This window comes from Affinundibacterium danionis (genome assembly GCF_042432465.1).
Lineage (GTDB): Bacteria > Pseudomonadota > Gammaproteobacteria > Burkholderiales > Burkholderiaceae_D > Undibacterium > Undibacterium danionis.
On the sequence record NZ_JBHLXJ010000016.1, the window covers coordinates 173,015 to 230,685 of the forward strand.

At 46.4% G+C, this 57,671-nt stretch carries 35 protein-coding genes and 1 CRISPR repeat array (2 of these 36 running past the window's edge); of the genes, 8 read left to right on the forward strand and 27 right to left on the reverse strand.

Features of this window, described 5'->3' with window-relative positions; translation table 11 throughout:
* Positions 1–2,202 carry the 3' portion of a DEAD/DEAH box helicase gene (locus tag ACFFJH_RS15380; RefSeq protein WP_390213815.1) on the forward strand. The gene continues 177 nt to the left of window position 1, outside the view, so the window shows 2,202 of its 2,379 coding nt (coding positions 178–2,379); its start codon lies off the left edge, out of view; it ends in the stop codon at positions 2,200–2,202.
* Between the two features lie 199 nt (positions 2,203–2,401).
* Positions 2,402–7,410: a CRISPR direct-repeat array (repeat unit 28 nt; unit sequence TTTCTAAGCTGCCTGTGCGGCAGTGAAC).
* A 334-nt stretch (positions 7,411–7,744) separates the two neighbouring features.
* On the opposite strand, the gene ACFFJH_RS15385 is transcribed toward ACFFJH_RS15380, so the two are convergent.
* The 7 genes from ACFFJH_RS15385 to cas1f all read right to left on the reverse strand — a co-directional run bounded on the left by ACFFJH_RS15385 (position 7,745) and on the right by cas1f (position 16,604).
* Positions 7,745–8,170, reverse strand: coding sequence for a KilA-N domain-containing protein (locus ACFFJH_RS15385; RefSeq protein ID WP_390213816.1), 426 nt, complete (start codon positions 8,168–8,170; stop codon positions 7,745–7,747).
* A gap of 217 nt (positions 8,171–8,387) precedes the next feature.
* Positions 8,388–8,978 (reverse strand): type I-F CRISPR-associated endoribonuclease Cas6/Csy4, encoded by a 591-nt coding sequence (gene cas6f, locus ACFFJH_RS15390; RefSeq protein ID WP_390213817.1) that lies wholly within the window; start codon positions 8,976–8,978, stop codon positions 8,388–8,390.
* Between the two features lie 3 nt (positions 8,979–8,981).
* Positions 8,982–9,998: a type I-F CRISPR-associated protein Csy3 gene (csy3, locus tag ACFFJH_RS15395; protein WP_390213818.1), complete on the reverse strand. Its 1,017-nt coding sequence runs from the start codon at positions 9,996–9,998 to the stop codon at positions 8,982–8,984.
* Positions 9,999–10,008: 10 nt separating this feature from the next.
* Complete coding sequence (gene csy2 / locus ACFFJH_RS15400; RefSeq protein ID WP_390213819.1) at positions 10,009–10,908, reverse strand: type I-F CRISPR-associated protein Csy2; 900 nt, start codon at positions 10,906–10,908, stop codon at positions 10,009–10,011.
* Positions 10,905–12,155 (reverse strand): type I-F CRISPR-associated protein Csy1, encoded by a 1,251-nt coding sequence (csy1, locus tag ACFFJH_RS15405; RefSeq protein ID WP_390213820.1) that lies wholly within the window; start codon positions 12,153–12,155, stop codon positions 10,905–10,907. The genes csy2 and csy1 overlap by 4 nt, the downstream gene beginning before the upstream one ends.
* A gap of 103 nt (positions 12,156–12,258) precedes the next feature.
* Positions 12,259–15,624: a type I-F CRISPR-associated helicase Cas3f gene (cas3f, locus tag ACFFJH_RS15410; RefSeq protein WP_390213821.1), complete on the reverse strand. Its 3,366-nt coding sequence runs from the start codon at positions 15,622–15,624 to the stop codon at positions 12,259–12,261.
* On the reverse strand, positions 15,621–16,604 hold the full coding sequence (gene cas1f / locus ACFFJH_RS15415) for a type I-F CRISPR-associated endonuclease Cas1f (protein ID WP_390213822.1): 984 nt from the start codon (positions 16,602–16,604) through the stop codon (positions 15,621–15,623). The genes cas3f and cas1f overlap by 4 nt, the downstream gene beginning before the upstream one ends.
* A 284-nt stretch (positions 16,605–16,888) precedes the next feature.
* Between cas1f and ACFFJH_RS15420 the strand changes: the two genes are divergently transcribed.
* The gene (locus ACFFJH_RS15420) at positions 16,889–17,761 is read left to right on the forward strand and encodes a WYL domain-containing protein (RefSeq protein WP_390213823.1); all 873 of its coding nucleotides are present in this window, start codon (positions 16,889–16,891) and stop codon (positions 17,759–17,761) included.
* Positions 17,762–18,033: 272 nt separating this feature from the next.
* Here ACFFJH_RS15420 and ACFFJH_RS15425 read toward each other — a convergent pair whose 3' ends face one another.
* Entirely contained in the window at positions 18,034–18,249 is a 216-nt protein-coding gene (locus ACFFJH_RS15425; RefSeq protein WP_390213824.1) for a hypothetical protein, read from the reverse strand.
* Between the two features lie 226 nt (positions 18,250–18,475).
* Positions 18,476–19,393, reverse strand: a complete 918-nt coding sequence (locus tag ACFFJH_RS15430; RefSeq protein ID WP_390213825.1) for a foldase protein PrsA — start codon at positions 19,391–19,393, stop codon at positions 18,476–18,478.
* Positions 19,394–19,639: 246 nt separating this feature from the next.
* Between ACFFJH_RS15430 and ACFFJH_RS15435 the strand changes: the two genes are divergently transcribed.
* The 3 genes from ACFFJH_RS15435 to ACFFJH_RS15445 all read left to right on the forward strand — a co-directional run bounded on the left by ACFFJH_RS15435 (position 19,640) and on the right by ACFFJH_RS15445 (position 23,544).
* Positions 19,640–20,128 (forward strand): hypothetical protein, encoded by a 489-nt coding sequence (locus tag ACFFJH_RS15435; RefSeq protein WP_390213826.1) that lies wholly within the window; start codon positions 19,640–19,642, stop codon positions 20,126–20,128.
* A gap of 165 nt (positions 20,129–20,293) precedes the next feature.
* Positions 20,294–22,372: a methyl-accepting chemotaxis protein gene (locus ACFFJH_RS15440; protein ID WP_390213827.1), complete on the forward strand. Its 2,079-nt coding sequence runs from the start codon at positions 20,294–20,296 to the stop codon at positions 22,370–22,372.
* Positions 22,373–22,764: 392 nt separating this feature from the next.
* Complete coding sequence (locus ACFFJH_RS15445; protein WP_390213828.1) at positions 22,765–23,544, forward strand: hypothetical protein; 780 nt, start codon at positions 22,765–22,767, stop codon at positions 23,542–23,544.
* A gap of 126 nt (positions 23,545–23,670) precedes the next feature.
* Here ACFFJH_RS15445 and ACFFJH_RS15450 read toward each other — a convergent pair whose 3' ends face one another.
* The 4 genes from ACFFJH_RS15450 to ACFFJH_RS15465 form a co-directional block, all read right to left on the reverse strand.
* Positions 23,671–24,549, reverse strand: coding sequence for an AraC family transcriptional regulator (locus ACFFJH_RS15450; protein WP_390213829.1), 879 nt, complete (start codon positions 24,547–24,549; stop codon positions 23,671–23,673).
* Positions 24,550–24,662: 113 nt separating this feature from the next.
* Positions 24,663–25,409, reverse strand: coding sequence for a hypothetical protein (locus tag ACFFJH_RS15455; RefSeq protein WP_390213830.1), 747 nt, complete (start codon positions 25,407–25,409; stop codon positions 24,663–24,665).
* 74 nt (positions 25,410–25,483) lie between these two features.
* Entirely contained in the window at positions 25,484–28,225 is a 2,742-nt protein-coding gene (locus ACFFJH_RS15460) for a TonB-dependent receptor (RefSeq protein WP_390213831.1), read from the reverse strand.
* 129 nt (positions 28,226–28,354) lie between these two features.
* The gene (locus ACFFJH_RS15465; protein WP_390213832.1) at positions 28,355–30,730 is read right to left on the reverse strand and encodes an ATPase, T2SS/T4P/T4SS family; all 2,376 of its coding nucleotides are present in this window, start codon (positions 30,728–30,730) and stop codon (positions 28,355–28,357) included.
* Between the two features lie 465 nt (positions 30,731–31,195).
* On the opposite strand from ACFFJH_RS15465, the gene ACFFJH_RS15470 reads away from it, so the two are divergent.
* Entirely contained in the window at positions 31,196–31,405 is a 210-nt protein-coding gene (locus tag ACFFJH_RS15470; RefSeq protein WP_390213833.1) for a cold-shock protein, read from the forward strand.
* A gap of 784 nt (positions 31,406–32,189) precedes the next feature.
* Here the strand turns inward: ACFFJH_RS15470 and ACFFJH_RS15475 are convergent.
* On the reverse strand, positions 32,190–32,618 hold the full coding sequence (locus ACFFJH_RS15475; RefSeq protein WP_390213834.1) for a substrate-binding domain-containing protein: 429 nt from the start codon (positions 32,616–32,618) through the stop codon (positions 32,190–32,192).
* Between the two features lie 12 nt (positions 32,619–32,630).
* Positions 32,631–33,779, reverse strand: coding sequence for a hypothetical protein (locus ACFFJH_RS15480; RefSeq protein ID WP_390213835.1), 1,149 nt, complete (start codon positions 33,777–33,779; stop codon positions 32,631–32,633).
* 529 nt (positions 33,780–34,308) lie between these two features.
* On the opposite strand from ACFFJH_RS15480, the gene ACFFJH_RS15485 reads away from it, so the two are divergent.
* On the forward strand, positions 34,309–35,592 hold the full coding sequence (locus ACFFJH_RS15485; RefSeq protein ID WP_390213836.1) for a Xaa-Pro dipeptidase: 1,284 nt from the start codon (positions 34,309–34,311) through the stop codon (positions 35,590–35,592).
* A gap of 152 nt (positions 35,593–35,744) precedes the next feature.
* On the opposite strand, the gene ACFFJH_RS15490 is transcribed toward ACFFJH_RS15485, so the two are convergent.
* From ACFFJH_RS15490 to ACFFJH_RS15545, 12 genes are all read right to left on the reverse strand, one after another.
* Positions 35,745–37,472, reverse strand: a complete 1,728-nt coding sequence (locus ACFFJH_RS15490) for a flagellin (RefSeq protein WP_390213837.1) — start codon at positions 37,470–37,472, stop codon at positions 35,745–35,747.
* Complete coding sequence (locus ACFFJH_RS15495; protein WP_390213838.1) at positions 37,415–39,529, reverse strand: DUF4175 family protein; 2,115 nt, start codon at positions 39,527–39,529, stop codon at positions 37,415–37,417. Before ACFFJH_RS15495 ends, ACFFJH_RS15490 begins: the two co-directional genes overlap by 58 nt.
* Complete coding sequence (locus ACFFJH_RS15500) at positions 39,513–40,661, reverse strand: hypothetical protein (RefSeq protein WP_390213839.1); 1,149 nt, start codon at positions 40,659–40,661, stop codon at positions 39,513–39,515. Before ACFFJH_RS15500 ends, ACFFJH_RS15495 begins: the two co-directional genes overlap by 17 nt.
* Positions 40,658–41,542 (reverse strand): DUF58 domain-containing protein, encoded by an 885-nt coding sequence (locus tag ACFFJH_RS15505; RefSeq protein WP_390213840.1) that lies wholly within the window; start codon positions 41,540–41,542, stop codon positions 40,658–40,660. Before ACFFJH_RS15505 ends, ACFFJH_RS15500 begins: the two co-directional genes overlap by 4 nt.
* A gap of 10 nt (positions 41,543–41,552) precedes the next feature.
* Entirely contained in the window at positions 41,553–42,557 is a 1,005-nt protein-coding gene (locus ACFFJH_RS15510) for an AAA family ATPase (RefSeq protein WP_390213841.1), read from the reverse strand.
* A gap of 1 nt (position 42,558) precedes the next feature.
* Entirely contained in the window at positions 42,559–43,179 is a 621-nt protein-coding gene (locus ACFFJH_RS15515; protein WP_390213842.1) for a DUF4159 domain-containing protein, read from the reverse strand.
* Between the two features lie 150 nt (positions 43,180–43,329).
* Entirely contained in the window at positions 43,330–44,658 is a 1,329-nt protein-coding gene (locus ACFFJH_RS15520; protein ID WP_390213843.1) for a TldD/PmbA family protein, read from the reverse strand.
* Between the two features lie 41 nt (positions 44,659–44,699).
* A complete protein-coding gene (locus tag ACFFJH_RS15525) occupies positions 44,700–46,337 on the reverse strand; it encodes a TldD/PmbA family protein (RefSeq protein WP_390213844.1) in 1,638 nt (545 codons plus the stop codon).
* Positions 46,338–46,388: 51 nt separating this feature from the next.
* Positions 46,389–47,723, reverse strand: coding sequence for a TldD/PmbA family protein (locus ACFFJH_RS15530; RefSeq protein ID WP_390213845.1), 1,335 nt, complete (start codon positions 47,721–47,723; stop codon positions 46,389–46,391).
* 19 nt (positions 47,724–47,742) lie between these two features.
* Entirely contained in the window at positions 47,743–49,389 is a 1,647-nt protein-coding gene (locus tag ACFFJH_RS15535) for a TldD/PmbA family protein (protein ID WP_390213846.1), read from the reverse strand.
* A gap of 416 nt (positions 49,390–49,805) precedes the next feature.
* Positions 49,806–53,435 carry an EAL domain-containing protein gene (locus ACFFJH_RS15540; RefSeq protein ID WP_390213847.1) on the reverse strand — a complete coding sequence of 1,210 codons (3,630 nt, stop codon included), beginning with the start codon at positions 53,433–53,435 and terminating at the stop codon, positions 49,806–49,808.
* Between the two features lie 111 nt (positions 53,436–53,546).
* Entirely contained in the window at positions 53,547–54,551 is a 1,005-nt protein-coding gene (locus tag ACFFJH_RS15545) for an adenosine kinase (protein WP_390213848.1), read from the reverse strand.
* A gap of 397 nt (positions 54,552–54,948) precedes the next feature.
* Between ACFFJH_RS15545 and ACFFJH_RS15550 the strand changes: the two genes are divergently transcribed.
* Positions 54,949–57,671, forward strand: the 5' portion of a protein-coding gene (locus tag ACFFJH_RS15550; protein ID WP_390213849.1) for a PAS domain-containing protein. It continues 2,170 nt past the right edge of the window; only the first 2,723 of its 4,893 coding nucleotides appear in the window; the start codon lies at positions 54,949–54,951; the stop codon falls past the right edge of the window.

Consider the following 57,671-nt stretch of genomic DNA (forward strand, 5'->3'; position numbering starts at 1 on the left):
AAAACAGCGGCGTTCGCGCTACCGATTTTGTCGAATATCGACATCCGTCAAACTGCGCCGCAAGCACTGGTGTTAGCACCTACCCGTGAATTGGCGATCCAAGTCGCAGAGGCATTTCAGACTTATGCGCGTTACATTCCTGGCTTTCATGTTTTGCCGATCTACGGCGGTCAAAGCTATGGCCCACAATTATCCGCACTGCGCCGTGGCGTGCACGTGGTGGTTGGTACACCAGGTCGTGTGATCGACCATTTGGACAAAGGCTCGCTCGATTTATCCCAACTCAAAACACTGGTACTCGACGAAGCCGACGAAATGCTGCGCATGGGCTTTATTGACGACGTAGAGCGCATTTTGCAAGAGACACCAGAAGGCCATCAAACCGCGCTGTTCTCTGCGACCATGCCATCCGTCATCAAACGCATCGCGCAAACCTATTTGAATAAACCAGCCGAAATCACCGTCGCCGCAAAAACCGGCACTGCCGACAATATCCGCCAACGTTATTGGTTGGTCAGCGGCATGCACAAGCTCGATGCCTTGACACGTATTCTCGAAGCAGAAACCTTTGACGGCATGATCATTTTTGCTCGTACTAAACTCGGGACTGAAGAACTCGCAGACAAATTAGCTGCACGCGGCTTCTCAGTCGCTGCGATCAATGGCGACATTCAACAAGCACAACGTGAACGCACGATACAACAACTCAAAGATGGCAAGATCGATATCTTGGTCGCGACTGACGTTGCCGCACGCGGCCTCGATGTGGAACGCATTAGCCACGTCGTCAACTACGATGTGCCGTATGATCCAGAAAGCTACACGCACCGTATTGGACGTACCGGTCGTGCAGGTCGCAGCGGCGAAGCGATTTTGTTCATCACCCCACGTGAAAAAAATCTCTTAAAAGCAATCGAACGCGCCACCCGTCAACCCGTGTCACCACTCGAATTGCCGACGATCCAAGCCGTCAACGATGTACGGATTGCGCGCTTTAAAGATCAAATCACCAATACGTTGGCAGAAGGTGAACTCGAACAATTCCTCAGCGTGATCGAATCGTACGAGCAAGAACACAACGTGCCCGCAATCGAAATCGCCGCCGCACTCGCCAAAATGGCACGCGGCGATGAACCTTTGCTCCTCGATAAAAATAAACGCGAAGTCAAAAACGACGACAGCTGGCGCGATGAAGTCAGCTCACGCGGCAGTCGCAGCGAACGTGGAGATCGCCCTGCACGAGGTGAACGCGGTGACCGAGGCGATAGATTTGGTGATCGCAGTGAGCGCGAAAGCCGCGGCCCACGTCGCGAGCACAGCCCACGCGTAGCAGAGCCAGGCATGCGCACTTTCCGTATCGCCGTCGGACACGAACACGGCGTCAAGCCAGGCAACATCGTCGGTGCGATTGCCAACGAAGCGAATATCGATTCCAAACATATCGGCCGCATCGATATCTATGACGATTACACCGTCTTAGATTTGCCCGAAGACCTGCCAAAAGACATGCTCACGCACTTAAAGAGCGTGCGCGTCGCTGGACAAGCTTTGAACATTCGTGCGGATGGCGAAGCAACCAGCAGCAAAGATGAAGCACCACGCAAATTCAGTGAACGAACAGAACGCGCACCTCGTGCTGAACGTACTGAGCGCAATGAGCGTACTGAGCGCGCCCCACGCGAAGATCGCAGCAAACTCGATCAAGTCGTCGCCCGCGCGGCATCGCTTCCGGACGAAGCAGCGCCAGCCAAAGCCGATAAAAAACGCGCAGAAACAAAAGGCAAAGTAGCGATCCCGATGCAAACCTTCCGCATTGAAGTCGGCAAACAACACGCAGTCACACCAGGCAACATCGTCGGCGCCATCGCCAACGAAGCAGGCCTAGACGCCAAACTCATCGGCCACATTGGCCTGTTTGACGACTATTCCACAGTCGATCTACCAATCGGCATGCCAAAAGACATCCTCAATCACCTCAAAGGCGTCTGGGTCGCAGGCAAAAAATTAGAGATCAAAGAAATCGGCACCAGCACGATGTTGGTCAATGCTAAACCTGTTCCGTTAAAAGAACGTATTACGGGTGGTAATCGTCGTGTGGCAGAGAAGGAAACCAAACGAGAGAAAAAACCAGTGACAGCGCGTGGTGGTAGTGGAGGGAGATTTGCTACTGTGAAGGCGGCTACTAAGGGTAAGAAGTTTTGATATGATGGGTTAGCTAAGCATTTCCAGAACAACAAGCTTGTTCTGCGATAAACAAAGTATGCTGTCTAAGTTGAAAAGCGGAATTCCATATCCAATAGAATTCCGCTTTTTTCATTTCCCCAACAAGGAAAGTATTTAACCTTCTCTCATGCTTTTCCCTCTTAAACGTTTCAAACCGTCTTAGCAAGTTACTGGGCTTTCTCTTAGCTGCCTGTGCGGCAGTGAACAGCGTCAGGATATTTTTCCATCCATTCTGCATTTTCTAAGCTGCCTGTGCGGCAGTGAACCTTTACATACAGGTCATTGCCAACGCATTCAATTTCTAAGCTGCCTGTGCGGCAGTGAACACGAGAAACAATGTTGAATCGTTTTACTTAATTTTCTAAGCTGCCTGTGCGGCAGTGAACTGTCTGTAACGTGTAATTCTGATTTTTCTGTTTTTCTAAGCTGCCTGTGCGGCAGTGAACTTTACACCCAAGACAAAGCCGCGGCTTTGATTTTTCTAAGCTGCCTGTGCGGCAGTGAACATATTGGGCTGGCTTGTGCGGCTTTGGCGGCTTTTCTAAGCTGCCTGTGCGGCAGTGAACCATGACCACATGCTCAATGTGACGTATCTAATTTTCTAAGCTGCCTGTGCGGCAGTGAACGAATTAATTCAATCCTTGCTTGGTTTTCTTCATTTCTAAGCTGCCTGTGCGGCAGTGAACGATGGCTGTTTTACCATTGATTGACTCGATAGTTTCTAAGCTGCCTGTGCGGCAGTGAACCATCAATGCGGAAAGATTGACCTGGCATTAATTTTCTAAGCTGCCTGTGCGGCAGTGAACTTAACAAGCGCTTTGCCAGAACATGTCGTACTTTTCTAAGCTGCCTGTGCGGCAGTGAACCACCGCAAATGGATTGCGAGTCAAAGCTATTATTTCTAAGCTGCCTGTGCGGCAGTGAACTGAATAAGTTTCAAAACAAAACGTATTTCTTCTTTCTAAGCTGCCTGTGCGGCAGTGAACGTAACCCTAATGCTGGCGCGGCTTTCGCTTCTTTTCTAAGCTGCCTGTGCGGCAGTGAACTTGCTCAGACATATGCGCGATTAAATAACTAATTTCTAAGCTGCCTGTGCGGCAGTGAACTGGTTAAGAAGTTTCCTAACGCCGGTCGCTTCTTTCTAAGCTGCCTGTGCGGCAGTGAACAACTCTTTCATCATTCCAAATAATGCCTCAATTTTCTAAGCTGCCTGTGCGGCAGTGAACACGCAGCGTCCACGAAAGCATGGTATTTGGTTTTTCTAAGCTGCCTGTGCGGCAGTGAACTTGCGATTGAGAAATTTAGGGATGGATACGGTTTTCTAAGCTGCCTGTGCGGCAGTGAACCAACACAAGATAACGCAAGAATATCGTCCCAATTTCTAAGCTGCCTGTGCGGCAGTGAACTAATTCTTTGTACGGCTCCGTCAACAGTTAAATTTCTAAGCTGCCTGTGCGGCAGTGAACAACTTGGCTCATCCGTTTCATATCCGATGTTATTTCTAAGCTGCCTGTGCGGCAGTGAACGTTGCTACACTGTTTATTTGATGTGGTTGATATTTCTAAGCTGCCTGTGCGGCAGTGAACGTTGCTACACTGTTTATTTGATGTGGTTGATATTTCTAAGCTGCCTGTGCGGCAGTGAACGACTTCCCCAATCTCCAACATATCCCTTAAATTTTCTAAGCTGCCTGTGCGGCAGTGAACAGGCTTTAAAAGAGATAAACAATTGGCAGAATTTTCTAAGCTGCCTGTGCGGCAGTGAACGAGACTACCGACTTCCTGACGACATTGAAGAATTTCTAAGCTGCCTGTGCGGCAGTGAACAGTTAGCATCATTCTATCGCCCTCGATCCACATTTCTAAGCTGCCTGTGCGGCAGTGAACAATTGCACCAAGACCTACAGCGATGACGGTTATTTCTAAGCTGCCTGTGCGGCAGTGAACGCTTGGGCGACTCGCGCAATCTTGGCGCTTATTTTCTAAGCTGCCTGTGCGGCAGTGAACAAAAGATAATGCGCCCGTTTGTTCGTTTTTTCTTTCTAAGCTGCCTGTGCGGCAGTGAACGTTCACAACATGGCGCAATCGTGCGTCCTTGATTTCTAAGCTGCCTGTGCGGCAGTGAACGCACGTGCTACAGCTTTGCGATCTTCTGGATATTTCTAAGCTGCCTGTGCGGCAGTGAACTACCGCCCAATGCGTAACCGTCTGCACGCATTTTTCTAAGCTGCCTGTGCGGCAGTGAACGCATTGATCGCGCCATAGTCAGTCATATTCAATTTCTAAGCTGCCTGTGCGGCAGTGAACGTGTAACGTCTCCAAACGGCGTTACCGTTCAATTTCTAAGCTGCCTGTGCGGCAGTGAACTAGTTGGGCCAACGGTTCGAATTGTTGTTGCTTTTCTAAGCTGCCTGTGCGGCAGTGAACATGAATTTTTGGCTTCATACAAGCCTGTTTTTTTTCTAAGCTGCCTGTGCGGCAGTGAACGCAGCTAGACGCATCGCTGAGCGGCCTCAGCTTTTCTAAGCTGCCTGTGCGGCAGTGAACATAGTTGAGGGATTAGATGACGATGTGCAAGCTTTCTAAGCTGCCTGTGCGGCAGTGAACCCGGATATCCGGCAGGAATGCAAACGGCTCAATTTCTAAGCTGCCTGTGCGGCAGTGAACGATAGTTGACGTGATTTAGAAATTCCTTTTTCTTTCTAAGCTGCCTGTGCGGCAGTGAACTACTATGGAGACGCTGCTTGAAACTGTATTGATTTCTAAGCTGCCTGTGCGGCAGTGAACAGATCGTGGGCGTTTTATACGTCTGCGGAAAATTTCTAAGCTGCCTGTGCGGCAGTGAACTGGCAAATGCTGTTGTCATTAGTGACCCCGCAGTTTCTAAGCTGCCTGTGCGGCAGTGAACCTGCGTACTCGTCATAGTGAGCTGGTTGTATTTTTCTAAGCTGCCTGTGCGGCAGTGAACATTTGCAGTCACTCTGCAAGATGTGTCATGACTTTCTAAGCTGCCTGTGCGGCAGTGAACGTCGGCGGTCGTCACAGGTGCAGGCCCTGCGATTTCTAAGCTGCCTGTGCGGCAGTGAACAGCGCCTCTTCTGATGCTTGTGGCTTGGCAGATTTCTAAGCTGCCTGTGCGGCAGTGAACATGCCAAAGCAATCGCAATCACTGACTCAATTTTTCTAAGCTGCCTGTGCGGCAGTGAACGGATGCAGGGCTTCCACGGCGGCGGCCAGTACTTTCTAAGCTGCCTGTGCGGCAGTGAACTAGGTAGACGTTCGCAAAAAATTGGCTTGATATTTCTAAGCTGCCTGTGCGGCAGTGAACAGCGCACCGCCAAACGTATCTATGCGATCAAATTTCTAAGCTGCCTGTGCGGCAGTGAACGGCTGCAGGATGGTCTTGCTGTCGTTTAATTTTTTCTAAGCTGCCTGTGCGGCAGTGAACGGCTCAACCATTTCAGTCGATCTGGCTTATTTTTTCTAAGCTGCCTGTGCGGCAGTGAACTGCACCAGAAAGGTCGCGCTAGGCCGATTCACTTTCTAAGCTGCCTGTGCGGCAGTGAACGTTCAGTGTTAGTCATCATTACTTCCTTTCAATTTCTAAGCTGCCTGTGCGGCAGTGAACATGCGCGAATAGTAGTTACACCGATTGGCGGCTTTCTAAGCTGCCTGTGCGGCAGTGAACAGTTATTATTGTTCTTAAGGCGATCTTATATATTTCTAAGCTGCCTGTGCGGCAGTGAACTTCTGACACGACATTCAACGACGACTCGAATATTTCTAAGCTGCCTGTGCGGCAGTGAACGAGGCAATAATGCAAGCATGGGACATCGTGAATTTCTAAGCTGCCTGTGCGGCAGTGAACCGTCGTCAAGCTGTACAGCAATTGATAGTTGATTTCTAAGCTGCCTGTGCGGCAGTGAACTTTGACACGGCTTGGTATTGGACTTCTACGCATTTCTAAGCTGCCTGTGCGGCAGTGAACTGGCGTACACCTCGGCGGGTGTATGTGCAGTATTTCTAAGCTGCCTGTGCGGCAGTGAACATGTGTACAAAGCTGAAGGAGGTTTATTCAGCTTTCTAAGCTGCCTGTGCGGCAGTGAACACTCGCTGTTTGACGAAGTCAATCGCATTCGCTTTCTAAGCTGCCTGTGCGGCAGTGAACCAAGGGAGGTTTAATTGGTACTTGGGTGCGTATTTCTAAGCTGCCTGTGCGGCAGTGAACGTATTGTTGGCGTGCAAGGATTCGCGGGTGTCTTTCTAAGCTGCCTGTGCGGCAGTGAACGCATGTTTTTCTTTCTGAAGGGTTTAAAGCAATTTCTAAGCTGCCTGTGCGGCAGTGAACACGGCCTCAAATTCAGCCCGCCACCCTTTTGTTTTCTAAGCTGCCTGTGCGGCAGTGAACCAAAGAGGCCATTTGACCCGCCGCAACGTTTTTTTCTAAGCTGCCTGTGCGGCAGTGAACGGTGCGGCGGGTGTTGCGGTTAAATTGCCAGATTTCTAAGCTGCCTGTGCGGCAGTGAACGAGACGATATGACTATCGAAACGAAATCAGTATTTCTAAGCTGCCTGTGCGGCAGTGAACAGGACTTGCTCTCTCCAGACGTGGCAGCTTGTTTTCTAAGCTGCCTGTGCGGCAGTGAACTAACTCAAACTAAAGCACATTGCGACAGCATTTTTCTAAGCTGCCTGTGCGGCAGTGAACATTTTCTTTGATAAGTTATTTACAGTTTCGCTTTTCTAAGCTGCCTGTGCGGCAGTGAACGAGGCGGTAAAAGAAGCTGAATCACTTCAAGATTTCTAAGCTGCCTGTGCGGCAGTGAACGTAAAGCAAAAAATAAATTACTACGCTAAAAATTTCTAAGCTGCCTGTGCGGCAGTGAACGAAGCCCACGCGCGCGCGGCATGGCAACTGGCTTTCTAAGCTGCCTGTGCGGCAGTGAACAAGAGCGCCCTCATCGCTGTCATGCTTCCCTATTTCTAAGCTGCCTGTGCGGCAGTGAACGAAACTCACGCTGGCGTTGTGCGTTTGTCTTTTTTCTAAGCTGCCTGTGCGGCAGTGAACCCCAGTAAAGATGAAGAATCTGCTTGGGAAACTTTCTAAGCTGCCTGTGCGGCAGTGAACGTAACCAGCCGATATTGACATCTTGCAGTAATTTTCTAAGCTGCCTGTGCGGCAGTGAACAGCATTCTACTAAGAAAAAAATAAGTTGCAACAAACACTTAGCGCATTTTTTCGGTTTTCACCAATGTTCTAAGGGCTTGTTGCAACTATTTGATTTTTATAATGTTTTTTTAAAGAGCAATTTGATTGGTATAAATTGGTGTTTGATCGTATTGACCAAACACCTTCCAATGGCGGATTTACGGTGTCAGTTGCCTATTTGTACTGCGCAGCAAGATCGTGATTTGCGAAATGGCTAGCACATTCATCGATCCTAAATTTGTAAACACACTAGCTGATGCATATTCACTTGATCACGCATATTGCCTGCAAACCTCGGATTCGCATTTCACCATTATTGAGCTGACACGCCAAATATAGCGATATTCAATAAATCGGCCTCGCTTACATACACCGTACTGATCTGTTGTTTGGTGAGTGTGTCGGGAATCAAGTTTTCTTTGATTGCATCGGTATGAATATGGTAGTTCACCTTGGCCAAATTGCGTCGAATATCCCAACCTAACTGCGCAAACTTTTGCGCTTTCAGGTGTTGGAATTCTTTGATCAAATAAAGCTTAAACTCTACCGAGATCCAACTCGCAAACTCAAACGCAATGTCCTTCTGCGCATAAGTGCAACCGTAGCGTCCCGCCTTAGAGATCAAGCCGATTGCGCCAGTGGATTCTATCCATTGTTTAGGTGTTAAGGTAAAACTATTGAGACCGGCTTCCTTTCTAAACCCATCGAATTCGATGGGTTTAAAACCGGGATTATTCAATTGTTCTCAGATTCCTAGAAATTCAATAGTGTTACGATTACGCAACCAGTTACCAACAATAATGTCGGTTCTGTCCACACTTTTGTAGCGAGCAATATCAGTGATGCAAATATACTCAATACACATTGAATGTGTAAGAACCAACTTCATGTTCCATTACTTGGAGTTTGGTTTTCATGCCCTATAACCTCATATTTAAGATCAGCATTACAACGGCTTAAAAATCAGGAACAGTCGCGACTGAGCTTAACCCGTATGAGGTAAAAACACCGGACATCGGTTGAGAGAATTCTTCCCTCTCAATAAACAGTTGAAACCGTTCACCGCGACTTAAACTACCTAAATTAATAAAAGGTTGATGCAATTTTTGTTCTTTAAATCCCTCCAATGACATCAGTGCTTGTTCTAGCGAAATGTCTTTTCGACTTGCCTTTCTTCTGGCAAGTCGATGTACATTTGATTTCGCTTGCACACGGCTAAAACAATAATACCGTTTGATATTTTCTGGTACTGCCCGCGCCTGCGTAATATGCACATAATCATTCAGTCGACGAAGCCATTTTGCCAAATCTAGTTGTGCCAACGTAGCTTCATCGAGTGCAAATATTCTCAATTTATTTCCTATAAAACCAGAGATATTTTCCTGACCAAGTTTATATTGAGGGAAAGACACGCCAACTGGTTGATCGGGGTATGCATTCTGGATTTCGACCAATGCTAAATGAAGTTGCGTATATAGCTTTGGCCAAATCGCATACATACCTACTTCAGCTTGCGGTAGTAGAGTAAGTTCCTGATAGTATTTCATGGCTTATTCCTTGCTGCTTTGACCAAAGACCCCACCTCGAACCAAAACTCCCATGACGTAGTGTTCTTGTTCTTTGCTGGCTAGCTTTTCACCTAAAGCAAAGCGATCAAACAAACTGTAAAAATCAAGCTTTTCTTTTGGCGTTCGATAAGCTTTGCCAAGATTAGTCACTGCACCGTATGGCTCAATGGCGATTGGACCAATGTTGGCTGTTTCAAACTCTGGATACCATGTATCAATTGAACGAAGTGCGTTTCCAATTTTTTGTGAATGCATGGCAGCGACATCTTTCACTGCATAGAGAATTTTGCTTTTGTCGCCTTTACCTTTATCCAAAACCAATTCTTCACTCGGATACACTTCTTGCGCTATACCGACCAATGCATAGGCATTAACAGAAATGAGAAACGCTGGTGCCTTTCCACTCAAAGTTTCTGCAATTTTATCAGCCAAAACTTGTACATCGGAGTGCGAACTATCAAAATGCCGTGTTGAAAATTCGTTTGCGTCGAATATCCAATGCTCACTTCCAATCTGCACATGAACTTCGATCTTTTCTGCGCCTATTCGGTTGCGCCATAAATAACGTCCATTTGCAATATTGATGGCATAACGTCTAGCTAACTCGGTAAAGCCTTCTTGCTCTATATAGTTTTTGGCGACCGTTTCATAAGACTGCTTAAATAAGGCGTTATTACATGCAGAAGGTGTTTCTACTCCGCCTAAAACCTTTAATGTGAAATGTAATTTCAAGGTATCTTGATGCTCACCCAAAGCACAAGCATCTACTTTTTGTAGATTGGCTTTTTCAACTTCTGCATTCAATTTTAGTGGGTCATTTTGAATCGCTGGTTTAAGACGATTCGAGATAGTACCTCGTACGGATTTCTCAATCAGATTAAGTGGCGTTGATTCTTGCGTACGTTTTTCCCAGGTTGTGCCATACAAATAGCCATCTGAGGAAACAAGTTTTTTTTCAAATGCGAGTACAGATGCGATCATATTGTCATTTTTAGCCATGATAATTCTCCTATGCGTTCAAAGTATTTGTGGTTGATTCAATGGTGCGGCAAACGTACAAATTTTTTGCTTGATCAGCATGGTATTGCCATAGCATGTGATCCAAATTTTGAATGCGGTAAGGCATCACAAACTCACCAAGCGTAACGACACTTTCAGCAAATCTATGCGGAGTATCCGTATCACGTTGATTGACAGCCTTCCCTAGTTCAGAAATGCCTTGAAACCCAACAGCTATAGGCACTAGCCAACCCGATTCGCGTCGCTTACTAGTCCAACTTACCTTACCGTCGGCATCTTGTTCTGAGCGATGCTGTACGCTTAAATGACTAATTAAGGCGGTCAACACATCCTCGCCGTCTGTCATTGCTGCAACCAATAAATCACGACGTTCAAGTAAGACATGCCCCAGCATCAGTTTGCGTGTAAGTGCACGGACACTGCTCTCAATGTCTTCATCAACCAAGTGTAATTCTGATTTTTTTGCGGATTGAATATCGCCGCTCGCCATTTTTATTTGTATAAGAATGGCATCTACTTTTTGCAGCAAATGATCACTGTGATCGGGATCGACGTTCTTATATTCGATCAGCAATGACACTTCTAAATGGCAACGTGCTTCTTCAATAAAAGCGGGACGGCTACCATCTTTATCCAAAGGATTGGAGGTGCCAATAATAGAGTGAACATAATCCCCATTTCCTTTATACGTTTGCAGATTCAAATCATGGCAACTCACTGCAACAGATGAAAAAATTAATTCACTAAATCCAACTTCATTGAGACGTCGCTGCAAGGCGTGTACCGCCCCCAGCCATGCCGTCATAGCAGGAAATCCAATCGTATAAGGGCTACTCATCGCATTGGCATTGTGGATTTTTATGTGTGGGAGTAAAACAAAACGTCTCATTTGAAATACTCCTTATCGTTGGTAATGGCATCTTCCACAAAGCCACGGATATGCCTCAATTCATCATCACTCAACAAGATGCGCTGGTCTTTTAAAGTGCCCTCGTAGGTTTGCACAATCCAACGTGAGAATTGAAGCGCGATATCATCTATCCAATCGACATTCGATTCTCGCTCAGCTACTAGCGCATCATCGAGCCAGATACGCTGTGCTCCGGGTAGAGATTGATAATGCTCAGATGTTGACCAGCCGCTTTCGAACGCACGGATTTTAAAGACTTGCTCTAAGACGCGGTCGATCACGCGCGTAATCAACTTGGGAATTTGTTGGCGTACTGTGCGATTATTGGTTTCGGACTTCATTAACTCATGTAGCTCAATGAAATCATTTCTAAATAAGAAAGGGCGTAAGCTGTTTCTAAAGAAATCCTTTGCTGGCAATCGCACTTCACGTATGTGTAACTGAGGCGGAACACTGATCAAAAAATAAAATAGCCCTCTATTCTTACTATTTAATGTACTAATATTTTGTGGATTTGATCCACCATATGAAATCATCGCCACATTTGGTAAATCATCGTACCCAAACTCATCAAACAAGTTATTTTTACGTGCAAGTTTTGCTCCTTCATTTTCTTTTTGAAAGCGGATCGCCTCAACTTTATCTTTCAAAATGCTGGAAATTCCTAGCGACGTTAGAATAGATAACAAATGGTATCCGTCATCAACAGGGAAAAAAACTTGCTTAACTAAGGAACTGGTAGTCTGTACGTTATCCTTCTGAATGAGCTGCAAAAAATCCCGCCTTATCTGTTCATAATCAATATTTGGAATTTTTAACGCCAATTGAATCTCATTACTATCACTTTCTAAATGGCTTAGGACTGAGCGACCATCATCTAAAATAATGTTTAAAAAATTCCAAACATTTATCGCCTTTCCATTTGCATAAACATCCCTTTCATAGAAAATATTTCCACTTCTAAAATAACCATCGACGTCAGGCTGACATTCCGCAATGTTCGAAGAAGTCTTCGCGTCAGGATGACTGACTTTTGCAGTATGGCTCTCTATCGAAATTTTCGATGCAAGCCTAGCAGCATCTGGGAGCCAATTTGACAACAAAAACATTTGTTCAGCTTCAATTTTAATACTTGCTAAGTCTGACAAATCTTTCACTGACTTGCTCTTCTCTTTGATTCGAGCAGCAATTTTTTCAGTAAAGAAATTTGAAATTTGTTGATTCATATATTCATCTTTCGTTAAATTAATTTACAGAACTAAGATTGAACTATTCATTTCATATCAGCACCTCATCTGTTTGCATTCGCTAATCAGAAGCCTATGAATATCAGTTTGTTTTGACACGCAAACCAAATTGATCGGAATATTCAAACTCCTTTCCCCCATAACTTTTATCGTCTGGATTGATAGGTATAGAAATCTCTCCATACCTTAAAGATTTTGTTCGCATTATTTGCTCATCGTGGTCAGTAAGATTTGTTTGTTGATCGAACCCACATTCACGGCGCAGTGCTTGTTCATAACTTCTGTTGAGCCATAAGCGCTCAGATATTTTCGAGGGTAGTTCTGAACTCCGACGTATGCCTAACATCGTCTCTCTAGGAATTGGCTTACCCTTTTCATCTTTTTCACAAAAACAGGTTTGCCCTGTTTCCCATACCAAGAACATCGACAACTCAGGCTTACTCGCTCTAAATCGTGTCAATTGTTGAGGCAATGCCGTCATCCACCAATAGGCAGTCAGCCAATCTTGCAAACGCTCGGGGCCTTTTGCTTTGTAGTTCGTTAGGATATTGCTGATTGCCTGATGCTCTAAATCAGCAAGCCGCTCGGCTGGTCGCAACACATCCACAGGCAAGATACGTGGTGTCGCATCCACTTTTTTGTTGAGCAGTTCTTCATCAAGTAAATGACATAAATCATGCGTTTTCAAACGCAGACTCTTGGCGTTTTCAAAGCCTGGTCGACAATATGCTGCAGCATTCTTATTACGTAAGGCTTTAAGATTAGTTTGCATAATCGCGATGTTCGTCTGCGTCACAGCCGTTGTCCGATGCCGCCGTACTCGCCCTGCTAATTGAATAATGGAGCGATAAGAAGACGGCTCAATCACAGCCCAATCAAAATCATGGTCACGCCCTACTTCTTCAACCGGAGTCGCAACTAATATAAATAGAACATGTTCCGTTTTGGCTTGATTAATATGCTGGCGGATAATTGGATTATCAAAAGCTATGGGCATCTCATCTGACTTCTCTTTACGCTTTAACACCTGATCTAAATGTTGTTCTTGCTCATGTCTTAAGAGTAAAACTTGGCGACTGTGGTACGCCATCACTTTGGGCGTACAGCCTTCCGGCCAATCGGTTTCCAACAAATAATTTGTTAATGCGATGCATGGCGGAATATTCGCCACACGCATGACGCCAAATGAGATTTTTTTTCCTGTCAAATTATCGACTGAATGATGTGCAAGATGTAACTGAGTTGCAGCAAATTTCATCTGTTCAAAAAAGAGAATTTCGGATTTATCCGCAGCCTGTTCTCTTATCAGCGCAATGCACGGCACGATATAAGCTTTGCGCTTAATGACTTGACTCAATAATTGTTTAACGCGAGATTGAATAAAATCTTTGTGCGTGCTTCGATACTGCAAGTAGCGATCTTCAGAAGTAGCTTGGTCAATAAAATGTACTTGTGTATTAAATTCATCGACCCAGGCACAGGCAATATTGGCATGCGCGTCGAGGAACTGCCGATGTATGCGCCAACCTTCTTGATAAGCATTAAAATAGCCTTCTGCTAAAGTAGGAGGAATCGTCGCGGAAGAAATCATCACCTTACGTCCGAGCATTCCCGCCAAATGAATTAATCGTCCGATTGAGATCAAATCATTGCCATCAAAATCATCAATCTCATCAATAACCAAATCGGAAGATAGCAATCGCAAACAAGGCAAAATGTATTTTCCACCGCGCGTGGTTTCCGTCGCTGCCATGAGGTGATCGATAGTACATGCGAGTACTGGTTTATACAGAAAAGCCTTGTTTTTTTCCGCTAACTTTTTTTCATGCTTGGGGAAAATTGCATCCAGAAATTCAGCCGTGGGCGACTCATCGTAATCAATATCTTCGTCTAACAAGGCTTCCAAGGATTCCGATCCGGCTTCGTCATAAGTAGATTCCGTAACGACGAGCTTACTTTTAGATTTATCGTGGAGTGCTTTTACGGCCGATGAACCAATCAATACAGCAAGCTCATCTGAACCCAAACCGATCCTGTCGCGGTATTCATCACCTGTTTGCAACGTCAAAGTGCGTAAGCCGAGCGCCAAAATAAAGCGCAGACTTTCACCATCATCCGATAAGGCACGCATAAGCTTAGCGTTTGCCATGGTTTTGCCACATCCAGTGCTCGCCATATTCACAATAAACCAGCCGTACTTGGTATCGATAGCTTGTTGCTTTTGGCGAAATACAGTGACTTTCCCGACCGCTTGATCCTGCCATTCGAAACCCTTTGGACTTTTCTTCTTCAGGCTTTGAATATCGTAGGCAGATATCATCTCAGAACTAAAGCGTGATAAAGACTGCGTGACAGATAGCGCCTGTTGACTCACATTCACTAAATGCTCATCAAGGCGCTGTTTGAGCTTTCTTTCTTGATCCGTATTGGCGTACAGATCAAGGCTTGTTTTCCAAGTTGTGCTTGCCGAACAGGATGAGTAATAATGGTCGCCCAACATCAACGACAATCGGGCATGGTGTAGAACAAGCCGCCATGTACCATTTTCTATTACCTCAATTCCAATCTGTTCTTCTAGAAGCAAGCGTCTCGCCCATTTTTTTACTTTACTTAACCATGCCTCGGATTGCGACAGCAAACCGTGAGGGAACACAAAACAATTATTTAAACGATTTTTGTAATCAGGTCCGTCAACAATGCTTTGATACCCCCATTTTGCGCTGACACTTTTCAATAAGGAGCTAATATCTTTTCGTTCGGCGCCGTAATATTGATCCTTATCCTGAGTCGCAGGTAAGCGATGATGCGTGACAATCAGCCATGCAAGGAGTTGCGCTATCGGTGGCAGATTTTCTAACGGCTTTTCGGAGTTTTTACCAATAGATTCAATCAAAAATCGATCATCAATTTTTCCTTGAGAGAGTAGATTCAACCATGCTTGATCCGTCTTCGTTTCCCCTGCGTAGTTGACTAGCGCATGCAGTAACAAACACGATATCCATTCATGGCGAAGAGGATCACCTTCCTTGCTACTTTTCTTCAATTTATCTTGAAACAATAAAGTTGCCTTGCCCCAGTCATGTAAAAGTGCTGCAAGTGCGGTCAGAGCTTTTATAAGGGGTAGATACTGCCAATTATTTTCCCATCCTCCATGTTGATGATCCTTCCGCGTCGAATTCACGGGCACTATTCCTTGAGAATTAAACTGTCGACGATTACCGACGATCCAAGCCAACTCGCTCCGACTCCGCGACCGTATCCAATGACAAGCAACAGCCGTATTTTTACTGGCGGTCTGCCGCAACATTTTTTTTAACGTCAACAAACCGTCTTCAGTAATCACCGTCTGCCAGGTGTTATCGCCTATGCGATCAGCAAAGGCATCTAGTACACGACGGGTTTTCTTTAAGGCGTTTTTTTGACACTGCGATGTAAAGATGACCATCATGACTTTGTTTCTTCCGCTTTGGCATCAATCTCTACTTCACCTCTCAATGACAGTTCTTTCATTTGATCAAACATAAAATCCAGCGCCTTATGATTAGTAAAAGCCAACAAACATTGCTGCCGAAACTCTTGTTCAGTAGCGTTTTCTTTAGCACAGATAAATGCCCAGGGTAGTACCAGCGCATCTTTGATGAGGTCGGCGACATCGAAGACCAGTGCGCCTCTGCGAGTTTTGCCGTGCATGACGGCAAAGCCATGGGGAATACCCAGTACCCATAGCGTCGTGGCGGCTAATCCATATGCTAGGTAATTGCCGTGATTGAGAAAAGCGTTGGCGCGGTCGGTGCTGTCATGATCGCGGATGAAGTTGACTTGTTTTGTTTGTCCTGCGGCATACTTGTAAAGTGCTTTGGTAAGCTGTGCTTCGGCTAGCAGTAAATCGCTCGCTTTTTCGGTGCTGCTGATGCGTTGCTCGCAATGGCTGAGAGCGGCTTGTATGTTTGCGTCATCTGCATGAAAACCTTCTGCACGTAGATCTTTGTCTTTGCTCCAGACTTGGCGTAGAAATTCTATGCGACGTTGTTGTAAGGATTTGGCGGTGGCGAGTCTTTGTTCTGGATCAAACCAGAATGAGAGCCAGCCTTGTACGTATTGGGTTGGTCGATATTCGCTTTGCGGTGTCATCCATTCGATTTCGTTACCCATGTAAAGTGGTATGCCACCACCGCCGCAAAATCCGACCAGCACGCCAGCGCGTGCCAGCATTCGCACTGCGGCGTGGGTAATGGAGGTACCGGAGCCTAGCATGAGGACGGTTGTGTTGACGATTGGAATATTCCAATAATGATTGTCGTCTTTTGCCTCAGTCAAGTAGAGCACGCGTCCATCTTTTTGCATTACCCTACAATGCTCCAGATAATAAAGATTGGCACGTTTCGAGTGCAGTATCGCTTTAAGGTCTGAAGGTGATAGATCGTCCATAAATTCCTTGGTTCAATTTCTATTTGTCTTTGTGGTGGCGATGATTTGAAATGTGGATCTACATTATTTTTGACTCGTTTGATTCAGACTTCTGATTTGACATTCCTCAAACTTATTTCTGGATGCCGAATCAAGCTCGGTATGACACTACAAAGGTGCTCATTTCTTTTACTGTTTTAGTGACCGACTTTGATAGTATGTTGAATAATTATTTTTTCCTATACTGATTACAAACACATGACCATTTTTCAGGCAGATCTTTTGATAAAAATTAAGGGACATCTATGAATTCGCCGGACCGTTTTCCTTTTCGTTGGGATTTGTTAATGCGCTATCGTTTGATTGAGATCGTCGCGCAATGGGAAGGTCGTCTGACGACTAATCATTTGATGAATAGTTTTGGAATAGGTCGGCAACAGGCGAGTAAGGATATTCATTTTTATTTGTCGTCGATTGCACCTGACAATCTGGTCTACGATAAGTCACTCAAAGGCTATACTCCCGCTGCAAATTTTGTGCCTGTATTGACGACGGGGACGGCGGATGAATATTTGCATGTACTAAGTCGTAGCAAAGATATCGCACATACGTTTACTGGATTGGATTTAGGTTTTACGCATACTGAAATTTTGCAGGTGCCGTTACGACAGATTGATCCTTTGATTTTGCGCACTATTGTGCAGGCTGCACGCGGACATCGACGTGTTGATTTAAGCTACATATCAATGACGTCTGGTGTGGAGGAAGGCCGCATTATCGTGCCGCATACCTTGGTGTGCACACCTTTACGCTGGCACGTGCGAGCGTATTGTGAAAAGCATGGTGAATTTCGCGATTTTGTATTGAGCCGGTTCCGTGGTGTGCCTGAGCTACTAGAAGAGAGCACACATACCAACGACGAGGATCATCCTTGGCATACGGAAGTGACGATACAGATTAAACCCGATAGTCGTCTAAACAGTACCCAACAAGCGATATTGGCGCATGACTTTGGGATGGTGGATGGGTGTTTACATGTAAAAACACGTGCGCCTCTAGTGAGTTACGTGTTACAAGCATTTAACTTAGATGCGAATAAGCTCGATGCAGATCCGTTAGCACAACAAATCGTGATCGCGAATCGACATGAGATCATGGGCTATTTGTTTAATAAGTGATTATTTAGTTGCTCTTTAGATCCATAGAATTCGATGAGTTTAACGTAGCTAGAGCGCAATTAATTCTATGTCCTAAAAAAGAAATTTGCCAATAAAGCAAAGTTATTGACGTGATATAAGGGAGTTTGAAGTCGCGGCCGAAGTTGGTAAGAAGACCTCCAACAAAAAGTCCACCTTAAAACTAATCAAGGTGGACTTTTTTGTGCAAATTTGACGGCAGAAATTTCTAGCCCACCATCAATATTGTTCTGACCTATCTCACATCAACAGTCTTATCTAACTTCACAAAGTTGTCCAACATCGCCAGAGTAAATCAAACGGTTGCAGCGGCTGGCATTGAATTGTTGGCAGGAGCTAGAATCGCCTTGTGAGCAAGCGCATAATAAATCAACGCAATACTCATAAGTAATGGCATAAGCTGGACTCATAGATACAGCAATACCAAGGCCAATCGCAAAACTAAATAGGGCTTTTTTTAATTTAATCATTGTTGTCTCCATTGATTGATTTGTTGAGTGGCTAGTATTAGACAGGCCACAAAAAATACTATCATGAAATTTTGTTTTGAAAAATTAATTTAAATAGAAATTAAAAATTGATTAAAACATCACATTATAGTGATTTGTTCGTCCCCAATTAGTTCGAGTTAAAAAAATCAGATACAAAAAAACCGCCACGAGGGCGGTTTTTTTGGGCGCTAAACTAGCGGCGAAATTATTTGCTGGCTGCTGGTGTAGCTGCCGCTGGTGCTGATGCTGCGGCTGGTGAAGAAGCGGCTGCCGATGCTGTCGCAGATGCTGCTGAAGCACCGACGATTTCTATCTTGGCTTTTTCTTTCATTTCATCCAATAATTTTTTCAAATTCTGTTGTTGAATTTGTTGAGTCAAACGTGGTTTGACTTGCTCTAATGTTGGCGCTTCTTTAGCACGTATGTCGTCTAACAAAATCACGTGGTAGCCAAATTGGGATTTGACTGGCTCTTCGCTGAATTTGCCTTTTTCCAATTTAACGACTGCTGCGCCGAATTCTGGCACCATGCCGCGTGGGTCAAACCAGCCTAAATCGCCGCCTTTTTCTTTGGAGCCTGGATCTTTAGATTGTGCTTTCGCCAGTGCTGCGAAAACTTTGACGTCTTTTTTCAATTTAGCGATGATGGCTTTTGCTTCGTCTTCTTTCTCTACCAAGATATGACGGGCAGAGACTTCGTTACCTGCTGTTGCTGCTTTGATTTTGTCGTATTCTGCTGCGTATTGAGCGTCAGTGACTGGGCTGTTTTTTAAGAAATCATCCACGAAGCCTTGTGCCAAGATGCCGAGACGTGACATTTCGATTTGGTCTGCTGTTTCGCCTTTTTTGTCCAAGCCTTTTTTGACTGCTTCATCTGCCGCCAGTGTTTGCAATGCGAGGTTGTCGATAATCATTTTGCGCATTTCTGGTGTGTCTGGCATACCTTGAGCGGCTTGCTGTTTCATGATCATGTCAACTTGTTTTTTGCTAATAGCTTTACCGTTAACAGTTGCGGCGATCACGTCGGCGACTGAATCAGCTGGTTTGTCCGTGCCTTTTGAGCAGCCAGTCAATGCCATAAGTGCTATTGCGCTACCAATGACGAAACGGGATTTAATCAACATCGTGGTGTTCCTTTATGATTTTCGGTGTAAGACAGCAGCAAAGCTACTGCGAATTAATGATAGTAATGGTAATAGTAAAACTGCAAAATAAGTGGCTACTGTCAGCGGTAGTCAATCGTTTAAAAAAGCGATTGCGAATTTTACCTGTGATTTCACAATTACACTTAAAATTCGCACAGTTTGCGCGGCTTGTTTGCTTGTTTCAACACAAAGACTAAAGAAATATTTACCTAGGGAAAATAGCAGATGATCGATTTTTCAGAAATGTTACCGGTTGGGATGGTAGCGCACGGGGGACAAGTGGCACAAATCATGGCGGAAATCGCTCAGCGCCAACGCGGCGTGCCGGGTTGGGAGGCGTTTCATTATGAGAAAATTTCTGACGCTGCGGTCGAACTTACCGGCGGCATCGTCAGCCATAGTAGTGGCAGCAAACGCTGGTTGGAGCCGCATGATTGCATCACGATTCCGTTTGCCGCAGTCATCGCCGAGATGAGGGCGCAGGGTTTGTTGCCCGCCGCTATCCCTGTCCCTGCGCCTAGTGCCGAGGTCGAGACGGTCAATACACCTGCGAGCACGCTTCCGTCGTCGGCATTGGCGTCCAGTGATGGCCTGAGATTGAATGTGACGTTTGCTTTACCAGCCGATCCACAGGAGCGACAACGTATTTTGCAGGCGTTTCATTTACAGGCGAATATTCTGGGTGCGCAAGTGATGGCTTGTCGTTTAGAGTAAGCATTAGCTTGATGCATTCATGCAAGCGATATAGGCAGATTGAATACATCAAGTCATATCAGTTTTCTGTAAAAAGTAATGCTGTCGTCACAGCGCAGTCATACTCCTTAAGTACAGTGGAAATAGATTTTTATTTCCTTCCGTTAATTTTTTTACGGTGTACTTATGTCTGCTCTCTTTGCTCCTGCGATCTCCGGCATGCGCCGCCTGCGTTTATTACCCAAATTTTTGATTGTCGCTTGTCTGTTTGCGGTTCCTGCCATCGTCGTAAGCAGCCTATTTATTTGGGAACTGAATAAATCGATCGCGCTGACCCAGAAAGAGCAGTTAGGGGTACAGCAAGTCGGTGTCATCCATCAACTAGTACAGCTCAGCCAGCAGCATCGTGCTTTGAGACATTTAGGTTTAGCGGGTAATAACGAGGCTTTGAATAAAGCCAGTAAATTGAGCTCGGACATAGAACAAGAGTTTAATCGCCTTCAACAATTAAACTCACAGCATCCCGAATTAGGTACCCAAGAAGAATTGCAAAAAGCCGTCGCTGATTGGAAAAACATTCAAGACAAAATCGCTACCCACAAAGCCAAAGACAGCTATCTCGCTCATCATCAACTCTTAGAACAGCTCAATAAACTGGCGATTCAGGTCGCTGACAATACCCATCTGAGTCTTGATCCTAAAGTGGACACCTACTATCTGATCAGCCTATTTAGTAAATCTGTACCAGAATTTGCGGCGGTTATCGCCGATACCAGTGCACGTGGCGCTCCGTATATCGACACCGGTTTATTGGAGCCGAACGAAGATGTTTTGATCAACGCCAATGTCATGCTCAGTCAAAGAGATTTGCCTAAAATTGGTACGCAGCTCAAAGCAGTGATACTCGCGAATCCAACACTGAAAGAGTTAGAGCAACAAAGTAATAAGCTACTGGCCGACAATCAGGCGTTTTTAGAGCGTACCAAAAACGAAATCTTAAATACTTTAAACCAAAGTTCAGGCAACGCGTATCTAGCAGCCGGTCAACAAGTCGTGACAGACTGGTTTCAGCTTAATCATACGGTCGCTAATTTGATTGAATCTAAGCTGCAACACAGAGTTGAGAGCGACGTGTGGAATCGGAATGCGATGTTGTTGGGGATATTGTTATTACTCGGTCTGGCGAGCTATTTGTTGGCGGGTTTTTATCTGGCGTTTTCGAGTGAATTACGTAACTTAAGTCAGGCGGTGCATCGGGTGTCCAATGGCGATCTTAGCACTGCGATCACCAGCAAAGCCGATGACGAAATCGCGCAGTTACTAAAAGCCTTTGATGCCATGCGTCAGGTGTTAGCACAGTTAGTCGCGAATATACGTCATGGTAGCGATAGCATAGGCAGCGCCTCACATGATATTGCTCATGGCAATGCAGATCTGTCGCAACGCACAGAGCAGCAAGCCAGCTCCTTGGAAGAAACTGCGTCATCCATGGAAGAATTAACCTTGACCGTTAAGCAGAACGTACAAAGTGCGCAGCAGGCCAATCAAAAAGCCTTGTCATGCACCGAAGTCGCACAACAAGGCTGCATCGCAGTACAACAATTGGCCGATATGATGGAAGGCATACAGCAATCATCCAAGCGTATCAACGACATCATTGCCGTCATCGATAGCATCGCTTTTCAGACCAATATCCTCGCTTTAAATGCGGCGGTAGAAGCCGCACGTGCCGGTGAACAAGGACGCGGCTTTGCGGTTGTGGCAAGCGAAGTACGCAATCTGGCGCAACGCTCAGCAAGCGCCGCGAAAGAGATTAAAACCTTGATTACGCATTCCAATCAACAAGTACACAGTGGCCACCAGCAAGTAAAAAATGCCGGAACTACCATGCGTCAAATTCTCGATCAAATTCACGCTTTGAGCCAAAATGTACAAGCGATTGCAGAGGCTAGCATTGAACAAGGTGACGGTATCACGATGGTCAATGCGACCTTAAGCCAATTGGATCAAATCACCCAACAAAATGCGGCCTTGGTAGAACAAGCGGCCGCCGCGGCAGAAAGCATGCACAGCCAAGCACTCAAATTAAGCGATGCAGTGGCGGTGTTCCAAGTTGATGAGCGCTATACGACGACAGAGCAAAGTGAGTCGCCGAGTACATCAGAATTAGTCGAATTGGAGACCTTAGAATTGAGCCACGCGCAGCCGACAAACACTAAGCGTAAGACCAAACGACTAGCGCAAATGCGCCCCTTGCCACTGTGAAGTGAGAAGTATCAATGGTTGCAGCTAGAAATATGATGAAGCATAGGTATCTACACAAGTCGGAACTTCACCAAAAGTCCCCTCCCTTTCAAGGGGAGAGTTAGGGTGGGGCTGGGCTATAGTGACGCAATCAGCAGTTTCTATCGCACGACTAAAACCCATCCCCATCCCAACCTTCCCCTTGAAGGGGAAGGAGTTATCCATTTTATTTGCGGTCTGATTTTTCATTGAAAACCCAAGTCAATTTATCCAACACTACCTCCCAACTGACGATCATCAATCATTTCACAACTCATCAATCATTCCTCAATCATTTACCAGTCGTTTCTGAATCTGTAATATGACGGGCTAGGATCAAACGTCTAACACCCAATTTATTCAGCGACTATTTCATGAAAACAAAATTCTCAAGAGAAAAATTCGTACGACGTGTGCGTGCTCATCTAGAACACGATGGATTTCCTCGATTAGAAATGACTTTGATCGTGGCACTCACAGGTCTGACTGGTTTTTTAAGCTCGTTTTTACTTTTGCAATGCGGTTTTTACACCCTGTGGCTGCGCTATCTTTGTGCATTTGGTGTGGCTTATGTTGTGTTCTTTGGTTTGCTTTGGCTATGGTTACAAAAGCGCCAGCATGACATGTTCGATACGGTCGATATTTTAAATGTGATGCCTTCACCGTCGTCATCATCCCAAGCCGCGGAAGTTTCTTCTAATTTGATGGAAGCAGGTGCTGGTGATTTTTCTGGCGCGGGGGCTAGCGATAGTTTTGCCAGTGTAGCGTCAGAAGAATCCTCTAGTTCGCTCAGCGGGGTTGGCGATGCCTTAGAAGTCGTCGGAGAGGCTGATGATTTCGCCATTCCCTTAGTCATTATTCTGGCAATCGGCGCCGCTGTATTGGCCTTACTGGCTTCATCGGCGGTAGTGATCGCGAGCGCACCTGCGCTATTTGCGGAATTAATCGTGGATGGTTTTTTATCGGCTAGTCTGTATCACCGTTTGAAAGGTCTGCATACGCGCCATTGGTTAAATACCGCACTACGCAAAACGATTTTGCCCTTCCTGTTCAGCGCGGTTTTCTTTGCTGGCCTAGGCTGGCTCATGCAACACATGGTGCCACAGGCACATAGCTTGGGTGAAGTCATTCATCATTTTCGAACTACGCCATAAACTACGGTCATAAACGACGACCATAAACTATGACTGGACACTGTGTGTCCTATTGGCTCGCATACGACTGAACGGCAATCAGATCGTCACCTGATTGTCCGTTTTATCATGCCAGCATAGTCACGTTCAAGCGCTCTGCAAAGCTAGATAAATCGCCGTTTTTAACTCGCCCGGCGCGGTGTCTCGTGGATTATTTAAATACACTTCAAACACGGGCACATCGGCAGCTTCGTATCCAGAGGCCGGTAGCCAAACGCCAAAAAACCATTGATAAGCCGCATGCATATCTGAGTACGGCCCTTGATACTGCAACACCGCATAAGCGCCACCTTTGATATCATGTTTTTCAAATGGGGCCTGACTATTGGCCTGCTGTTCAGCACTCACCGAAAGACAGGCAATAGAGCGTAATTCGGTTTCGGCGACCAAAGCCGGGTCATCAAAATAAATACCTATCATTTGGCTATCAGGACCGAATAACTGGCGAGCACCAGCCAGCCCTACCAATTGATCAAATGCCTGGCCAATGCCCATATAATTACCACGATGGGAAATACCCACCAAGGCCATGGGGGCGACTTCTTGTACCTGTACTGGAAACATCGTTTCACTCCTTATTGCTTGTGCTACAGAAAATTGTGTATGACTGCCGTGCTTGCGGTAGCGAGCTGGCGGCATGCCATACACACCGGAAAAAATACGTGTAAATGATTGCAGATTGCTATAGCCACACACTTGGGCAATTTGCTCTATGCTGTCTGAGGTCTTGACCAGTAAATTGGCCGCCCGTTGCAGGCGTAAGCGTTTGACCGTCGCTGCCAGACTTTCGCCGCAAAATGATTGATAAATCCTGTGCCAGTGATACGGCGACATGCAGGCAATTTCAGCCAGATGATTGAGATCTAAATCTCGTTCCAAATTCTCATGCAGATAGTCAACCACGCGCCGAAAACGTCGCTCGTAACTAGCTCTGTGTGCGCTGATAGTCGTGAGTTCTTGCTCCATTTGGTTCTCCTCAAGTTCAATGAGTGAAACAATAGCATGGAGTGATTTGACAAATCTTGCGGACTTATTGCCCGCAAGATTTTAGGATGACATATTGCGTAGAACTGTCTTGATCAGGCTTTAGAAAATGCTGCTTCTAAGCGCTTTAACAAAGGTTTATGCATGGCGTAATGATGATTATTCCAGTGCTTTTGCATGCGCTCAATTTCTTGACGTTGTGCTTGTGCGGTAGCGACATCTCCGACACTCAGAGCCCAGATCGCATATTCAGCGTAAGCATCGACGCTACCGTGATCTTTGGCAGCTTTAGAAAATTCCTCGCGTGCCGCATCATTTTGACCTTGCAAGGCATACGCTTGCGCTAGCAATAAGCCAACCTGCTCTTTACGGAAATCAGCATGCAATTGGCGTATCTTCAGCAATAATTCCAACGCCGCATCGCCCTGTTGATTTTGTAAACCCGCCTTCGCAGCACCGAACAATATCTCGCGTTCAGTGGCGAAAGGTCCTCGCAAACATGCTTCATATTGCACCGCCGCTTGCTGCGGATCTCCCGCCTCTAAATACGCCGACGCGAGACGCATTTGATTTTGTGCCGATGGCGTTAAATCAAATGCCTGCTGCGCTTCACGTAGTTCTTTGCCTGGATCAAGCGCCTTCAAAGCGGCAGAAGTCAATTTATTCGCACCATGCTGTAAGCGACTATCTGGCAAATAAATCGCGAAAAAATACACAATACTACCTAGCAAAGGAAAAGCAAATAAAATCATCAACCAATACATTTCACGGCGATTGCGTATCGCATGAACCGCAAAAAATATTGCAACCAAAACGTGTAAACCAACTCCTAAATACGGCATATTTCTTTATCCTTCTAATGACCAAATCTTCCCACATAAACTGGGTTAAACAAGTTTCATAACTACGAACTCATTTATCTAAACGAATACTGCGCACTCACATAAAAAAAGCGTCCGCGCGGATCAGTATAGCTAGGATCATATCCAGAGATGAAGAAGTTAGCCTGATTCGAAAACGGTGGTGCCGTATTGAAGATATTTTGTATACCGCCACGCACACTCAGATTCTTGTTCACAGCATAGCTCGCAGACATATCCCATAACGAATAGGCTTTGACTTTATTTTTCGCGACCACGCTACCATTGTCGATATTAATCGCAGAATTTTGATCATCGTAAGCGGTGGAATAAGTATTGCCTAAAGTTGCCGCGTACGCGCCTTGTTCCCAATTTAAGCTCAAACGATGACGCCAACGTTGTACCACACCATCGGTGACGAATTTACCCAGATTACTTACATAAGCATCGCCAGGATTGGTCTGTAATTTTGAATCCAACATCAGCGTACCGAGCATGCGCGCGCTGAATTTACCCCAATCCGTTTTAATACCATGCAACTCCATCGCCAAATCCAGCCCCGTTGCCTTTTGCGCGCCGCGATTCTCTTTGCGTAATTCGATATAGTCGATATAACCGTCTTCATCGCGATGAACTAAGTTCCCGTATTTACTCAAATTACCCAAGATAACATCGTCACCGATTTCGCTAATCAAATTGGTGCGTTTAATACTCCAATAGTCGATGCTGAAAGTCCAGTTGCGGCTAGGTTCAAAAATCATCCCCATCGTATATTGGCGACTGCGTTCTGGCTTTAAGTTGGGATTGCTATAGCGACGAGTGTTCCAGCTATCTGCACACACCGACAGATCATTGTCGTTATCAGCGCAATACACGGGATCAGGCAAAGTCGCGGTGGAACTGTATTGCGTAGGACGATACAAATCCGACAAAGACGGCGCTCGGAATCCGCTACCAACTGAGGCACGGAATAACCAATCCTTACTAGGCTGATAGCGCAAACCCAGTTTAGGGCTAGAGGCGCCACCCACACCTTGATAGCGATCATGACGTAAAGCCACTTGCATTTCCAATTCTTTACTTAAGGGTGCGAGCAACTCCGTGTAGACACCCTCAACGTGACGTGAATCTCGCGTTGCTTTACCGCCTTCTGGTGCGAAATCATTGTTAATGTTATCGCTCATCAACAGGGCTGACGGCGTGAAAATTGAACGTTCGCGCCGTAATTCTCCGCCAACTGCCAAAGACAAATCGCCACCATCCAAACGCATCAATGGACGTGAAGCTTTAAGGTCCAGAGCCGTCATCGTGCCGCGGGCATGGCGTACTTCTTCATTGACTTGAATACCGTTTAAATATTTCACTCCTTCCGCGCTAGAAGGTCCAAAAGGATTAATCAAACCACGATTAATACCGTCCATTAATTTGTCATACAAAACATAACCATGGGTATCGCGATCACGCACCGTATTCACGCTTTGATTCACGCCTATGTCGTAATCCCAACCCGCCACGCTGCCATTGAAACCCATCACAAAACGTTGCGCTTCGCTGGTCAATTCGCTAGTACGATTGCCCGCTTCTTTCAGGCGCATGCGCAGTACCAATTCTCCCGGGACATCATCATCCGTGACTTTATCTAAGCCCGTATTCGCCAACAGCGGCACCAGCTTGTAATCGATGGTACCCGTGACCCGTGCTGACGAGCCTACGTAATAAGTTTTAGCTTGGCTCCAAGTCGCTTCGGCATAAAACTGATGATCAGGATTAATTTGGAATACCGCGCGCGTCAACAAACTGGATTTATCTGACTTAGGATACAACTCAGTGTCGCCCATATAGTCATAAGTACAGGCGTTCTCACCACCGGTACCAGCTGGCAGATACAGATTGGCGGGTGGTTTACAGTTGGGAGCAGAGAAATTGATCAATCGGTTAACGATAGGTTTGCCATTGATTTTAAAACCTTGCTCCTGCAGGTAATCACGTTGGCTCGATGACAAACGAATATTCGCAGGATCGGTATAACTGGAAAGTAAATGTCCTAGGCGCTGAGGAATCTGCAATGCGGGTATGAATTTTCTTTGTGAAGTAAACAAACTATCTGTGTGCTGCTGATCTACTACCGCAAAAACATTATAGCCATCCTTCGCGATATCACCGATACCACCACTCAAAGTGAAGCTGCGTTTACCAGCGCCACCTTCCTTGGTACGGCCCCAGTACGTACTGGCTTCAAATCCTTGAAAGTCTTTGCGGGTAATGAAATTAATGACGCCACCAATAGCATCTGTACCGTACAAAGCGGATGCGCCGTCCAATAAAACCTCCACGCGCTCTATCGCGGCGGCGGGAATATTATTCAAATCCACACCGGCATCATCACCGGGTGAAGCAAAGTTTGCCATCCGACGGCCGTTCAGCAAAATCAAGGTTGATGAGGTTCCCAAACCGCGTAAATTCGCTGAGTTAAAACCGCGCTGATCGCCACCCACATTAATACTGATACCATCGCTCAAACCACCCACGTTGGCTGCAACTTTCGCCAATAATTCAGACGCCGTGGTCACACCCGCTTTCAAAATCTCTTCACGATTAATGACTTGCACTGGCAAGGCTGATTCACTATCAACACGTTTAATGGCAGAACCGGTAATTTCTACGCGCGCCATCGGTTTGACCGGCGTCACTTCTTGCGCCTGTGCGGCGCAGCTGGCCACCAGTAACAATACTGCCTGTACCGTCAAACGTAATGGAAAACGCCGTTCGGCTTGATGAGGATCGATTCTTTTAGACATAGTAGTGTAGATTCCAAGGGTTAGATTTATAAAATATTTTCTAAAAAGCTTTTAAGGTATTTACTAAAAAATTTAATGCGACAATGGCGCAATTGCACGTACATGTATTTGAATGATGAGAGCGTCTATTTACTTAATACAAACCACACGCACTTGTTTCATATCCATGATGCCGGACAAGACTTTTTCCATGCCATCCATTTTCAAAGTCAGCATACCGTCACTTAACGCAGCAGTGAACAATTGGGCTACACGGGCGTGCTCTTGTATCAGTTTTTTTATGCCATCAGTGCCCACCATGAGCTCATGTAGGCCAACTCGGCCTTTGTAGCCACCTACGCACTTGTCGCAGCCTACGGGACGATACAAGGTGAAATTACCTTGCGCATCGGCATAATTTTTCTGCCATGTTTTCAACACCTTTTGCTTAGCTAACTCCGCATCGATCTGGAATTCCGGCGTCGCTAGTAATTCGGTGCAATACTCATTGAGCATGCTTTGTATTTCTTCCGGCGTGGGTTGATAAGCGAGCTTGCAATTGGCACATAAGCGTTTAGCCAGACGTTGGGCCAAAATACCCAGCAAAGCATCGGCAAAATTAAACGGGTCCATGCCCATATCGAGCAAACGAACGATAGATTCAGGCGCGCTATTTGTGTGCAAAGTCGCGAAGACCAAGTGACCGGTCAATGAGGCTTCCAAGCCTATCGAGACCGTCTCTTTATCGCGCATTTCACCTACCATGATGATGTCGGGATCAGCGCGCAAGAAGGCTCGCATCACAGTCGCAAAATCCATTCCTGCTTTGCGATTGACTTGTACTTGACGCAAACCCTTTTGCGTGATCTCAACCGGATCTTCCGCTGTCCAGATTTTGGTTTCTGGACGATTCAAGTAGTGCAGCACCGAATGTAAGGTGGTTGTCTTACCCGAGCCAGTTGGTCCGCAGACGAAGAAGATGCCATAAGGTTTCTCCACCACGTCTTTTAAACGTTGTAAGTTATGCGGCAAGATGCCGAGTTGCGCCATGGGTATCGGCTCACCTGCAGCCAAAATACGCATGACGACATCTTCCATACCGCCAGAAGACGGAATAGTTGCTACCCGCAATTCGATATCGAGCGGGCCATATTTTTTGAATTTAATCTTGCCATCTTGTGGTTTGCGTTTTTCTGAAATATCCAGATCACACATAATCTTAATCCGTGCCAACAAGGCATTACGATAGCTAGCGGGAATCTCAATATACGGCGCAAGTGAACCGTCGCGCCGAAACCGTATTACCGTCTTTTCCTTACCAGGACGAGGCTCTATATGAATATCCGAAGCACCTTGCTGGTAGGCATCAACGATGATTTTATTAACTAGTTTAACTAACTCATTTTCTACCGCTGCCGAAACCTCGGTACCGGTGCTGCTTTCGTCTGGCTCCTCGCCTTCCATACCTGATAACAGTTCATTGACCGAACCTGTATCGGCACTTTGCCCAAAAAATTGATCTACCGTGAGCTTAAATTCGCGCTTGGTAGTGACCCGATAATGCAGGCGCGGCGTGGAAAAAATCAGATTAACCACGCGGGTGGTTTTCACATGCTCAGGATCTATCGCTAAAATACTTAAGCCGCTGGCATCGTCCGAAATCGGCAACCAATTGGTTTCTTCTACATATTGACGTTTTAATTTCTTGGTCAACTCTGCATCAATCACGCGATCCGGTTTAAATGCTTCATACGGTACGGCAAAAAATTTAGATAAAGCCGCACCTATATGAGCGACCTGTACTTGGAATTCATCAATCAATACATCTTCTAGGTCTAGCTGTTTTTTACGTGCAGAACTAATCGCCAACTCAAATTCAGGCGCAGACAAAATGCCTTCTGACACCAAAAAATTAAACTTTGACGGTGGCAAAATGAGTGGTTTATTTTTTTGCGTCAAGGCGATGGCCAATGTCTCGCACAACTCCTTCACGCCCTCCGTAGCAATCGCGGTAAACGCGACACCATGCCGATTATTGATAAATTGGATGACACCCAGCAATTGACGAGTAGAGGCATCAACAATCGGTGCGCCCAACATTTCTTTGGTGCGATAACCAGTACGTTCATCGATCGCTTTTTGAAACCGCAAATGCGGAGAGTGGGTGTGTAATTCTTTTTCGTTGTACACGTCTTTGATGCATAGAACTTGCTGGTGCAGCGCGACATAACCCGCAATACTTTGATCAGAAATCGGTAGGCGTATGTCTTTAAAACTATCCAAACCTTTTTTTATTTTAGAGACCAAATTCGCTTTATCTGGCGACACCACATAAATCGTCATGCGGTCACATTCAAACAGATCACAAATATCCTGACTCAAGTCCAACATGATTTGATCGACGGCCTGAGTGGCGTGGATTTTATTCGTCAGCGTTTGCAATCGTTTGAAAAACAGTAAACGCTGCGTTGAGGTTTCTGCTGATACACTTGCTTGAGCACCTGATTTTGCTTGATTCGGCTGCATCCTAATCCTGCTTTCTTCAAGAAGAAATTCCGTCGATTTTGTCTAGTCGGGCTTACTGTACTTCGTGCGCTGACGGATGAAATATCGCAATCGAGCTATTATGAGGCAAAGTGAATACATAAAAACAATAAAGAGGTATTTATCAAGAGCGGTTTTGCAAATTACAACATCTGTGCAACACTCCATTTGCGAATGAGACCCCCACTATTTTCTACCTCAAGCAAAAATAAATTAGGTGATTTGGGAATTTATGTGTATATTGCGGCCTGTACTTGTATCAGGTCGTTTTATTGTTGGTCCCAATTCCGCATGGCTGTTCTCTTCTAGTCGTTCTGTTTTATCTCCTTCGGTTTCATCTCTTGGTTTTAAGTGCCTAACAGGCAATTTCGCCTACCGGCAAATTCTCGCTCGCATATCGTTTGATTTTGATGACGTGAATGCCATTTTTAATTCAAAGGAAATAACATGAGCGCACAAACAGGAATCGTCAAATGGTTCAACGATGCTAAGGGCTTCGGCTTCATCACACCTGACGCGGGTGGCGCGGATTTATTCGCTCACTTTCAAGACATCCAATCTTCTGGTTTCAAAAGCCTCTCGGAAAATCAACGCGTTTCTTTCGAACGCAGCGCTAGTCCTAAAGGCGATAAAGCCAGCAATATTCAAATTTTGTAAGATTCATTTCTACAAAATTGAGTAAAAAAACGCTGCACGAACATCACTCGTTTTACTGTTAAGCATCGTTCAGAATGAACTTATTGATGGGGCACCATTACCGGTTATTCACACTTGGCAGATAGCCTCGGTGGATAAAACCCCGCAAAGATTTCATTCAAAAAGCAAGCGCATTTTGTGCCAAGTGATAGCACAATAGCCGCACAAACTGGTTCTAATCGGCCATAGCCACCACGCAGATAGCATGGGGTAAAGGAAAATGGTTTAGCCAGGCGACGCCGCCATCTTGATTATTTCAAGATGGACGGTATTTCGCTGAAAGACAATTTAACAAAATAAGAAAATCATTTGTGCTTCGAATGTATGCAGGGCGACTCAAGTGCGCTGTGCGATTCGATATTGCAGCAAATAATTCATTAATCCTCATTTTCAAATTAGAAAATCTGGGTGAAATTGCACCATCAAGATTGTGATCAGATTTTGATGACACACTAATTCCGAAAGGTACACCACGCAGATAGCATGGGTGCTGAATCAGCTGATAACACCTGATAGATAGTCTTGGTTATCAGTGAATTACCGCAATACATGGAGAGCCCGCCTTTGGTGGGCTTTTTGCATTTTGGATCTGGCTCTGGCTTTAGCTTTAACTTGAACTTTAGCTTCGGTTTCGAGAGTTCTATGTGCTAGATATTGGCAAGAAAAAGCCAGCATGACGCAGAGTCACGCTGGCCGCTCATACCGCTCATTCCGCTCATTACCGCGCAAATGAATTAGTGCTTAATTAGTGCTTGACTACTTTCACCGACTTATTGACCTTAGAAGAATCGATATAAGCGATGGCGCCCGGAGTGCTGGCGACAAACTTTAAAACCTCATCGTCGCTCGACAACTCTTTCGGTGGCTTGGCACCGCCAGTAAAAATCTGACGTGCCCATTGTGCTTTTAATTGTGCTGGATTTTTCTTCAGTAATTTATTGCCAAACTCTTCCCGTAGCGCCCCTTCTTTTTGATCGACTGGCAAAGCTTCCGACCCATTCGAGAAAGTTTTAGTTTGCCCTAAAAAAATCTTGGCGATTTGCTCTTCGTCGATGTTGGCTGAGTTGGCTGGATTCACAATCACCACCACATCCCCCGCCATCGCAACCGCGCTAGCGACCATACCACCCAGCAAAACAAGACAACGTAAGCTGGTAGAGAAAGAAAGATTCATGATATTTCTCCTCTAAAATGTAAAGTCATAAGAGACAGTGGCTAACTTACGGGTGTTATCCGTACCATTCAAAAAATCCCAACGACTACGATCCAATTGGAATTTAAGGAAACTGCTGTCAGATAACTGATAGCGCAAGGTCAGTCCGATATTTCGGTCCACCTCAATCGCCGCGCCATTACCACCGAAGGAATTAAAACGACTGACAGTCACCATCGGTAAGAAATTACCAAAGCGATAGCCAACCCCAGCTAAATAACCCGAATAAGTACCGCGTTGTGATGATTGATCAATTTTAGAAAATTCGGTTCTGACCACCAGCTCATCTTTATCAACATTCAAAGATAAAGAACTATAGGTTTGTGGCGAGTCTTTGCCGTAACTAATGTCTGGTGAAAACTGTACCAAGCCAGTCGGCCCCATGCGCAAACGTCTTTGTTTGGATTTATTGACCGAAGCGCGCATCGTGAACCAGTCTCGATTGAGCTCTAAATCAATACCGTACATATCATCCCAATGAACATCAACACGTGAGGGATCACCGAGCTTAGCAATCGCAACTTCTTTGGCATGCTCTTTACCAAAGTAAGCACTGGATTTAACCGCCCATCCCGCTATATCGTCACGAAAAGTCAGATTCGCACCATTGTAATTAACCACAGGCCAGCCATACACATCGGGTGGCACTCGGGTCCAGTTATACGCAAAAGCGACATCCTGAAAATCAGAATAGAAGAATAAGGGCAGACGTTTACGACCAACTTGTAGAGTCCATTTGGGACTCAGGTTGTAGCTCAAAAAAGCCAGCTCAACGCCAATCTCGGCGTCGCCTGCTGCATGACGTGCCATTACTTGACCGGTGAAAGATAGGTTATCAGTGAAGGTCGCCGTGCCTTGCAATCCAAAGCGCGATTCCGGCTTAATCGACCAACGCGATTCATACACGCTACCGTGCGAATAGTCAGCGATATAGCAAGGACATTTCCACTTATTATTATCAGGAAAACCGACCTCTAGGCCCGTGGCGCTAAACACCTTACCCGCTGTGATATTGCCAAACCCTGAGTACGTAAAATCCACCGCCTGACTTATATTGCTGAAACCAGCCATACTCAACATCGCCAACACGCGATGCAGCTTAAACACCTTTGATCTAGCCATTTTCTATCCTCCTGATACTAAAAGTTATTAGGAACTATTTGGATTTATTAAAGCAGCGAACTCGGGAGCATCACTTTTCCGCCTGTGCAAGCGCGCTGGCCAACATGAGGAAAGTCATGCCATTAGCTACTCAGATATCAGGCATTCGAATTTCGATTGATCAGGCATTCAAAATTCGATTGATATCTATGGGGTGCATTTTTAGTATAGGCGGGCAGCAACAGAATTTCATGCAAACAAGCAAGTTAGCTGCATCAAAGAAACGAAAAGAAACAAAAAGCAACACTTTCTGTTGCAGATTAGCGAGAAATTATCTTTTTAAATTGAATGAAATACTTACCAATATAAACAAATAGCTTTGTCGCGCTGGCGAGCATGACTTTTTTCTGAGCAGCTGTGAGTCTGAGAGTCGAATTGTTGGCAACACACATCAACCACGAGAAACATATTTGACCATCAAGCATACAGGCACGATACTGAGCGGCTGCCAAAATTTCCTATCGGCAAATACATAATCACGGAGCTTTCCATGAAATACCCACTTTATTCTTCTCTATTGGCCGCCGCTGCCCTTAGTCTCGCCAGCCATGCATCCGCCACCGAGGTACTTATTTCTGCCAGTCAAATGTTAGACGTACGTACCGGAAAAATGATTGCCAATCCTCAGATCTTGGTCAAAGACGGTCGCATAGTGAGTGTTGTCAGCAATAAGTCTGCCGCTACCACCAATAAAGATACGCAAAAAATCGACTTGCCTGGTATGACGGTGGTTCCCGGACTAATCGATATGCATGTGCATTTGGATTCTGATCCCACTTATGGTGGCTACAATACGCTCCAATTTGGTGATCGCTTCTGGTCCATCCTGACCGTGCCACATGCGAACCGTACTTTACAAGCAGGTTTTACCACCGTGCGCAATGTCGGTGCTGATGCTTGGAATGACGTTGGTCTGCGCCAAGCAATTGACGAAGGAAAAATCCCGGGGCCGCGTGTCGTCACTGCCGCGTATTCTTTTGGCGCTACTGGTGGTCATTGCGATTCGACTTTCTACCCACCCTCCATGAATCAACAAAGTCCCTTCAACGCGGATAGTCCAGAAGAAGGTCGCAAGCGCGTGCGTGAGTTACGCAAGTACGGCGCGCAAGTCATCAAAATTTGCGCAACTGGTGGCGTGTTCTCTCACAACACCGAACCAGGGCAACAACAGATGAGTTTGAAAGACATGACCGCAATTGCCGAAGAAGCCCACCAATGGGGACTGCGCGTCGCAGCGCATGCGCACGGCACATCAGGTATTAAAGATGCGATTCGTGCTGGCGTTGACACCATAGAACACGCGAGCTTGATCGATGATGAAGGAATCGCTTTGGCCAAAAAACATGGCGCTTATTTGTCGATGGATATTTACAACACCGACTACACCCAGTCCGAAGGCAAAAAGAACGGCGTGCTGGAAGACAATCTACGCAAAGATAGAGAGATCGCTGATGTGCAACGCGAAGGCTTCCGCCGCGCTCACGCTGCGGGCGTGAAGATGGTGTACGGTACTGACGCTGGTATCTATCCACACGGCGACAACGCCAAACAATTCGCAACGATGGTGAAATACGGCATGACGCCAGTACAAGCGATTCAAGCAGCCACCATTAATGCCGCAGAAGCCTTATCGAGCAAAGACGTAGGCATACTAGAAGCCGGTCGCTTTGCTGATATGGTGGCGGTGGCAGGCGATCCAACGAAGGACGTGCGCTTGTTAGAAAATGTGGCGGTGGTGATTAAGGGTGGGGTGGTGGTAAAAAGTGGAAAGTAAAAGACATTAATTACTAATTTGCTTATTGCGACGATGGATTTGAGTGGAAGAGGGTTCGACTCAAATCCAATCTGACAGACACCCTACAAAAACTGGTAACTGTCAGATCGATGCTGAGCTAGTACAATTTAATTGAGATTTTTCTCTTACATCTAACGTCGCTGCTCGCGCCACCATAGCATCAGCATCAACGCCATTAAGCCTAAGACCCAAGGCCATTTCTCTATCGTCTTTTGTGACTGCTGCTTAGATTTACTTTGCAGCGCTGTACTGGCGATAAACGCAGCCGTTGCAGCTCGGCGTTGGGCTGTTTGCCATGTTGGCCAATCCTTCTTTTGATACACGTAAAAGGCACCGCTGGCAGTAGGTTTGCCAGCACTTTGTGTTTGCCATTCTTGCCACCCTGACTTACTGGGAATAAATGCTGTACATAAAGCATCTGCTTTGTCTGTCGAGGCTCGCAAATGATGCGATGCGTTTTGTGGAGTTAGAAGCAGATCTTGCGGCGCCAGACCCTCGCTGCATATACGCATACGTTGGCCTATGAGTGGCATCACTTGCTCAGCTTGCATGCGCCACTCCTGCTGCTTTACTACTTGCGACTGATCTAAAATATCTTGCCACCACAAACTCAAGGCATCCGGTGCACTGATTTTGTAACGATGCCAACCGGCCACCGCAAGCCAAATGATTTGTCCTTTTTCCCAGTTACGTTGAGCGAGCCAAGGTCTTTCTTTTGACTGCCGCCAATCTTGGTTTTGGTTTGTGTGCGGAACTAAAGAAGTTGGACTCAAACTCATTAAAGTATTCACAGCGAGCTCTTGGTCCGACGCACTCGGTACGAGACGTAAGCCGATCTCGCGCTGCCATATATTGCCATCGCTGGCATTGGTTCCTAGCAATATCAAAGCGCTTCCCTGTGCCACTTGTTGCAAGAGCTGGGTGCGTGCAAGCGCACTCGATTGTTTAAAATAGGCGGCGTCTTGTATCACTAACTCGGGTGTTCGCTTGCCGTCTGATGAAGAACGACTGCCGTTCACTATTGCCAGCTCGTCATTCGCCTCCAAGCGTGTCACGGTTTTACCTAATCTGGTTTGCCAGTCTAATTTGGCCTGGCTTTGCGTGAACAACTCATTGAGCGTTTGAGTATCAAAAGAAGGTACCGCAAATCGCGCTTGGATGTTGAGACTTTGGGCTGAGGTGACATCTAAAGGAATTGGACCTTGCTCTAAAATTTTCCCCTTGTTATCGAGCAAACGCGCTTGCAATACCATGCGCTCGGCAACTGGCGGCAACCAAGTCAAGCTTAATCGTTTTTCTTTACCACGGACCTCGGCTAATACGGTTTGATTCTCTGCCAGCAGTTGCAGTCGCCATTCACCTTGCACTTGTTCACGTGCTGCCGTGAGCGTAAACACCCTACCTTGCGGAAGATGCGTGGGAAAATCTAAATCAATAATGTCTGTCGACTTTTGCTTTTCAGCTTGCGCCAACCATTGCACGGGGATACGCGGCAAATCTTGCCATTGTGCCTCACTCAAGCCATCGCCTTTGAGCTGTGCGCTTTGTGTTTTATTCATCTCTTGCGCTAACTGCGCCATGTTCAAATGAGGATCATCGCTATCGATCAAGGCAACTTTATCAAGTGCGACCATGCGCGGATCGAGTATCAACACCGCGATACAAATACTGGCACAGCAAATCAACAACACATCCAAAATTTGCCGCTTACGCCAGTAGTGAAAAGCTGAGAACCCAGCAATGGCGATTAAAGCGAAAAGCAAAGCTAACTGCGAATGCGATAAGGAAAAATCAAATTCACTCATGGCTGTTTTCCATTCACTGAGGCAGGCTGCTTGTTCGGCATCGACGCTTCCCATGCTTTATCGAAAGCGCTGCTTTGCTTAGCTTTTAAAACGCTACGCCCTTGCAAAATCAACTCCGCCTGCGAGATGCCCTGACGTATCCACGCCGCTAAGGCGGGACGACAAGTCGCACAGCCATCAATCACATCTTGTAGCGCAGCCTGCGCGGCCAATCGTTGTTCTTCATTCGTGATTTGCGCTGCGATCCAATCACGTGCGTTTTTTGACCACAGAGCGGGTAAGCTGTCCTGACGCTGCAAGGCGGTCAATAAATGCCGAATCTCTTCCGGTACGATGACGGCCGCCTCATTTTGTTTTTTACTCGTATTTTTTAAATCTAAAACATCACCGGTTAAGCGCTTTTCTTCTTTAATCGCAGGAGGTGTAAATGCCGCTTTGTGTAAATAAATTCGATCTGCTTGCTGCAATTGTTTGATGGCTTCTAGTGCTTTGTTTTCAGGGGCTAATGCATTGGCTGGCGCAATTGCACGCAGAGATTTTTCGGCGTCCCACATCGCGACTAAAGCTCGTCTTAATATCTTTTTAGTGGCCTCGTCAAACAAAGTGGCATTCTCTTCCTGATCGTGTGCATGACCATATTGAGCCGCTAAATCGACGGGCGCTTTATCGCCACTTTTGCCATGTCCATCATGACTATCATGGTCACCGTGATCGCCTTCGTCATCGCCAAACAAGCTCGATTCTTCACCCAAAAATTTGCCATAACGTCGTCTTAAAGCGCCTTGATCCCCTGCAATCGTTTCACTACGAGTACGGATTAAATTCGGGTTCAATTTAGGATTGGCTTTCATGTCGGCCAAGAGTTGTTCGGTGTCGATAATAATCTGGCGCTGACTGCGCAAGGACTCCACCTTAACAAGTGTTGGCAATGCCGTCGTTTCTTCCGCAGCGGCTTCCGGTGATGGTAGTCGTAAGGTGTAAGTCGGTGAGCGAGTAATGTGTGGATTTTTATCTGCATTGTCGGTCGCGCGAATAAAGAAATAGAGCTCGTCACCGGGTTCCATTCCTAACTCGCTGAGTGACCACAGCTTATCCCACTCGCGCAGCTTGCTGTCTTTACCTTGCGGGATGGGCATTTCCTTGTCACTGAAACGAATATTTTCACCACTGCCGCGTGCTAAAGTCATGTGCATCGTGGCTTGTGTAATTTGATAATCGTCGGTGATACGCAAAGCAATACGAACTTGTTTTGCGTCTTGCGGCAGCACTTGTATCATGTCGGTTGGTGCGGTCAGTTTAATTTGCGGTGCTTGATCTAACTGCACTTTCAATACAATACGAGTCTTAGCGGGATCTGCGCTCCAGCTCCAGAACACGGTTTCGCTTGCCTGCCACGCGGCACAGCGAGCCGCACCCTGTTGAACAAAATTGAGTGTTTGTCCATTACTCAACTGAATACGCAAAGCCTGTTGTTCACTGTCAACGCCAGAGGGCAGCGTGACGCACCAACGCACTTGACTGTTTTCTGGAATCTGCATTTCCTTAGGCGCACTAGTGAACGCTGGTAGCTTGGTATATGGCGGCGGCGTCACATGGACACTCAGTGTCGAGTTCAGTGCTAACAGCTGCTGTGACTGGGTCGTACTTGCCAGTGCCTTTTTATGGTTGGTCGTAGTTTGTGTTGGAACAAAATACCAAAGCAAGGCCAGCAGCCAACTGATCGCAATCACAAACCGTGGGAAGGAGACATACTGTCTAACCACGCGGCGGCAAGCCTCGGAATGCAAAGTCTGTTCAAATTTTTTTAGCAGACGTGTTCTTTGTAATTGCGCAACGGCGCTACTTGCCGCGCTATCGTCCGCAAGCAAATGCATGCTGTCTTCTAATTCAGAAAAACTGGCATTACTCCAACTAATCCAGTGCGTGGCTATACGCTTTTGTGTCCACCATGCATAAACTAATACTGAGAATACGCAAATGAGCAAAGGCCAAGGTTGGCGCAGAATAATCCATGGCGCAATCAATGCAACGCACGCTGGCAAGCTATGCAAGCAGGCGGCACGCCATAATCTAGCCGTCACACGACGACGAACTTCAGCGACGTCTGACATGAGTAAATATCCGTTCTAAAGCAAAAATGCACAGTAGTAAAACCAACAAAGTATCGCGCGTGTTTTCCTGCTGTTGAGCAAGTATTAAATTTTTATTGGCTGGGAGGCTAAACGATGTCGTCGGAAAATTAAGTCTCTTTTGACTCATTTTCTGCCAAGCTTCAAATAAACGTTTTGCGTTCTGACTATCGTTAAGCTGGAGCGGCCAATCACTGCCTACCTGCAATAACCAATAACGACTGCCCTCATTTTTAAATTGTTTAAGATGAAGCTTGCCGTCAATTAGCGTCTGCAAATTTGGTTGCGTCTCTGCTATGGTTTGCTCGGTGACAAGACCAGCGCCTGAACTCAACCACCAAAATGCTGCTTTGGCTTTGGTTTTCCATTGCTGCGGTACCGCTTGGGTACTGTCCCAAATCACTAATTCTGTACTGGCATCAGGCTCTTGCTGCCACACATAATTCTGATTAGCCTTGCCCGCCACCGCGAATGCCGCGAACAAGTGCTGCCATGCTGCTACCCGATCACTGCGTACAGTGATGTAATGGTCCTCTACGATTTTTTTTGTATTGTCCGATGTATTTTTCGATGTATTTTTTGATGCATTTGTGGTCGGGAGTGTCGCTACTTTAACCGTCAACGCTGGCACTAGTTGAGGTGCTTGCGCATTGAGTGCAATCTGGCTCGCATCGCCTAATACCAAGAGTCGTGCCGATTCTTTCCACCCGCTTTGATGTTGCTCCAGCCAATACAAAATTTGTGTGCTCTGAATATCGCAGCTAAGCTCTGCGCAAAAACTCATGCGCTTGGCGTCTTGCATATTGTTCGCTTTGATCTCTTGCTCTATCCAGTCGCGATCACTGCCAGCTGCAATCAAAACCGTATCACCGCGCCATCGAATAAAGATGCTTGCTAAATAAGCGATAGCGATCAAGAGCAATAAACAACGCAACATCAGCAACAGCCAAGCCTGCCAACGCCATACTTGCACCATGTGCGGGCTAGCGGCCGCTAGAAATTTTGCAGTCGCCAAACCTTGACGCTGCGAGCTCTCGCGCCTTTGTCTTAACCATAAGACAGGCAATATCATCAGCGGCAGTAAGAGCCACCAGTAAGGCAACAGACTACTCATGCGCGCCCCGCCAATCGTAACCAGTCGCGCAGAACCTGCGTTATATCCTGTTCTATACAGGCGGCTAAATAAGCAATATTCGCTTGACGACATTGCTGTGCCACCGCGGCAAAATGCGCGTCTAATGTGGACTTGAAAACTGCTCTGGTGCTGTCTGATATTTTAACCAAAGTACTTGGCTGTTCAGGATCAACATAAGTCAGCGCTGCCGCAAAACTGGCATCACGCTCCGCCTGTGTGCGCAGACATAAGGCACGTACATCATGTTGCATGCGACGCAAACGGATCAGACTTTCGGTGCTGGCGGATGGCCATTCGAGAAAGTCGCTGACCGCGAAAATTAAACTCGGCGCACGGACAAAATGTAACTGCGATTTGAGCACTGCGGCATCAGGCAAAACGCCTTGTGCCTGCGTTTGATTAAGCTGCGCCATGATCCTGTGTAATTGTCTCGGCCCGCGTGATGCAGACGTTATTTGTAGCTTACCGTTTTGTGCCACCAGCAAGCCAAAAGCATCACCTTGGCGCTGTGCGACTGCCGCCAAACAAGCCAAGATCGCGCGGGCAAAATGTAATTTGCTCACACCGGGATATTGATAACTAGACTCAGCCATAGAGGCACTGGCATCGAGCCACAGCCAAATCGCAACATGACTATCGCGCTCGGCTTCACGCACGTAGTAACGATCATTGCGTGCTAATAATTTCCAATCGACACGACGCCATTCATCACCGGGCGCGTAAGCACGATATTCAGAAAATTCAACCCCTGCGCCGCGCTCACGTCCTGCGTGCAAACCATGACCCAGACCCGCCAAGACGTGGCGTATGATCAAATCGAGATCTTGGCTGTGCGCCAATAGAGCGGCTGTATTCAACATACTTTTTTGCTTAATCTATCTTGATCTGCTCACGTAAAGCCAGCAAGATATCTGCGATCGCAACGCCATCTGCTTCCGCTTCAAAATTACGTAGAACACGATGCGCTAATACCGGCAATAACATCGCCGCCATATCCTCACGCGTTACCGCCAACCGACCATGCATCAACGCACGCGCTTTCGAAGCCAATACCAAGGCCTGACCGGCACGCGGCCCCGCACCCCAGCCTACATGTTTTTTTACGCTCTCGACTTGAGTCAATTGTGGGCGCGTGGCGCGTATCAAGCGGGTCGCGTAACGTACTAGATGTTCACCAACTTCAATATCGCGCACCAAGGCTTGCAGCCGTAACAGAGAAGCGACATCCATCGCACTGACCGCATCCGCGATACCGGCATGCGTGGTGCGTTCGACCATCAGCATTTCTTCGTCTTCACTTGGATAGCCAACGTCTATACGCAATAAGAAGCGATCCAACTGAGCTTCTGGCAAGGGGTAAGTTCCGGCTTGTTCAATCGGATTTTGGGTAGCCAATACGAAGAACGGTTTTGGTAAACGATGTGTCTGTCCAGCGAAAGTCACACTACGCTCTTGCATCGCCTCTAATAAAGCCGATTGGGTTTTTGGTGGTGCGCGATTGATTTCATCCGCTAACAAGACTTGCGTAAATACCGGGCCTTTTTGAAAACGAAATACACGTTGGCGTGTCGTCGTGTCTTCTTCGAGAATCTCGGTTCCGACAATATCCGATGGCATCAAATCCGGCGTAAATTGCACGCGGCGAAATTCCAAATCAGTCGCTTGTGCCAATGATTTCACCAGTAAAGTTTTACCCAGACCTGGCACACCTTCCACCAAAGCGTGACCGCCGGCTAACAGGCAAATCACTAAAGATTCAATCACGTCTTTTTGACCAATAATCACCTGCGACATGCTCTCGGTAAGCGCGTATACTTTACTGCTGAGATCACTGACTTCCTGCTCGTTCCAACTCGCTTGCACATTCGACTGCATACTACGCTCCTAAAGCATACTGAATAATATTCACCGCAAAACGGGTGTTATCTACCGCTAAAAAACGTTTATTCCTAAAATCATAATCCCACTCACAGCCATAATCTTTATTGCTGTACAGCAGACGGATACGACCATTGACTTCTACCGCCTTCAAATAGTCATGCACCAAATCGTCGCCCCAACCGTTCAATTCCACACTAGTATTAGGCGGGCCATCAAACCTAAAAAAACTGGTATAGAGCGGATGGGTGTTAGGAATCTTCTTTAAGGCTTTAGTTCCAAATATTTTGGCGATTTCAGCTTCAAATGATTTGGCAAATAATCCATCAATATCGTGATTGCAATCATCCACAAATAAAAATCCACCACCCTTGATGTAACGCTCCAAATGCTTACGTTCTATCGCACTTAATTGCACCAGCTTATGTCCGGCCATATAACAAAATGGTGCTTCCAACATTTTAGGATCAGACAGAGCGATGACCCGCTCCACCGTATCAACTTTCAGCGTGGTGTATTCGACCAAGGAATTTAAGACGTTGCTAGGCATGCGAATATCCACATCCCAATCGCCGGAATCATAAATTAAACGGGTGAAATAGAAGTCGTAATTGCTCATGCGGGAAGATGGAAGATAAAAGGAAATTCAAGCTGGGATCGTCATGCCGGACTTGATCCGGCATCCATGTTTCAATCACGACTGATGCTAATTACATGGATACCGGGTCAAGCCCGGTATGACGTTATCGGCTTTAATTTCTCTAAGGTTTTACACCGCATCCGACAAGGACGTGAAATTAAAATCACGTAACTTCATGGCTGGCACGACTGATTTACGACCATCACCGAAGACCTGCGTCTTACCGAGATCATCAATATTATTTAACATCGTGACTGGGCTCTCGTTGAAACGGAAGTTTTTGATAGGATGTTTGATCTTACCGTTCTCGATATAGAAAGTACCGTCACGCGTTAAGCCAGTTACTAGCAACGATTGCGGATCGACGGAACGGATATACCAAGTACGTGTCACCAAGATGCCTTTCTTAGTCGAAGCGATCAGCTCTTCTGTGGACTTGGTGCCACCCGACATAATGGTATTGCCTGCACGACCTTTTGCAGCGACACCTTGTTTCTTCGCCCAGAAGTTCGAATATTGCAAAGATTCAATTTTGCCATTCTTGACGATAGAGCTACGTTCGCGTGCCTGCATAGAACCGCTGTCCCAAGGATTGACAGGCGCATCGGCATTCCATGGATCAGTCCAGATATTGACCTGTTCATCAAACATCTTTTCACCGAGACGATTACCGCCACCTTTTTTGGAAAGGAAGCTACGTCCTTCGTCGGCCTGACGTGCATCAAAGGCATTGAACATAAAATTCAAAATATCGGAGGAAGCGGCTGGCTCCAATACCACTGTGTAACGACCTGGCTCTAAAGCCTTGGCATCAACTGAACGCATGGCTTTTTCAATCGCCACTTCCGAAGCCTCACGTGGATCAAACAAACGTGCGTCATTCGCCGTGCGCGTCACCCAACCAGAACCGCGACCATCTTCGGTACGCGCAGTGCAGCTAAAACTCAGGTTGGAGGATTCTTGAAAACCAAATACACCATTAGAGTTGGCGATCACTTCAAAGCCCAAGGTGTCTAAGAAAAACCCTGCTGCGATCAACTTATTTTTCTTTGCCAGACTAATACTTTGCAATGCGACCTCAGCGCGGTAATCCGGATCAATGGCGGCAGTTTGTTCAAAATAGGTCGGCGTTGCTTTGAATTCTTGCTTAGATGCAGCAGGCATAAATTCTGGATTTTCGGGTGCCAGACGTGCAATATCTTCAGCACGACGCACTGCTTTTTCTAGTGATTTATCATCAAACTCATTCACTGTCGCGGTACCCTGACGTTTGCCGAAAGCGACACTGACAGATAACTGCGTATCTTGATTCAAACCTGCAGTTGACACACTATTTTGTGCATAACGGATATTGCCAGCACGTGTGCCTTGGATAGAGACGCGGCATTCATCGGCTTTGGAAAATCCGATTACACGATCGCAAATACGTTTTGCTTCTTCCTGAGTCATCTTTTTCATCTTATCGTCCTTATTTGTTTTGCTTTATTTGCCGCAACTTGTTAAGCGATTTTGCGCGCTGTATTAATCACATTAATGCCGTTGAAGCGGGCAGTAGAGGAACCATGTGACACCGCACTGACTTGACTAGGTTGACCTTTACCATCGAAGAAAGACCCGCCCATACGCCAGTCACGTTCATCACAAATCGCGCTGCAGCTATTCCAGAATTCTTGGGTATTCGATTGATAGGCAACATCTTCCACCGGACCTACAATCTTGCCGTTTTTAATTTCGAAAAAGAGCTGACCGCCAAACTGGAAGTTATAGCGTTGTTGATCGATAGAATAAGAACCACGACCTAAGATATAAATCCCTTTCTTCACATCTTTCACCATCTCATCTGGTGTCAATGGTGCTTTGCCTGCGGCTAAAGAGACATTCGGCATACGTTGGAATTGCACACTGCTCCAACTGTCGGCATATGAACAACCATGTGATTCTTTTTCGTCGATGATATGCGCTTGATCACGTGTCGCTTGATAATTGACCAGCACACCATTTTTAATAATGTCCCAGCGTTTTGCTGGCACGCCTTCATCATCGTAGCCCACCGCGCCCAGCGAGCCGGGCGTGGTTTTATCTGCGAAGAAATTCACGCGATCCGCACCGAATTTGAAATTCTTACTGCGCCATTTATCTAAAGTCGCAAAACTTGTTCCCGCATAGTTTGCTTCGTAGCCGAGGACGCGATCCAACTCAGTCGGATGACCGACCGATTCATGTATCGTTAAAAATAAGTGTTCTGGACTCAAGACCAAATCATATTTGCCTGGCTCTACCGACTTAGCAGAGAGTTTTTCACGCGCTTGACGACCTGCTTCACGCGCCTCTTCGATCACGTCCAGTGAATGTTTATACAAGCTCGCCACACCACCAGCAGCCATCACTTTATCTTTAGGATTGACATCGAAGAATTCAAAACCCATACCAACGGGTGAGGACAGACTTTCACGAGTACGGAATTTGTTAGTCGCTTTATCCACCGCAGTTGCCGTCATCGGTGCCCACAGGCGATGTATGTCTTGGTCGATGTAAGAACCATCGGTAGAAGCAAAATATTTTTCCTGATTGACTTGGAATAAATTGGACTGCATAAAATTGGCACCCGCTTCCAAGCCCGCTTTGTTCGCCGCAATCAACATATCGGCTTTTTCTTTGACTGGAATGGTGCGCCAATCTTTTTTGAATGGCGTAGACCATGCAACTTCGCCCACGCCTTTGACTGGCGCCAGTATCAAGGGCTCAGTCTGCAACTTAGCATTCGCTTTAGCGATTGCTACCGCTTGACGCGCCATGCTCACCACCGCATCAACAGAAAGATCATTCGTGGAAGCAAAGCCATAAGAACCACCAGCGATAACACGCACGCCCACGCCCATAGATTCACTATTGACGATATTTTCAACACGTAAATCACGGGTGGTAATGAATTGATTGACATAGCGCCCGATACGTACGTCACAATAACTAGCGCCAGCCTGTGTGGCGGCATTCATCGCGGCATCCGCTAAGGATTTTTTGAAAGCATTACCGACGGGATTCATCAAGGCTTCTGCGGCAATCGCATTGCCATAAATCGGGATAATCATGCTACCAGCAGCGATGCCACTAATCTTTAAAAAGCTACGTCTTTCCATAGCAACTCCAAAATAAAATTGAACAAATACTTTAACTAGATTTAACCGACACTACACCGCATCCGACAAAGAAGTGAAATTGAAATCTCTCACTTTCATCGGCGGTATCAACATTTGATATGGCACTTCATCACCAGCAATCACGACTGGTTTGCCAATCTCTTCGATGTTATTCAGCATCGTCACTGGGCTCTCATTGAAACGAAAATTTTTGATCGGATACATGATCTTACCGTTCTCAATATAGAAGGTGCCGTCGCGCGTTAAACCGGTCAACAGTACCGATTGCGGATCGACCATACGGATGTACCAAGTGCGTGTAACGAGCACACCTTTTTTGGTATTGGCAATTAATTCTGCCGTACTTTTATCGGTACCTGCCATGATCATATTGCCGTGACCAGCAAGCGGTGCTTTGTTCTGCTTTTGCGCCCAGAAACGTGAATATTCCAAGGCATTGACGCGACCGTTTTTAATCACTTCGGTACGTTGCCGTGGCAGCATGGAACCATCCCAAGGTAGAACCGCAACCTCAGGATGCCAAGGATCGGCCCAGATATTGACTTGCTCATCAAACAGCTTTTCACCTAGGCGATTACCACCACCTTTTTTAGACAAGAAACTACGGCCTTCATCGGCCTGACGCGCATCAAAACCACCCAACATATTACCGATCAAATCAGAGGTTGCTGCGGGCTCTAAGATCACCGTGTAGCGCCCCGGTTCCAACGCTTTGGCGTTGACTGAACGCAGGGCTTTTTCTATCGCCACATCAGCCGCTTCGCGTGCATCAAAACGTGCGGCATCGCCGATAGAACGTTTCACCCAACCAGAGCCACGCCCATCTTCCGTGCGCACGGTGCAAGTGAAATCCAAGCCCGTTTCTTGCTGATAACCGAATACGCCGTTGGAATTGGCGATACTGGAGAAACTGCTGTTATCAGTAAAAAATCCGGCTGCGACCAAATTCTTTTTACGACAAGCTTCTATCGTATAAGCCGCTAATTCAGCACGAAAATCAGGATCTATCGCTGCCGTTTTTGGGCTGAAAGTGGGCGAAGCTTGGTATTCTTGCTTACCAACGGCAGGCATGAATTCAGGATTTTCCGGTGCTAAACGCGCCAGATCTTCTGCTCTGCGTACCACTTTCTCTAAAGATTTTTCATCGAACTCATTGATAGTCGCGATCCCTTGTTTTTTGCCGTAAGCTACCGCCACGACTAACTGAGTATCGCTGACGGCACCCGAGGTCGATACCGCATTTCTGGCAAAACGAATATTACCGGTGTTGCTACCGCCGAGCTGCACATTGCATTCATCGGCTTTGGACAAGCTCAAAACTTTATTGCAAATCGCTTGCGCTTCTTGTTGGCTCAGTAATTTCATGATCAAGCTCCTTCAGCGATTACGCAATTTTGCGTGCGGTGTTGATCACATTAATGCCATTGAAGCGCGTGGTGCTGGAACCATGCGATACCGCGCTCGATTGCGAGGGCTGGCCTTTACCGTCGAAGAAAGAGCCGCCCATGCGCCAATCGCGTTCATCACAAGTAGCACTGCAAGCATTCCAGAATTCTTGGGTATTCGATTGATAGGCGACATCTTCTAATTGCTCGCCAATCTTACCGTTCTTGATTTCGAAGAACATCTGACCACCGAATTGGAAGTTATAACGTTGCTGATCAATAGAGAAGGAACCATCGCCGATGATGTAAATACCTTTCTTGACATCCTTGATCATTTCATCCGGCGTCAAACGTTTTTTACCGGCTTCCAAAGAAATATTGGGCATGCGCTGAAATTGCACGCTGCTCCAATTATCGGCATAAGAACAACCATGCGATTCGGTCTGCCCTAGCATATGCACTTGATCACGCGTGGCTTGATAGTTGACCAAAATACCGTCTTTGATAATATCCCAACGCTTGGTCTTCACACCTTCATCGTCATAGCCGACACCGCCTAGCGAACCTGGTGTAGTTTTCTCGGCGATGATGTTGACGTTATTTGAGCCATATTTGAATTTTTTGCTTTCCCATTTATCGATAGTCGCGAAGCTGGTTCCGGCAAAGTTCGCTTCGTAGCCAAGTACGCGATCTAGTTCTGTAGGATGGCCGACCGATTCATGAATGGTCAACCATAAATGTTCAGGACTCAAGACCAAATCATACTTACCTGGCACGACGGATTTGGCCGTTAATTTTTGTTTGGCACTGGCACCACAAGCCCGCGCATCGGCGATCAAATCATAGGAATGTTTGTATAAAGTCGCTACACCGCCCGCTGCTTTAATCTTGTCTTCTGGACGCGCATCTAAATACTCATAGCCCATACCAACTGGGGCAGAAAGTCCCTGACGCGAACGGAATTTATTGGTTTTCTGATCCACCGCGGTCGCCGTGATTGGCATCCATAAGCGATGTACATCTTGATCAATATAAGAACCATCGGTCGAGGCGAAATATTTTTGCTGGTTGACTTGGAACATGACGGATTGCATGAAATTGGCGCCGCCTTCCATGCCCGCTTTATTTGCGGCAATCAGCAAATCGACTTTTTCTTGAATCGGTACCACGCGCCAATCTTTCTTAATCGGTGTCGCCCAACTCACTTCGCCCACGCCTTTTACCGCCGCCAACTGCAAAGGTGTGGTTTGTAATTTGCTATTCGCTTTCGCAATTGCCACCGCTTGACGCGCCGCGGCAGCCACGCTGTCCGGCGACATATCATTGGTGGCGGCAAAGCCATACGCGCCATTAGCAACGACACGGATACCAACACCAGCTGACTCGGTATTGGCGACGTTTTCTACGTTCAAATCACGCGTAGAAATAAATTGGTTTAGGTAGCGACCAATACGCACATCGCAGTAACTAGCGCCAGCGCTGGTCGCCGCGTTCAAGGCGGTATCGGCTAAGCTTTTACGAAATTGGTTTGATACAGGCTTTAATAATTCTTCGACTTCAATCGCCCTAGCAAATGCAGGCATGGCAGGGATTAATAAACCACCTAACGCAGCGCCACCTAAATGAAGAAAATCACGTCTTTGCATTTTGTCTCCTGATTGATAGTTTATGGTCGTCTTACCAAGCTCGGTCGTTTTGCTATTTTTCTTCAGTCTGATTAACAAGAGTGTTCAAAAGATTGTTCAAAAAACTGCTAGCAATAACTATCACTTGGAACGAATTGATACTAATCGGTTAGGACTAATACAGGGGGAATAAGTTCCGCAGGCGTAGCGGATTTCATACGACGCTACATCAATTATGGAAAGATGGGCTGAGAAGAATTAATGAAATGACTTTCCCTAAAGCTAAGCATAGTTTGAAGATGGATCTAGCTGAGCACAGCTTAACTGATAAAGATAAGGTCAGAAGGGAGGGCGGCAGGCGGCGGACTGCCTACTGACAGCCTACTGACCGCCTAAGCAATCTGGCTAATCCGGCCGTTATCAGTGTTGTAGACGTTCTAATCGTTGGTGGCGAAATAGGCTTGACGTGCAAATGCCTCAAACTGCGCAAGCGGCAGTGGCTTACTGTAGAGATATCCTTGATACGCGCGACAACCTTGTTCCTGTAAAAAAGCTTTTTGCGCTAGGGTTTCTACGCCTTCTGCAACCACACTTAAGCCCAGACTTTCCGCCAGCACGATTACCATTTTTGAAATCGCCGCATCATTCGGATCGACCAAAATATCTCGTACAAAACTCTGATCTATTTTTAATTGATCCAGCGGCAAACGCTTCAGATACGACAAGGAAGAATAGCCGGTACCAAAATCGTCCAAAGAGAAACTAACACCACGTTTTTTCAATTGCGACATTCTCTCTATGACGTCTTCGATATTCGAAATAGAAAATCCTTCGGTCAATTCCAACTTCAAGCGACGTGGATTTGCGCCCGTAAGATCCAGTACATCCTCCACTTGATCAACAAAGTTCTTCTGGTGAAATTGGCTAGGACTCACATTCACCGCAATGGTCAAATCGGCAAACTCGGGCTGCTCCGCCCATAGCGCTAACTGGTGCGTGGCCATATTCAATACCCAGTAACCGAGAATAGCGATCAAGCCCGTATCTTCAGCAATTGGTATAAATTCAGCTGGAGAAATCATGCCGCGTATCGGGTGGTGCCAACGTATCAAAACTTCGGCAGCAAATAAGCGACCGTCGTCATTGAACTGCGCTTGATAATACAATTCAAACTGATCGTTCAACATCGCATCGCGTAAATCTTCCTCCAATTCAGCGCGTTGCGATACCATCGCTTGCATTTTCGGATCGAAGAATCGTATGGTATTGCGACCTGCTGCTTTAGCCTGATACATAGCGAGATCAGCGCGTTTCAAAGGTTCGGAAATAGTCTCCGCTTTTTCACCAAAAAGTGTAATGCCGATACTGGGCGAGCTATGATGTTCGTTAACGCCTAACCAATACGTTTGATTTAATTCAGACAGAATTTTGATAGCGACGGTCTCTGCATGATTCGCGGCATCAAAAGAATGTTCGTCAAGATTTTCTAGCATAACAACAAACTCATCACCGCCTAGACGCGCTACGGTATCGCCTTCACGCGTGCAACTATTCAGACGCTCAGCGACCTGTTGCAACAACCTATCACCCTGGTCATGCCCCAAAGTATCATTCAAGGTTTTGAAGTTATCCAAATCAATAAATAACAAAGCACCTTTACGTTGATGTCGATTACTGGAGGCAAGCGCTTGCTCTAACCTATCCATCAACAAACGACGATTCGGCAATTGCGTCAGAGGGTCATAAAATGCCAGATTTCGTATTTCATCTTCAGCCGATTTACGCAAGGTAATATCATTAAAAGTACCGACATAATGCGTAATCTGGCCGCGCTCATCCGTCACACTAGAAATATTGACCCATGCTGGGAACATATCACCATTTTTACGCTGATCTAAAACTTCACCTTGCCAAGAACCTCGTTCGCGTATGCTAGTCTGCATAATGGCATAGGTATCTTGATTATCTGCTTGCAGGGTTAAGAAATGAGGTGGTGCCCCTACCACATCGTCAGAAAGAAAACCGGTAATCTGATTAAACGACTGATTGGTGCGTAAGATATTCCAAGCTGCATCAGTTACAAACATTCCTTCTTGCGACTCAAAGGCAGTCGCGGCTATCCTTTGTGATTCTGCATGACGTTTAGACGCGGTGATGTCATGCCATGCAACATAGACAGAAGGCTCACCATCAAAATCGATCAAAGCCCCCTGTCCCATGACATCAATCACACTACCATCAATTTTGATAAACTTCATTTCAAAATTCTGATCGCGCCCACCCACTTCATTCATAGACTTGACGCGCGTCTGTATCAGATGATGGCAATCAGGATGCATGATGTCACGAATCGGTCGACCAATTAATTGCTCACTGTTATCCGCACCCAGCATACGTATCGCTGAGGCATTAACATAGATAAGGCGGGATTTGCGGTGGACATTGATCCCTTCAGGCGACCATTCAACCAAGGTACGGTGCCGCTCCTCACTAGCATGTAAGGCATCCTCAACCCGTTTGCGGGCAGAGATATCACGCACACTGGCTTGTATCACCGTTTGCCCGTCTAATTCAACCCGATTTAACAACACTTCGGCGTCAAAACAGTCGCCATTATCGAGACGGCGGTGTATCCACTCAAAACTATGCTGACCATGATCGCGCGCCAGAAATATATAATCACGAGCCAAACTGCAGGAACTGACACCATTTTTCTGAAAGGTCGGCGATAAATCAGACGGTTTGCACAATAACAAATCCTCTTTATCGCGCGCTCCAAACAAACTGATCGCGGCAGGATTGCAATCAATCATACGATCCGCATCCATCACCATCACTGCATTGGCGGTGGCATTGAAGAGGGTTAAGTGGCGCGCCTCAGACCATGCCAAGGCCTGACTACGATGGGCAACCTGAGCTTCTAATAATTCTTGCGCGTTTTGTACCGCGTCCGCCATACCGTTGAAGGCGACAGATAGCACACGTATCTCGCGCGACTCAGCGACCGTCGTAGGAACTCGCACAGCGAGTTCTCCCTGTCCCAATTGTTTAGCCACATCCGCTAACAAATCCAAAGGTCGTGTCAGGCGACGTGAGGCGAGATAAATCAAATTCAGTGCCAACAAGGTAATTAAGCCACCGGCGATTAACAGCACATTTAAGCCCTCAGGTAAACCGGATAGCACTTCGTCTTTACGCACACTATGCACCATGCTCCAAATCTGGTGCGTGCCCAGTTTTAATTGCCTATAAACGACAATAAATTCATCTCCAGTCTGATTGGTTTGCAATAAAACTTGTTCTTCGTTCCTACCAGGCGCGACGTTAAGAAGTGAATCTCTCGCTGGTGCTTGCTGAGGGAAGCGCATCAGTAAATTTGCATTCCCATCAAATAGCAGAGTACTGTCACTTGGGTGATGCAAACCCGTCGCTGCCGCGATGTCTGCACTCAACATTTGCTGCCAATTGAGCACTCCTATCAAATACAGCTTGGTGGGTAGTTTTGCTGATGCTGTACGTGACGACTGAGAGGCTATTCCTTCAATTTCTCTGACAACGATTAACTCCCGATTTCCATCGGGGCGCATCCAACTGGCAATACGGTTGGGTAGCGGTGCTTGTGTCAGTTGCCAAGCAAAATTCGCGTCAAACAAGTTTGTTTGCGTTTCACTCGGCTGGCTGCTGGCGATAATTAGAGCCTGTTCCGCCTCAAGCAATAAAAACCGAGTAAAACGTCGTGGATAGGCGCGCTCTTGGCGTTCCAACAAGGCTTGCATACTCAAGGACAAGTTCTCAAGGCCGCCCTGCAAGGCCTGCTGTAATTCCGCGCTTTCTGCAATAAGTAAGGCATCGCCGCTCGCTTCTTTCAACTCACGCGCGATAGTGTCACGCTGCAAATCGACTTTAGCGCTGAGCATTTGCATCACCCCGTCCAGCCTTTGCTGACTGGCTCCCACCAATCCTAAGGCACTCCAACCGAAGTACCACAAGACAAACAGTATCCCTAACGACGCAATCAATACTGCGGCGAAATAGCCTGTCATCCGGTTAGAAAATGATGCGAACATGAACTAGCGCTGTGCTTAATAGGTTAAGGCGATAAGGAAAAATGCACCTGCGGCGACCATACGTGGCGCACTAACTCAGGTGCAAACTCAGACAAACACTCAAGTGTCAATTCAAGCGCCGAAGAAACTCGACTTCAAAGCAGGGTGTTGCTCAGCCTTTAAACGCGGGCCAAACTGCGTCACCACTTTGGCCGCAGCTTGATTTGCAAAGGCAGCCGCGCGCGCAAATGCTTCCCCTTGCGTCAAAGCGAACAAAAAGGCTCCGGCAAACATATCGCCAGCGCCATTGGTATCAATAGGCTCAACTTTAGGCGCTGCAACTTGTAGTAGTTGTTCGCCATCAAACACATAAGCACCATCGGCGCCACAGGTAATAGCAAAACGTTTTGCATACTGCTGCAAACCTCGGCAAGCCAATTCAAAATCATCGGTTTGGACAAATCCCAAGGCTTCATCGCGATTGCAAAAAATCAAATCAACCTGATTTCCTATCATCTCTAACAGTCCATCACGGAAAAACTGCACCATCGCTGGATCAGACAAGCTTAAGGCAACTTGAGTTCCATGTTGCTGTGCATGCTCGCGCAACTTAATGGCAGCAGCGCGACCAGTAACCGACGTCACGAGATAACCTTCGATGTACACGTATTGCGACTCTGGCACGACGGAAAAATCGATTTCTTCGACCGATAAATGTTCACTAATTCCTAAATAGGTATTCATGGTACGTTCGGCATCTGGCGTGATCATCACCAGACATTTACCCGTAGTACCTGGCGGCGGTGTAATGTGAGAAGGCGTGGTGACGCCAGCCGCTTTCATATCATTTAAATAGAAATGACCATTCTCGTCCGCCGCGACTTTACATGAGTAAAAGTTCTGACATCCAAAATAGCTCGCTGCAATAATGGTGTTCGCAGCGGAGCCACCACTTGCCCGTTTTGAAGCGACCAAATGATGCTCAAGAGCGGCGATCAATTCTTTCTGACGCGGTTCATCCACTAAAGTCATCACGCCTTTCTCAACCTGCATATGCGTTAAGTCACTGTCATCCAAGGTGATTTCGGTATCAACCAAGGCGGCTCCCAAGCCGTAAATGTCATACTTTTTTTTCATTTTCATCTTTTAAAGAAGTTAGTAACTGAATGGTGAATAAGTGGTGATTTAAATAATTTTTTAATTATTCTTCGCATATGTTGCATTTTGGCGTAAAACCACGCTTCTCAAAAGAAATATTTGATTGACGGCAATGCAAAAAGACCATGATACTAGGACGTGGCTTTTTTAAATTGCAAAGAATGCTAATGAGAGTTTATTCTGCAAACGAGTTTAGAAAATAACTTAAAAAAGAGTACAGCTTGACTCGCAAAAAAGTACTGCCGAATTCAAAGCACTAGCGAGTCATCTGGTCGCTCCCTACATCGCTGTAGTCAGGTCAGTCCACAGATATGCGCATTCTCTGATAGGTAAGACTACCGTATGAGCTACACATACATCGTATTCAGCAAATTTCATGGACAGTATTGTGAAAAATTTTTGGCATGACAGACAGTGGTTACTTCCTCAATACTTACCCACCGCAATTTTCATATTAGGAATGTGCCTAACTGCAGCGGGTACGTGGTGGCTCAATAACAATCTCAAAAATAAGTTGGAAACAGAATTCCAAAATAAAGCAGACCGCATAGCAGTAGAGATTCAACAACGTTTCAACAATCCGATTTTTGGTTTGAACGGCGCAAAAAGTTTATTTGGCATCAAACAAACTTTGAGTGCCGATGAATTTGAGTCAGCCATTCGTACTAGAAATCTGCCGTTGGAGTTTCCCGGAGTACGTGGTTTTGGCTTTGTGGAAAAAGTCTCCCAAGCCGATCTTTTAGCATACATCGCGCAAAAAAAAACCGAGGTCAATCCGCAATTTAATTTGCAAGAATTTCAAGGCGCGCATAACGCCTATCGTTATATCGCCAAATATTTTGTCTCGCCATTTAACAGCCATTTTGTGCCCGGCACCGATTTTAGTTCCGACCCGCGCCGCCGCTTAGCCATAGAAGAAGCCATTAATGCTGGCTTACCCTCGATTAGCCCCTTAATTTACGCGCCCCCCAAAACAGAAAAAAAAGCCAGCATTCTGCTCTTTGTTCCTATCTTCAAAAAAGATTTACCAGTTGATACTCCCGCTAACCGCCAAGCTGCCATTTATGGCCTAGTGTACGCACCTGTCATGCTGCCGGACTTACTGGCCAAAATGCGTGATGTAGAAAATGGCAATCTGGTTTTTGACTTACAAAACACCTTACCTGACCCTGATGGCAATATCGTCAGTTTTACTGGAAGTACGGCGGAAAATGCCGCCGCCGCAGCCGCACACACCGCGATGTTCGAAAATCACCGTGACATCGAGCTGCACCGCCACGTGTTTAAATTGAACATACGCAGCACCGCGACTTTCGAAGCCGGCATGAACCGCAGTTTGCCAGTGCTGTTTTTTATCGCCGCCAGTATTATTTGCAGTCTGATCACTGCTCTATTAAGAATTGAATTAACGTGGGGCGATCAAACTCAGAAAAAACTCGATATCGCCCTGCGCGACAATGAAGCACTCCTTAGTACGCTCAATATGCATGCGATTGTGTCCGTCACCGACGCGAGCGGATGCATTATCGATGTAAATGATGCGTTCTGTCGGATATCAGGCTATCAACGTCACGAACTGCTAGGGCAAACTCACAGGTTAATCCGTTCACATGAGCAACCGAGTCAATTCTGGGCAGATATGTGGCAAAGTATTTCACATGGAACACCGTGGCGCGGAGATGTCTGTAATCAAGCCAAAGATGGTTCACTGTTCTGGGTAAATACTTTTATTGCACCGTTTATAAATGATCAGGGTGTGATCGACCGCTACATCGCAATCCGCACCGATATCACCGAAGAAAAAAAGGCCGCGCAACAATTGCAAGCCGCTTTACGAGATAGCGATGCGCTGCTCAGCACCTTGAATATGCACGCCATCGTGTCCATTGCTGATCGGGTTGGTCGCATCATCGAAGTCAATCAAGCCTATTGCCGCATCAGTGGATACACCAAAGAGGAAATTCTAGAAGGCAATCACCGCATCGTCGCCACTGGCATACAATCGCCTGATTTCTTATCAACCATGTGGCGCACCATTTCTTCCGGTACGCCATGGCGTGGTGAAGTCTGTAACCGGGCGAAAAATGGCAGCTTATACTGGGTCGATACTTTCATCGCACCTTTTAAAAATGCTCAGGGCGAAATAGAAAAATACATCTCGATTCGCACCGATATTACCGCCAGCAAAAAAGCTGCCAGCCGCCTGGCCAGTCAACGTAGCGCCTTGGCACATATCATTGAAGGTACCAACGTTGGCACTTGGGAATGGAATGTAGAAACGGGCGAAATGCGTTTAAATGAGCGTTGGGCCGATCAAATAGGTTATGAACTTAATGAACTAGCACCGCTCACCATTAACACGTGGAATGACCTGACTCATCCTGACGATTTGATTAAAGCCAAGGCTTTAATGACACGCCACTTTGAACATGATCTGTCTTACTACGAATGCGAAACTCGACTCCAGCATAAAAACGGCCACTGGATCTGGGTCTTGACTCGCGGCCGCATTTCCTCCTTCACTTCGTTTGGCAAGCCAGAATGGGTCTCTGGCACCCAAATGGATATCACCGAGAGAAAGAATGCGGAAGCCGAATTGCAACGCAGTACCAAGCTGCTGTTGACAGTGCGCGACCAGTTGACCAAGGCGGCCGAAGTAGCCGAATTAGGAATCTGGAGTTGGGATGTGCAAAGCAATGAAATCGTTTTTAATGACAGGATGTACGAAATTTATGAAGTACCTCAAGAGCACAGACATGAAAAGTTAAGTTTTGATTTTTGGCGTAGCAAAGTACATCCAGACGATATAGATGATACCGAACAAAAGCTATATGCCGCAGTTAAGGACAACGCCGCTTACGCTCCGATTTTCCGCATTATCAGTAAAACGCACGGGATACGTTACATACAAGCGGCAGGCGGTGTAGAGCGTGACGCAAATGGCAATGGTATTTTAGTCACAGGGATCAATCGCGACATCACATTACAATACCAAGCCGAAGAGGCTTTACGTCAGGCTAAACAAGCCGCAGATGACGCCAATCAGGCGAAATCGGCTTTCTTGGCGAATATGAGTCATGAAATCCGCACGCCTATGAA

What these genes read in the sequence shown, in the direction of transcription:
- ACFFJH_RS15520 (WP_390213843.1), bottom strand. Translation starts at nt 44,658, where the DNA reads ATGAAAAAGATGACTCAGGAAGAAGCAAAACGTATTTGCGATCGTGTA.
- ACFFJH_RS15500 (WP_390213839.1), bottom strand. Translation starts at nt 40,661, where the DNA reads ATGAGTAGTCTGTTGCCTTACTGGTGGCTCTTACTGCCGCTGATGATA.
- ACFFJH_RS15540 (WP_390213847.1), bottom strand. Translation starts at nt 53,435, where the DNA reads ATGTTCGCATCATTTTCTAACCGGATGACAGGCTATTTCGCCGCAGTA.
- ACFFJH_RS15530 (WP_390213845.1), bottom strand. Translation starts at nt 47,723, where the DNA reads ATGAAATTACTGAGCCAACAAGAAGCGCAAGCGATTTGCAATAAAGTT.
- ACFFJH_RS15445 (WP_390213828.1), top strand. Translation starts at nt 22,765, where the DNA reads ATGAAAACAAAATTCTCAAGAGAAAAATTCGTACGACGTGTGCGTGCT.
- ACFFJH_RS15490 (WP_390213837.1), bottom strand. Translation starts at nt 37,472, where the DNA reads ATGGGAAGCGTCGATGCCGAACAAGCAGCCTGCCTCAGTGAATGGAAA.
- csy2 (WP_390213819.1), bottom strand. Translation starts at nt 10,908, where the DNA reads ATGAGACGTTTTGTTTTACTCCCACACATAAAAATCCACAATGCCAAT.
- ACFFJH_RS15535 (WP_390213846.1), bottom strand. Translation starts at nt 49,389, where the DNA reads ATGCAAAGACGTGATTTTCTTCATTTAGGTGGCGCTGCGTTAGGTGGT.
- ACFFJH_RS15435 (WP_390213826.1), top strand. Translation starts at nt 19,640, where the DNA reads ATGATCGATTTTTCAGAAATGTTACCGGTTGGGATGGTAGCGCACGGG.
- ACFFJH_RS15420 (WP_390213823.1), top strand. Translation starts at nt 16,889, where the DNA reads ATGAATTCGCCGGACCGTTTTCCTTTTCGTTGGGATTTGTTAATGCGC.
- ACFFJH_RS15460 (WP_390213831.1), bottom strand. Translation starts at nt 28,225, where the DNA reads ATGTCTAAAAGAATCGATCCTCATCAAGCCGAACGGCGTTTTCCATTA.
- ACFFJH_RS15495 (WP_390213838.1), bottom strand. Translation starts at nt 39,529, where the DNA reads ATGTCAGACGTCGCTGAAGTTCGTCGTCGTGTGACGGCTAGATTATGG.
- ACFFJH_RS15450 (WP_390213829.1), bottom strand. Translation starts at nt 24,549, where the DNA reads ATGGAGCAAGAACTCACGACTATCAGCGCACACAGAGCTAGTTACGAG.
- ACFFJH_RS15510 (WP_390213841.1), bottom strand. Translation starts at nt 42,557, where the DNA reads ATGCAGTCGAATGTGCAAGCGAGTTGGAACGAGCAGGAAGTCAGTGAT.
- cas3f (WP_390213821.1), bottom strand. Translation starts at nt 15,624, where the DNA reads ATGATGGTCATCTTTACATCGCAGTGTCAAAAAAACGCCTTAAAGAAA.
- ACFFJH_RS15465 (WP_390213832.1), bottom strand. Translation starts at nt 30,730, where the DNA reads ATGCAGCCGAATCAAGCAAAATCAGGTGCTCAAGCAAGTGTATCAGCA.
- ACFFJH_RS15485 (WP_390213836.1), top strand. Translation starts at nt 34,309, where the DNA reads ATGAAATACCCACTTTATTCTTCTCTATTGGCCGCCGCTGCCCTTAGT.
- ACFFJH_RS15545 (WP_390213848.1), bottom strand. Translation starts at nt 54,551, where the DNA reads ATGAAAAAAAAGTATGACATTTACGGCTTGGGAGCCGCCTTGGTTGAT.
- csy3 (WP_390213818.1), bottom strand. Translation starts at nt 9,998, where the DNA reads ATGGCTAAAAATGACAATATGATCGCATCTGTACTCGCATTTGAAAAA.
- csy1 (WP_390213820.1), bottom strand. Translation starts at nt 12,155, where the DNA reads ATGAATCAACAAATTTCAAATTTCTTTACTGAAAAAATTGCTGCTCGA.
- ACFFJH_RS15455 (WP_390213830.1), bottom strand. Translation starts at nt 25,409, where the DNA reads ATGCCGTATTTAGGAGTTGGTTTACACGTTTTGGTTGCAATATTTTTT.
- ACFFJH_RS15480 (WP_390213835.1), bottom strand. Translation starts at nt 33,779, where the DNA reads ATGGCTAGATCAAAGGTGTTTAAGCTGCATCGCGTGTTGGCGATGTTG.
- cas1f (WP_390213822.1), bottom strand. Translation starts at nt 16,604, where the DNA reads ATGGACGATCTATCACCTTCAGACCTTAAAGCGATACTGCACTCGAAA.
- ACFFJH_RS15440 (WP_390213827.1), top strand. Translation starts at nt 20,294, where the DNA reads ATGTCTGCTCTCTTTGCTCCTGCGATCTCCGGCATGCGCCGCCTGCGT.
- ACFFJH_RS15515 (WP_390213842.1), bottom strand. Translation starts at nt 43,179, where the DNA reads ATGAGCAATTACGACTTCTATTTCACCCGTTTAATTTATGATTCCGGC.
- ACFFJH_RS15425 (WP_390213824.1), bottom strand. Translation starts at nt 18,249, where the DNA reads ATGATTAAATTAAAAAAAGCCCTATTTAGTTTTGCGATTGGCCTTGGT.
- ACFFJH_RS15470 (WP_390213833.1), top strand. Translation starts at nt 31,196, where the DNA reads ATGAGCGCACAAACAGGAATCGTCAAATGGTTCAACGATGCTAAGGGC.
- ACFFJH_RS15475 (WP_390213834.1), bottom strand. Translation starts at nt 32,618, where the DNA reads ATGAATCTTTCTTTCTCTACCAGCTTACGTTGTCTTGTTTTGCTGGGT.
- ACFFJH_RS15525 (WP_390213844.1), bottom strand. Translation starts at nt 46,337, where the DNA reads ATGGAAAGACGTAGCTTTTTAAAGATTAGTGGCATCGCTGCTGGTAGC.
- ACFFJH_RS15430 (WP_390213825.1), bottom strand. Translation starts at nt 19,393, where the DNA reads ATGTTGATTAAATCCCGTTTCGTCATTGGTAGCGCAATAGCACTTATG.
- cas6f (WP_390213817.1), bottom strand. Translation starts at nt 8,978, where the DNA reads ATGAAATACTATCAGGAACTTACTCTACTACCGCAAGCTGAAGTAGGT.
- ACFFJH_RS15505 (WP_390213840.1), bottom strand. Translation starts at nt 41,542, where the DNA reads ATGTTGAATACAGCCGCTCTATTGGCGCACAGCCAAGATCTCGATTTG.